Genomic DNA, 57,671 nt, shown 5'->3' with positions numbered 1-57,671 from the left:
ATTTACTAGGCATCTTCTCAAACTGAATCTCACCTATACCTCCCCTACCAAGGAAAATATTAAATATCGCATATTCCTTGCCATTTCTTTTAAGAGCAAATTTATATCCAGTTACAGGTTCGTCAGGGCATATTTTTATTTCTTTAAGCCATTTTTTTCTAACTGTATCCAGCCCATCAAATATCTGTAGCAACTTCCCACTCTTGGAACGCTCCATCATATCCAGACGTTTAAATTGCTGAATTAGTTTACCTTTATCCTCTTCCGTAATGTGTAGGTAGAAGGCAGTTAATGCCTCTACCTCATAACACCTCAACCACTCACAATCTGAGTAAACGGCTTTTTTTAACGACCTTATGACGTTTGATATTACTGACATCCACAACCTCTCCCTTATTGCCCACGCCACCAGCAGGCTTAACCCGCTGGCGGCGTGTTACAAGCATGAATGTTTGCTATGTGTCACCGTGAACACCGGGATGTCTAATGAATGCAATTAGCGACTGTACCGCTCCTACTGTCCCAGCAAACACCCCCATACCTAAAAATAACCAAAAAACCATCTCGTGCTGAATTTGTCTTTCAAATAAACCAAACCAATTTGTGATGTAATATCCTACTCCCCCAAATGCAGCACCAATAATGGCCCCACCAACTAAAAAGGGGAGAAATACTGTTATCATGAATGCACTAAATCCTTTCATCTTCATCTTCAATTCTCACTTATGGGATATTAGCAATGATGTTGCTTCCGATATTACCAGTGGTGACAAAAAATACCGTTAGCGTTGGAGGTGCATCTTAACGGTGAAACGCATTCGACGAACTCTTTAACCGTTTTTCTAATGACGCTTTATCCCACCATCGGTTAGCCTGCATCTTTGGAATTATTTTTCCTAGCCCAGCAAATGAGTTACCAACCCCTGCTCCTAATCCACCTAATATCATACTGCGCCCTGAGTTAAGCCAAATATCATCACAGCTGCCTGTAACTTTGTTCTTAGCAGCTGTCACACCACCTCCAATTACCCCACTACCCAATGAATTGGCAACGATATTTTTCCCCCAAGACAACCCCTTAGTTAAATTACCAAGACCACCTCCCGCAGCCCCTGTAACGACAGCAGCCCCAAAAGATGCAAAGTCAAACGTCTGTCCTGAATGGTATTGAGCAATCGCATTAAGCGAACCGCCAACGAAAGCCCCAAAAGCAACCCATCCAAACTCGCCTGTAGGATCAATAAACTTCAACGGATTTCCATGCACATACCCATAGGTATCCACTCCATCGAACAGGCCAAGGCGGTCTGATTGTAAGTAACGGCCAAGTGCTGGGTCATAGTAGCGATGCCAGTTGTAGTGAAGCCCAGTCTCTGCGTCAAAATACTGCCCAGGGAAACGTAAGTTGAACTTGATTTGTTCTGTCGTGACAGTCGCTTTGCCGAACGGAGAGTAACTGGCTTTCCATACCGTGGCTCCGGTCTCATCGGTCAATGCTTGCGGCGTACCTAAATGATCGTTATGGACGTGGTAAACGGTGCCATCCACCAGGTAACTATTTAACTTTGGAATTCGTGAAAGATTAGCTGAGACCATCACTTTTCTTGGCTATTTCCTTTCGTCTCTCTCATGTGTCGTTCAATTCCTTTTTTTTGCTTTAAGCAACGAATCGTGCTGCAAACTCCTAAAGCTAGGCATACCCCTCCCCAAACAGCAATCATCATAAAAAGAACAAATATTGATTCAGGATACCCGATCAATCTATACGCACCGTAGGATATGAGTCCCGTCATAACTCCCACTAAAGGGATCAGAATCAGATATATAGAAATCTCTGTTTTGTATGCCATATTTACTCTCCGTTACCTATTGGCATATTCACACCTCCAACCAAACCCCACGCAAACTCACCTGTAGGATCGATCCTTATTAGTGGATTTCCATGCACATACCCATAGGTATCCACTCCATCGAACAAGCCAAGGCGATCAGCCACAGCCAGCACCAGCGTAATCTGCCTTATGTTCCAGCGAAGAACCTCATCACTTCCGGAAGGTAATGTAAGAGGTGGCCACCTTTATCGAAGAACAGAAACCAAATAGAAGCTCCAATACAGAAAATACCTAAAAGAACTAGCTCTATAGATGTGTTTGCATACACTGACACATTGCTATCTTTTTTGAATTTCACAATCTTGTATTTAAATAGTGCAACAAGACCTACATAAAGGCATCTTATCCCTAATGGAATTGCTATAAGCAACCCACCTAAAGTCATGAATGTGTACAAAACAAAGTCAAGCCAATTATTGATTTCCAATTGTTGTTCCCCCAGCAGAACCTATAGCCGAACCATACGATTCGTAGTTAAAACTAACCCTTTTTTTCAAATCCACCCCGATTATGTCTCGTGGTCTCAAAATATTTTTGCCTAATATTCCCCCGCCAAAACCAACTGCTCCACCAAACGAGCCAAGAATTGCACTTCTTCCTACCTGATATAAATCAAGGCTCTTTTGATACCTTTGATCACAACCAGAAGACTTTTCAGTTAACTGAATATACATATTGCCAATAGCGCCTGATGATGCACCAAAAAATACAGCTCTCCTTAGAGTGCTTCCAAACCCTCCAAGTGCCCCCGTAGCACCAGCCACAAGAAGTCGCCCCGCATCAAACGAACCAGTTTGATATTGTCTGTATCCTTCAAAGCCTATGTTAACCATTGCCCCAATAATTTGCGGAACCCATAAACCAGTAGGATCGGTGTAAATAGCAGGATTATTCAATGCATAGGCATAGGTGTTAATCCCACCAGCCAGCCCTATTGGGTCACTGGTGATATATATCCCTGTATTCGGGTCATAGTTGCGATGCCAGTTATAGTGAAGCCCAGTCTCTGCATCAAAATACTGGCCGGGGAAACGCAAGTTGAACTTGATTTGTTCTGTCGTGACAGTCGCTTTGCCGAACGGAGAGTAACTGGCTTTCCATACCGTGGCCCCCGTTTCATCGGTCAATGCTTGCGGCGTACCCAAATGATCGTTATGGACGTGGTAAACGGTGCCATCAACCAGATAAGCCATCAGCTGGCCGTCAAGCCAGACATATTCTCGCTGGGTTTGCCCGGTTCCGGCATCCACCTCGGCCAGTAACTCGCCATCGAGGCCGTAAACATAAAGCACATCCACGCCACCAGCAGGCTTAACCCCGCTGGCGGAGTTGCTTAGACTAAGTAAATATCAGTTTTCAGGTCGAAAGATCCTGATTACTTCTTCAATGCCATTTGCAGCCGCAAGATCGTTCAACATTGCTTCACGCCCAACCCCTGATTCCCAACTTTCCTTTTGCTCATTGATCACTTTTGCTACTACGCTTTTAAACTCTTTCAGTTCCAACTGAGATACCAATGTTGTTTTCAGCTCAGCTTTCAATAGCCTAGAGTTAAACATTAACACCTCTAAAGGCCATCGCCATACAGCGTTTAAAGGCTTGACCCCAACTACCTCGTCTACTTTGTAATGCCTTCCGTTAGAGTCGTATATTTCCATTTGGTTAAAGTACCCACCTTTTAGAGCGGCATTAGTACATTTCCCCAAATGGCTTCCGGTTAGTTCTACGTGAACTGATTTTTTCTTTTTACTGACCAGTAGCACTGGATATGTAAGTTCCACAACCACCCCCTCTTACTGTCCACGCCACCAGCAGGCTTAACCCGCTGGCGGCTTTCTTTAGAAATTATCAAACTAACTTTTTAGAAAATTCATTATCATCCTCAAGCCTGAACACAGCGAATAAATCTTCCAGCGTCTTACATCCCATCACCGCTTTTTTCAACTCGGCTTTGCTGTCATAGAATTGACCCCACACAGAGTACGAACCGCTTTCAGTAGCCAGATTAGCGATCATCTCTACCCAGTCCACAAAATCATTTTCTACTAGGTGAAGAGAACATTTGATGTCTCTAGGCTTCCCCAATAACTGCAAACAAACTCGTTGTATAAAACGAGGGCTAACCTCTTGTACTGAGTCAATTCTCCAGACGCTACCATCTCCTTTGATAAGTAACGATCCAACATAGCGATTTCCTATCTTTTTAGCCGAGGCGGACGCCTTCTCTAGGGCTTCCTCATAGATAGGCAGCATAAAGTTTTCTTTTTTACTCAGTAATATACCTTTATTTTTCACTGCACCCACAACCATTCCCTCCTGCTGCTGTTAACCCTAAGCCTGCTACGGTTTCTCTTGCCCATATTGGAACACCATTAAACCAACCTTTAATTCCGTTATTGTGAATTTTTGTATTGTGATAGATGTTTGTGAATGGTTTTGGATTAAGGTTCCAAGGCTGATTAAATATACGCTCTAATTTTTGATTACCTTCAAAGTGTCTTCTTTCAACAAGCCAATGATGAATATGTTGTCGTGGCGGGATGTCCTTGTTTATGTTTTTCGCGTACCACCTTCTCGTTGCTCCCCATGAATGGGGGTTGCCTTTAGTAGTGACAGCACTTTTGAAGCGATGAACTTTTGCTACCTTCACGGCATTGAACATTCCACCCCCAAGAGCTGCCAATCCAACATCACCCCAGTTAACGCAATCAATTTTCCCACCGTTATCATAAAGCTGATATGCCAAATCTATCCCGGCGAACACCACTCCCCATGCGAACTCACCTGTAGGGTCTATGCTCGACAGCGGATTTCCACGCACATACCCATAGGTATCCATTCCATCGAACAAGCCAAGGCGGTCTGATTGCAGGTAACGCCCCAGAGACGGGTCATAGTACCGATGCCAGTTGTAGTGCAGCCCAGTCTCGGTATCAAAATACTGGCCGGGGAAGCGAAGATTAAAGGTGACTAGCTCTGTCGTGACACTGGCTCGGCCAAATGGCGTGTACTGCGCTTTCCATACTACTTCACCCAGTTCGTCTGTCAGGGCCTGCGGTGTGCCCAGGTGATCATTGTGAACGTGGTAAACGGTGCCATTCACCAGGTAAGCCATCAGCTGGCCGTCAAGCCAGACATATTCTCGCTGGGTTTGCCCGGTTCCGGCATCCACCTCGGCCAGTAACTCGCCATCGAGGCCGTAAACATAAAGCACATCTACGCCACCAGCTGACTTCCTCACTCGTTGATGAGCACTGTTATAGTGATAGATTGATGTTTCGCCATTGACCGTAGCCTCAGTCAATCTATTGAAAGCATCATAGACAAAGACATCCGTTCCTCGGCCAATCGTGTTTCCGTTTGCATCATAGCTGTAGGTGATCGAGCCAATACTTGTTTTGGTTAGACGATTGCTATTGAACACAATGCTGTACGAATCTTTCACGCCGTCGCGGTAGATAGCCGTCCGGTTGCCGTTGTAGTTGTAGGTGTACTCTCGGGTCCCGTAACCACCAGTAGCATCAATCAAGCGGCTCAGCTTGTCGTAATTGAAAGTTTGGCTATAGCCACTATCCATTAAGTCTGTAATTGAATCGACATTGCTATTGGCCGTATAGAGATAACTGCGGTGCATTGCACCAGCAACCTGTACAGACTCCAATTGATAGTTCATGTCGTACTGGCGCTCTTCCCAAAGCCCATTTCCATGAGTCAGATCAGTTACAGGCCCAAAAGGTTTCCGTACCAAGTCAGAGACTAATGTTCTGCTGTTAACACCATTATTCAATGTAATGCCAATGACCTCTCCAGCTACATTGCGCTGATAAACCGCTTTGCGGCCACTCGGGTACTCGATACTCGCCAACTGCCCTGCACCATCATAGGTGTAATTGGTTAACAAGGTGCGGCCATCCACAATTAGTTCTTGGCTGGCTATCTCACCACTGGCTGTGTAACTGTATTTTGATACGCCAGAAGCGTCTGTAATGGAAGTAAGCTGCCCTACCCCATACAGCGCTTCTGGCTCATCGTAGCGGAATGTCACACTAGCATTAGGTTGACCATCCACAGTGATTGAAGAAAGGCGATTAAGCGCGTCGTAGTGATAAGTGAAAACCTGACCGTTGGCATCTGTTTTACCGATCAGGTTTCCAGCCTTGTCATAAGTGTAATGAGCCGTGCCTGTGTCTGGGCTTTGTACTGAGAGAACATCGCCATATCCGTTGTATGAATAGTAAGTTCTCCGCCCTCTTGGATCAGTGACTCTCGTTACTAAGGCATTATCGTTATACTGCATTGCAGTGGCGCGGTTAACAGGGTCAATTGATTGGAGCAGGTTGCTAAAACCATCATAGCGGTAGGCATAAGCATTTCCAGAAGGGTCAACTTTGCCCGTTAGGTTGGCTGTCTTGTCATAGGAATAGGTATAAACATTTCCCGTTCCATTTGTTGTTGATGAAAGCCAACCATTCAAAGTGTAACTATGCAGTTGCTTCCAGTGAGCAATGCCACTGTTATCTTTCAGCTCAACTTGCTCAATATTTCCTAGTGAATCTCGATTGATACTTTGTCGATTTCCATTTGCATCAATCACGGCCATCAGCTGCTGAGCAGCATCGTACTCATAAGTGAAAGTGCTATTGGTTGGTAAGGTGATAGATACCAAGAGTCCTGATTCATCGTAAGAGTACAATGTAGTTCCATCTGGACCAGTAGAAGAAATCATTTGACCTAACGTGTTGTAGTTAAGCGAGTAGCTTACTCCATTGGCATCTGTGACGCTCTGAGCCCTTCCATGAGCATCGTAATTGTCAAATGACACTACGTGCCCAAGAGAGTTGATAACTCGGCTTAGGTTGGCTTGAGCGTCGTATTCAAAGCGCGTTACATCATCAACATCCACCCGTGGACCATCCACTGATTTCAGTTGTCCAGGAACACCAAGAGAGTCTGGATAATATTCAAATGCCCACTGCCTGACATCTGAGTTGGTTCGGTCAATCAATTTAAGCGTTAACAGCCGCTGGCGGTCGTCATAGGTAAATTCTTGGACCAAGTATGACGATGTAATTTTGGTTGGTTTTGGGAACTCTGAATGCCATTGTGTTGTGATCGTATCACCAGTCGAGCTTGTCCTCGAAATTTCAAGTCCTCTTTGGTCATATTGGTAAGAGAATGATTGGCCTTCTTCATTGATAATTGACTTCAACTCACCGTTGGTATCGTAGCCAAACGACTTCGTACCACCAGCAAAGCCAGTACATGCAGCACCCTGTATACTGTCAGGCTTTAGTTTTCCGTTATAACGACTAAACAGATAATGTTGTTCGTGACCTAGAGCATTCGTTACCGTAACTGAACCATCAGGGTTGTATGTAACACTTGTCCTATCAACACCACTGCTATGTTCGCTCAGAACAGCGCGACCCGAAGGATCATGAGACCACGTAGCAAATCTGCTTCCCTTTTCATCCGTAAGGCCAGTCAAAAGGCTTGGGTTTAAACTGTCTTCATAGTGGTAACGTCGCTGATTGGCATCCGGTTTATGCACTGCAACTAACAATTCATTCGAATAATCGTAAGAGAAGGTTTGTCCAGCAGGGTCGATCATCTTTATGATCTTCCCTTGATCGTAACTAAACCTTAAAGTCCGGCCAAAACTGTCAGAAACAGAGTCTAACTTACCGTTGGTATAATTCAGATCCAGCTCATTTCCCGATGGATGAACAATACGTATCAACTGACCATTACTATCATATAGTTCGACAACACCATCAGCCCTCTGATATCTCCAACCAGAATCTTTGTATAACCGATCATCACTTTTCCATGTTGGCATCCAAACCGCATTTGTCCGGTAGAATGCTAACTCTTTCCCATCTGGCCGATGCAAGACAACCATATTCTCTCCGTGACTTTCTTTGTCAAAAATCACTTTGTTTGAATAGTTGTGGCTCCATCCAATACCAACATCGCTTTGTTTACCACTCAAAGCTAACTGGCTGTTGTAATGTCGTGTGAATACAAGAGGCTCCATACCAGCGCTTACATAATCGGTTTCTTGCTGATATTTATTACCAGTAGCTAGGTTGATAGGGTTTCCAACGCACAGTTCTGTCTCTGGTTTACCAAGATCTCTATTGAGAAGTGGAGAATCAGTCATCTCCCCAGGAATTATGAATTTTGTCAGTGTAGTTCCAGAGAGAGCTCCAAAGTAACAAGTGTCAGGGTCATAACTACCTGGAGCATCACTACGATGCATACATAGCCATGAGATTAGTCTTCCATCACTATACGTTTCACTCGGGTATAGCTTTTCACTCACATAGCTGTGTGTGCTTGCGAGCTCGTTAATTCTATAGTCCCTTAAAAATTCATGCGCTTGCTCTGGGAGATCAAATCTCATTGCATCAATTTCTGAACTACCACTGGCATTGATACGCCACTGAGCAGAAACAGCACTAGGAACTATAAGTGCTAACAAACAAGCTCTTGCGATTAAGTTAGTATGAAAATGATCCACTGGTTTCTAAAGTCCATTAATTACTTTCTACACGGACTCTATTATCAACTTAATCAAAGAGATTAACTTCATGCTTAACTGCCCTATACGGGCGCATACAGACATGAAACAATGGCTAATATGGAAGCGGGTTTTAATTGAATCGCTCGACTTTGTTTTACTGCTCATAGCAGTGAAACGAAGTTGAGTGATCAGCGAAGCCGCATCAGCGGTGAACGCTACTGATCATATATAGATCCATAGGATCATAAGATCATGCAGCGTGTTAGGTAGCTTAATATCAGGAAATTTCCTAACTTTAAGCTTTGTTTCTGTAAGCTAAAGCTTAATATTAGGAAATTGAAGCTTAATATTAGGAAGTTCATCTCTATCACATAGCTTAATATTAGGAAACACACCTATATCTAAGCTTAAAATGAGGAAACGCCTTAATCCGTATATATAGCTTAATTTTAGGAAAAAGGCGTTAAGCAATAGCTTAATTTAAGGAATTGGATTACTTGGAGGACTTACCAGTACGAAGTTCGGAGAGCTCTGATGCCATGCCACCACCAAATGGGCCATGACTGGTTTGTTGGGCCAAGCGCTTCGATTCCTCAGATAGAAGGGAGTCATCTCTGTGTATCAATCCTGGCTCTTCTGAAAGACGCGATAACCGTCTTTTAACTGGTTTATCTGCTCCTGGCTTTTTCTCATTATCACTATCACCGTCTAATTGATCATTTCTAAGTTGGATAACGACTTCTTGATCAACGTGCAATAGTGAATTGTTACTCCAGTGCAGCCTTATCGGTTTTCTCCACTGCTGGTCAAAAGGCACATAGTTAGCTTTGATATGACGCAAACGAGTCTCTTGTACCGTTCCATCTTTCTTGTCTATCAACTGATCTAAATACAGATGAAGTTTTGACTTTGAGAGAGTGGAAGATAAACCAGAGCCAGAGACGCTGTTGATTATCTCCTTTCCTCTGCTCACATCTTTTGTCGGATGGTGAACAACAAGAACCGCGACATTCGCTTCATTGGCAAGCCTCTCCAAAGCAATTCTGATGTAATAGTCATCATCTACTACGTCAGCTGAGCCAATTGCATCACGCAATGTATCTATAACTACCAAGTCGTACCCTTTGGCCGTGGCAATAAGTTTTTCCAGTGCACTGGATGCTTCTTCCCACTCTTTAGTATGTTTAGATGAGCCTGAACTACAAATTGGATCAGAATGCTTGTATATCCCAATGCTCGATTTTAATCGGTCTTTGATGCTGGTGGAGAACTCAGTCAAATGTGCTTTGATACGCGGAAGTGTTCCGGGCAAGGAATCTTCGATCGGCCATATCAAAGTTCTAAGCACTTTGTTTTCCTCATCCCGTACACCAATTAATGGGTACTCTGGCAAAGCCATCTCATAAGCTATTGATAAAGACAAATAGCTCTTACCAGAATCAGGTGGAGCGATCAGAAATCCGACACTGCCTCGAAACAAACCTTTCAAAATCTGTTCTTTGTTGGAATTGGCTAAACTTTCATTAATGTCTTCTTCGCTTAGAGCGATAACATCCTCATTGTGGAGTGTTGTTGTCATGTCGTTACCTCTTCTTTCTCTTCATCGCCCAGGTACAACAGCATAATATCTTGCTTACCATCGTCACGTACTTTCTCTTGGAGTAGCAATCGGAAATCTCGCAATAACACATCCTTTTTCAAAATGACTTCGGCCATAGTGTTATTGATATGGCGACTCAGATGCTGTTTAGACACTCTAACCTTGTTGGCATAGTAATCTTTAATAAGGTGACTCAGATACTTACCATGTACATATTCACGCTTATGAGCATCAATATATTTACAGAAGTCAGTAACAGCATGTTTGCCCGTTAGCTGCGGGTAGACTTTTAAAAAACGTTTCCGGCTAATAGCTCCCTCTTGTCGCAAAGACGCAGTGAAAGTCTTATGCACTCCAACTATGAAGTGAGTGATCGTATCTGCCCTGATAGATCCTTTATTTTTAATCCCATCCAGAACCAGCAATGGAATGTAGTTGCTGTCCACCAGCTTCATTCGCGTGTGGTAGTGAGGTAGCGTTTCACCATCCTTCTCGTAATCCAAGACCAGTAACATTTGTGATAGCCTTTGAAGTCTTGTCATTACTGTGTTCTTGTTGGCCTTTTGATTTTTCAGGTTCAAGAACTCAAACAGTGTTGTGAAGTCACAAAGGAAGTAGTCGTATACCCCACTAAACATTTTTGTATCGAGAAGGTTGTGGTATTGGTGTGACAACTTATCCAGTTCGACATTAATCTGCGCGAGCTCAATAGCCTGGCGAAGCGTTAAGCCAGATAGGTCTACGTACATCCCCCCTACACTAACGATCCCTTCCAGTAGATGTCTGTCATCGGCCAAGCAGACAGCACTGTATACGTCGATTCTAACGGCATCGAATTCACGTTTATTAGTCCCCTTCTTCCAGTATGGCTTTGACAAGCTGGTGGATAGAAGAGGCTTTTGTGCCAGTAGCTGTTGCTCAAGTTCAGCCTTGTTACCACTGATCCTTGTAATTAAGTCTCGCGGAATTCTACCTGGCAAAAAGATGCAATCCATTAACGTAGTAGTCGATGGCCTGCTGCCAAATGCCTCGTTGACTATCTCAGCAGGGAAATACCCTTCTAAATTGTCTGTGTTACTACTCATTTTTTAATACCGTAATGTTTTTTTGAAGCATACCACATACCTTAAAAAGAGGAAAACAAGCCAAATAGATGTGATTTATACCTTAAAAAAGGACAATAGAACGCTTTACATTTCACGTTATAGCTTAATTTTAGGAAATGTTCGACCATACCTTAATTTTAGGAAAAGCCAGATCACGCTCTTAGGCATTGCTACATAAGACTTTCACATGTGAAAGTGGGCTAAGCGTGTTTCTGGGTCACGGTTGCATTTTTTAATTCCATGATATTATGGAAGTGTAAGTTGAATTGAATGAGGGCTTGACGGTGATGCCGAGATAGCTTTCCAGAGTCAATTAAGGAGACGAAAAATGAGACACATACTTAACCTAGTTGCTTTAGCAGTGATTCTTCTTGGCGTTGCTATGATTGAAACTAACGATAATCAATGGGGTTTGGCTGTAATCAGCGTAGCGGTTGTTTTCTGGTTGATGCCTCTGCTTAGGCTTGTTCATAAAAATGCAGTAGTAATGGTCGTCTTTTGGTCTGGCGTAGCTTACTTTTCATGGCAGGTTGCCGTAGTTGCTCTTTTGGCGTTTGTTGTTTTTTCGGCCACAGCTTCAATCAAGCGCGTTCCAAATACTCCTGCTATTAAAAAGCAACGGTTTATAGTTAATCCTTCTTCTGGTCTGGTGATGAAGAACAAACACTTTGATATCGCTGGCAATGGATTTGCCATTCTCTAGGAGCCATCCTTGCCTCCTAGAGCCCTTAGCAATCTACTTCCACTGAGCCGAGATTGGCAATCTCAATTCTCGTATGACTTTTCCCGTTTGCACTAACAGCTGATATGAGTATATGAGCTGACAATTCAGCTGACTCGTCCATAGTTAAGCCTTGCTCAATACAACTCTGAATGAACATTTCCGCAAGCTCTTTCTTTTTAGGGTCCATTCTATTTGTTCTCCGTGATAGTAATTGCCATAGTTAGATGCTGATTTTCGCTCTCTGGCGCACCTTTTTTAAAAGGAATGATATAGCCGGATTCTGGAAAACCTTCGGCTACCGTGTAAACAGTATCGCTCCCCTCTTCTGTTGGCTTTTGGGCAAATAAAGCTAAAGCTTGCCCTTGATGCTCTTCGTTTAGTAGCCAGAAGGATTGGTTTTCATGTGTGTGTAGCTCTCCATTTGGATGACGCACAAGATATTGTTCAGAGCCATATGCGTCACGCTTCTCTCGTACTTGAACGATATAACCAACAGCATGGTCGAAATCATACTCACTACACATATGTACGACAGGCCCTTTGCTGAACCTGTCGAACATCCTGGTTATTGCACCAACGGCTTAGTCCTGCTTTATCACATTGCTCTGGCATTCTTGCTATCCCAGATTTTTTTGATGTTGCAGAGTATTGAAACGCAACTTGCTTTTAACCAAGCAAAATGTGGCACCTAAGATGGTGCTTGCGGCTAAATAAGCAACGGAGATAAGCGTGATGCGATCCCAATCTAAAGGTGAAGTAGAACCAGTAAAATGGGTTACAGCAGCAAACTCCAGAGCCAGGACTAAAATACAAAGCATGGATACAACCAGTGTGCTTGGTGTGTTTGAAGGTTTGTTCATAATGTACTCTCCAGTAATCACGAGTTTATTTAACACTTCGACCGACACAGGCCAAAGCAGGATTCATCCAAAAGCCAGCAAACGAGCTAAACAACTCAGCTTGTGTTCGCACGTACTCTAAAATTAAGTCACATGCAACCCAACGTCGCCCCGCTCTCTCCGCTGCCAGTCCGGTTTTATTGCTACCAGAAAAGAGATCAACCACCAGCTCATCTTCATTGGTTAGGAACTCAATAGCGAATGATGGAATGTCTGTAGGAAACATTGCAGGGTGTGGTGGTAAACCCAATTCCTTGGCTATCTTCCTTACTGCTGATGTATCAGCACAACGATGACCTCGTTGGATTATGTTTTTAGGGATCTTGCCTTGCGTTTTATTGGAAAAGGCATTCCCTCTTAATCGGTAAGCACCATCACCGTAAGTAGCGATACGACTATCGCCCCCTTGTTCGAGTAATTTCTTATGTTGCTCAGTGTGCTCTACCAAAACTCTTCGGTTATCAGAGCGAACTCGGTCTGGATCGTTCGTAAACCAGTAAACAGGTTCCCACGCGGAACAAAGCTGCATACGGTTAACGCAAGCCCATTGGGTTGGAGCTGGTGGCTTGGATGTGTTTATCCAGGGCCAACGGTCCATTAATGAAAGCCCTAATCGATCATTTAGAGCTAAGACCATACGTTCAAGGTAAGTTGAACGCGAAGGGCGTTTACTTTCAAAAATGTCGTTACTCACGTTGAGTACCACAGAACCCCCTGGCACCAAGTTTTCTACAATTGGTTCCAAAGACTCGGTGATAAAGTCCACCCATGCCTGTTCACTAACATTCCCATACCCGCGCTCGATTTTTAAAGGATACGGAGGGGATGTCACACAAAGGTGGATCGGTTCTCCAAGCTCTGTGAATACCTTTTTGCTATTTCCCCAAATAGCGATGCCTAGATTTGTTGAATATGCGACAAGCTTTACTTCGCCCATTGCTTCATGAAGCCCTTTTTTATTTTTGTTTGCCAGCTTCTATACGCCACGCTCACCGTCCACTTTTTGGATGATATTCATGGACTTTAATGTTTGCTGAAACCAACGAATTTTTCTTTTGATAGGGCTGTGTTGTGCCTTGGCTTTGCCGATTTCGGCTTTAGTATTGATTTCAGCCTCTGATAGCCCGGCTATACTTGCTACCTTCGCATATAGCTCGGCATTGGTCATTGGACCATCAGCTTGTGCATAAGCTTCTTCCACATGGAAAAGCTCCAGCTGCCCCTGCATGTTTGGTTTCATTTATGCTCCAGACCAATATTAATAATTCATAGAATCATTTTATAGTTCTTTAAATGAAATGGCAATATCTAAATCCTGTAGAGATGTCGGTATATCTCTTCGATGGAATTGAACTAATTGGATAATGGGAGCTCTTTAAAGTGATTCATTGTTGAGTTTATGGCGACTTAGCTAGGGTAACGTTTTGTAAAATATGAGATTCCTGCCAACTTATGCCACAGACTTTCACATGTGAAAGTGCGAGTTGGATCTTCTTTATCTATAATGAGATCCTTGCGATGTTCTGACAGAACATTTTATGTTCATTGATAAGATCTACTATATTAACTATTACTTATCGTGAACCTTTGAAAGCAACTTATTTATTGGGTAAATATTAGTGTTTAAATTAAATACACTGCACGAAGCTGTGCCTGGCGTGGATCTAGATAGCCTGCCAGACATTAAAGCAGTAATAGGCCAAGCAGAACCGCTTGAAGCAAGTATGATGACGGTAATTGCATATCGTGAAATGCATAACGCCAACATTTTGAACCTTAGTGAGCGAGAGCGATTTTTTTTGAGTATGTCTTTGATGAAATGCTTTGTGGAGAAAGGGCTTCTATCGTCAGGTGATATGATGAAGTACCGACTTTCACATGTGAAAGTCGGCTGAGGATTTAGTGGATTTGTGTCGGTTGCTGGCACATTGGACAAACGTTACCGCGATAGTTAGGCAATACCAAAACTCTACTTGCCACGTTAACTAAGATTTTGTAGAGCAACATTCTCGCCGTTACCAAACCAACTGCAAAACACCCACCGTAACCAACAACTCTATTTTGAGCAGCTTTTAAGTACTCTTGCCCTATGAGTTCTTCTGCGTTCTCGTAGTTTGTAAGTTCGGTCATAGTTGTTAGATAGACACCTCTAATCTCTTGGGCAAGGAATGCCGCAACACAAAAGATAATGATGGTACACAGTATTCTTACATGGGTTAAGCGGGATATCCCCGCTTTAAACTCATAGTAGATATTGAATACAAGGGAGAACATAAGAGCAAAAAGTAGTGGCTCTGGAAGCGTCAGCTGGTGGAGGTATATCCGGATCAGGCTGATATAGACAAAAATACCAAATACATTCAAAGCCAATGTGCTTACATCCCTACCCAGTTGGTTGTTAATGGATAGTTTCACTTTTTACGTCTCCATTCCCAAGGTGGCATTCTTTCTGCCTCCGGCAATGCCCATAAGCCTACACCATTCTGTTTTGCCTCTTGCTCGTAAGAAAACAGTTCAGTGCTTTTTGCATACCGCCTGTATACCCATGCGTTACCCGTTTTTACCAGTTGTCCGTTTACCCACAAATCATCGACGTAGATATGACCAACAATGCGGCCATAACGATCAACGTCGGTTTGTTCTACACGAACGACTTTCCCACCCACTATAGAAAGAAGGGCTTGTTTTGCTTTCTTTCCCCAGGGTTGTTTCGACTCGGGTGTGTCGATTTCTGCAAGTCTAATACGGTGTTCTTTTTTACCATCGGTACACTGATAGGTGCCAGTGCATGAGGCATCTGTGAGGACTTTTATAGTGTCACCATCGCTGACTCGTACCACCTTCCCATAAAAGGTTTCAGCCATAATTGGTGCATTAAAAACGAAGTAGAGAAGGGTGGTAGTTAGAATTTTTTTAAGCATGATTAATTCCTTACTGTTGTCCTGATAGAGCATTCCACATTTGTTTGTGTAATGCCGAAATAGCGGTATAGGCCCCTTTCATTTCTGGTCGCTCCAGTTCCTTCAAGAACCAAAGAGACCCTAAGAGAATCGCTAAACATCCACCAGCCAGCATTAGATCATTGAACGTCATGAATAGGCTGTACCCAGACAAGCAGACATTGCACAGCATCCAAATTTTAGTGAAGAGCAATCCAGTTGAGTGATAGGTTACAAGCAAGTACGAAATGAAAGATGCGCATACTAGAACTAAAATTGGACCTCCCAACCACGTCGTCCATGTTTGAGTACCAAGAGGCGAGGGTAGTTCTAGTAACCATACTCCAGCACTCCAAATTACAGCTGATGCCATCATGTAGGCTGCTGCCATTTTTATCATCATTTGTGGTTTCATAACACTCCTTACCTATTCCACTTTCACATGTGAAAGTTGTTTTTAGGTTGTTTTTTCATTTAATTCCGATCCATAGCTGTGACGGATACTGTCATCGTTGAACCAGAAGCCCTTTTTGGATGGGGACTTAGTAGTCTCCAATCAAAAAGGCCCCAATTACTGGGGCCGCTTTCACATGTGAAAGTCAATTTGTGCTGATAGAGATAAATACTGACTTTGTGCCATTTACATCTTTCAGCCATGACATTGCACCATAATCTCCATCGACCATCGCGCTGTACCGTTCCCGCACACCTAGACCACACAAGAGGTCATCAATCGCTGTTGTTGGGTCACAGGATGGACGATATGTTTCTTGCCAATGGATATCTCCAGATTCGATGTATGCCTCTTTGATATGGAAGTACTCGCCATTCCAAGTTGTATATAACTTGTCGTCATTTCCAGAAAACAAACGTGGATATATAGCACCGTTTGAATTGAGCTCTGTGACGTTACTTGCTATGGATTGTTCTAATGTGGCAAACATTAGCTTCTCTGTTCTGATGGTATTGCCAACAACATTGTCGCGTTGACGCCACACAGCATGAACATCTCCATTGGTACTGGTTAAGCTAGCTTGCCCTGCATCGGCACTTATATTGGGAATGCCTGAGATAGGAGAGTAACCATTGTTGTCATTACGCCATGTTACGCCGATTAGGTCAGAAGAACCCGACCCTCGGCTTTCAGACCATAGCGCATAGCTAGTAAGGTTAGTGTTGATAGATGCTAAACCACTCTTGACTCCATCATCATCAATAACGCTGCGTTCCACTACAGGCGTATTGAATGGACCAAGTTTGACGGTATGTTTGGCTAGGACATCATTTTCATCATCAGCGCCCTTTTCGATACTTAGGATTTCAAGTACGCCAGGAGAAGTTTCTACTGAATGTATCGAGATAGCACTTTTAACTTCACCGTCACTGTTTGTTTTTATATTTCTCGAAAGTTCTGTCGTTGCAATGATATTGGCTTTTGTGCCGTCGTTGCTTAACCAGGCTATTGCCAATGCATTTGTATCGGAGCCAAAAATCGGAGTTTGCCAGATAACGATGCTTTGTCCTGACGGGTCAGTGAAGAGAGTGTTGTCGGTGATTTTTACTCGACTTTCCTCATTCGTAGCTGCCGCGTCAGTCATAAGTACATGATCAACTTCTAATGGTGGGGACCATTCTTGTGTTGTTGCGTCGTAATAGGAAACGTTCAGTTTCTGGTTGTTACTATTGTCTCTCTGTACCCATGTAATATAGGCATTACCATGATTTGAAAGGCTCATTTGAACAGAGCTCTTGTAGTGGTTTTCATCGACAATGAATGGTTGCCAGTCTGATCTTAGTATTTCACCAATATCGGCACTTATCTTGACTTTGTTAGGTACATTGCCATTCGCATAGTCTTCGATAGGGGCTACAGAAGCATATAGCTCATCCGGTTTGTCATTGTTGGCTTCTTCGACCCAGGCACTGTATAGAACAGCCGAACCATTTTCGTTTTGTAGCTGGATGACAGGAAGTGTTGCATCTCTTGTTGGAGAGCTCAGTAACACTTCTTTTTGCCATTCTCGCTTAGCGACCGTTGTTGTTTCTGTTGAGTTGTCTTGGTTATTGCTTTCACTACCATTGCCATTGGAAGTAGTTCCAGTGCCTCCACTGGAACCACCACATCCTGCCAACACTGATAGTAGAGCAGCTGCTAAAGCTGTTCTTCTTAACATCAATTACATCCTCTGTTGTTAGTTGTTTTCGGATTCAATCATCATTTTTCGAATGATGGCCGCGATAGCTTGTGATGGCTGTGCCCCACGAATAAGCTGAGTTTTCCCAGTTTGGTTATCTACGATGAAAGTCGCTGGTGTACCTGAAATGCCATTTTCAGTAGCTTGCTTCACATCTGCTGCTATTTTCAGGTCGTAACGGCCAGAAGCTAAACACTCTCGAACTAGGGAAGCATCGGCACCAACACTCTCAATAACTTCTGCCAAATTAGGCACTCCACCACCATTGCCTTGTGATTTGGCAAATACTTCGTCTAAGAACACCCAGAATCCACGGTTGCCTTTTTGTTCAGCAACACATTCCGCTGCTAACGCTTCTTTTTCTGCCGCTGGGTTATGAAAACTCAATGGCAGATGTTTCCATTGCCAGTTGATATTCCCGTTACTTGCATCCACCACTTCTTTTGGTGTGTCGTGGAATTTTTTGCAGAACGGACACTCCAGGTCAGAAAATTCCACCAGCGTGAATCGAGCGTTCAGGTTTCCATATATGCGTTTATCGTCAGGCACTTGTTCGGGAGCTGATTCGTATTTTGCGTATTTAGCCTGAATATCCTGTTCGCGTTTCTGTTGAACGAAATGTTCCAGTGCTTTTTGAACTGCATTGTTAAAGCGCTCTTCTGATTTAAAGCGATAGTCACTTTCTAGTTGAGTAATCTTCGACTGGAGAGAATCGCGCTCTTGAATGAGCAACTCTTTGGTCTGGTAAATTTGATATCCCACTGTAGCGACAGACGCTCCCAAAATTAGGGTCATAGCAGCACCAACGGCCAGTAGCTTTTTCTGCATTGGACTGAATGATTTTTGTTGTTGTGGTGTGGTTTGTTCTGACATTACATTTTGTCCTTAGTAAACTTTTACAGTTGCCAATTCATGAATCAGGGTTGAAGCTTCCATTTTTGCGCGTTGTGTTAAGCGCTTAACGATGTCTTCACTTGGTGAGTAATCAACGAGGTTTGTTTCTTCTATAACATTGCGAGAAATAGAGTGTAGGCTTCCTAAACCATCAATTAACCCAATCTCAAGTGCTTGCTCTCCATTCCAGATCAATCCAGAGAACACTTTTGGATCGGCTTTGAGTCGTTCACCACGGCTCTCTTTTACTCGCTCGATGAACTGCTGGTGGGTTTTCGATAGCACTTCCTTCCAGAAGCTAGTTATCTCTTCTGAAAGAGGGGAGAATGGGTCTAACAAAGCTTTGTTTTCACCAGATGTTATAGCTCGTCTTTCAATACCCAATTTTTCCATGAGCCCGGTAAATCCGAAGCCAGAACTGATGACACCAATAGAGCCAACCATACTTGCTTTGTCCGCATAAATTTTGTCTGCGGCCACGGCGATGTAATAGCCACCAGATGCACCGATATCATCAATTACAGCGATAACTTGTTTTTCTGGGTATTCTGCTTTTTGAGCTTGAATCTCTTCGTATATTCGACCTGCTTGCACAGGGCTTCCACCAGGACTGTTTATTCGTAGAACGACAGCTTTTGCATGGGGATTTTTGAAAGCAGCCTGAATGGAAGGTATTAGATGATCTTCATCTGCAAGTGAACCCGCAGCGATTTCTCCTTTGATATTAATGAATGCAACATGTGGAGTGTCAGCTTTGGATGTCTGCCAAGGTAGTCCTCCTGGATTTGAAGCTACGGTTAGAAATGCAACTATCATAAGGACAAAGCCAAGGGAGCGAATCAACTGAATCCCTCTTCGCCATCTTCTGTCTTTTACCTGTTCCTTATGGAGGGTAAAGACCAGATCTTTAATCATGTCTTTTTCCCATGCTTCTGGTTTATTGTTTTCACTCATGTTTATTCCTTAGTTGTGGTTTGTTTTCGACCTGGGTGAGGTGGAACCAGAAACAGCTCCCATTCTTCCTCGGTTAATTTGTTCTCTTTCGCTAATTCAAGTTTGTCGGCTTGTTTTAACCTCTCTGATAACGTGGATTCCGCTAACCCGAAATTAGTAGCGACTGCCGCAACGGAAGGGTATCCCTTGCCATTTATCACAATTTCAACATCGGCTTTTCGATTAGGGGGAATAGCGTTGAGTACCTTTTCCCAGTCCATATCTGAAAGCTCGTTACATCGTGCCTTTTCCAATAATTCTCGATGTCGAAGTCTCTGGTAGAGAGCCGAGTACGTTAAGTTAGCGGCTTCGGCTAGATGGTTTAACGTGGGGTAGGAATCACCTTTATAGGTGATAGGTTTGTTGGCCGCCTTTGGGCCCTTGTTTGGAGCTGGTGGTTCAGATAAGACTGAGTTCCAGTTCTCATCTGTCATAGTGTTGGTTTGGTAGGCTTTTAATAGCCCTTTATCCCTAATCCTTGAATAGAGAGTCCTTTCTGCTTTACCAGTTTGTTGGGCCAGTTCGGTTAAACTAGCGTAGGGTTTTCCTTTGACGTAAATAGGTGAACTCTTTCTTCGCCTTGCTTTACGTTTTTTAGTCTTTTTTTCTGGGCAAAATGTGCCAGCTTCTCTTTGTTCTATGAAGACAGAGCTAGTTTCTGCGTTGAAGAACTCATCCGCTATTCTATTTTTAAGCTCCGTTGCCCTGGCTATGACGACATCAAGCATTCGATCAACAGCCACAGCATTTGCTGCACTATACGGAACCAGCTTTCCTTCGCGGTTGCGTTTAAGGCTAAGTGCTTCTGCTTCTCGGCAAAGCTCTGTACATTGAATAGCGAAATGTCCGGTATCTTTCATTAGGTATGATGAAATGATGCCGCTCATTTTCCTCGTGAATCTTGAAGTCATATATTGAACATGCCCATCCATCAACTCCTGGCTTTCTATACCAAGCTTTCTGGACAGCTCTTCAATATCTTTTTGTTTATAACGGAAAGCCGAGTGTTTTAAGCTTTGTGCATTACGAATAAGCTCTTGACTCGCGCCATGTCTCTCCAAGTCGGATATTAGGAATGGGGCCAATAGATCCATGCGCACTACACTCCAACTCCAATGACCTTCAAGACAAATAGGCATAGCATTGAATAGAAGGGGGTTAGCAGTAGAGATGCCATGACCATACCGAATACTCGTGCTGGCATTTTTTTAGCGTACATAACCATCCAAGGCATCATTGCACATAAGGCAGCGATCATTGCTCCACCAGCGCCAAGCTCAGGGAAAAGCACTGATTGGATAAGGATAAACAGGCATTGAGCATAGCCAGCTTGATTCAATGGCTTGTTACTAAGGTTTTCTTCACTTTTTTCTGGTGTTTGAGTTCTTTCCACATTTCGCTCCTTACGCCAACTCTGGTTCACCGAAGTATTGACGGTATAAGTCGTGATCATTCGCTAACAGACGCTTGACTGTGCTTTCATCAATCTCATTAATTGCCATGATTAGGATTTGGTCTTTCCCAATCACACTCATATCTACAGTGAACCAAGTGCCTCTGACCGATTTAGCAAGAATTTGTAGGTTCCAAGGCACTTTTATCTCGTTGGCCGCAGTGATGTTTGAAACCTTAACAACCGTTGCATCCTTCCCGAGCCAGCGTTTGTTATCAATGACAAGATCCATATTGTCGAACGCTGATTTGGCTGCTTTTTTGCGGATTTCTATGATGGAGTTTGAGCCTCCATTCTTGGCCGCAAGCCAAAGAACTACCCCTAATGCTGTACAGGCGACGATAGGTTTACCTGCAAGACCAGCAATTACTCCGCCGATAGATATCAGCAACATCATTGCTTTATTGATTCTTGTTAATGGCATAAGCCCTCCTTTGCCATGAGAGTAACGGATAAACAGCAAAAGCTTCTCACGGCAACATGCCCAATAAGGGCAACTGAGAACTCAATGAAACAATCCCTCACACGAACAGGACGTCTTTATTAGTCCTTGCCTAATAGCCTGATATTTGTAGTAGAGAGAGACGACTTTTTTTTCATTCAGTAACTTTGTTCTGATGTAACGAACCTTGTTCTTTCCGTCGGGCTGTGGGACAACCGTTCTAACGTACCCGTAATCGGATACCTCTAAGTTGTATTGATTTTTAAGAATCACTCGGTATACAGATAGCTGGATTACATCCGATTCAAAGATCCTGTTATCTTTCCTTAACTTGGTATCCAGAGGGATAAGGACTTTCTTTTTTGATAAAAAAACCTGATCAACTCTTCCATGCAGAGGTACAGGTAGTGTTGTTGCCACATCTTCTTCACAAAGAAACAGAGTTGCGTTTCTCAACTCTTTTGGCATGTTTTCTTCACTCCACCAGCTGAGCACCTCATGCAAATGCTTTTTCCGCCATAGGTCTACTTTGGCAATTAGAAATGGAGCGACAATCAGTGAAACTAACAACAAGACTATATTCATAAGATACTCTCGATTACTTTATAGTATCATTATATAGCCCCTTAAATATTTGTCACGTAGCCACTTAGGAAGTACTAAGCATTTAGGTTCGGTATGAGGGAAGGGGTAGCGTGAAAGACTTTTAGGGCAGGGAAGAGCCCCGTGTAGAAGGGGCTATTGCAGCTGGTGGAGCACTAGTGAAGCAAAGAGGGGACTTTCACATGTGAAAGTCTACCGTCAGACATCATATCTAAGGTGTCTACATCTAAATTTGAGTCTCTTAGCCCTTTTCCTTCGTAGACGATATCTGGTGTGCAGCTTGATTTAAATACGCCGTGGGGAATATGATCGAAATCCCCAAGCCACATTCTAAGTCTGAGATCAACGATGTAGTCTCCTGGCAATGTAATCCAGCAATGAGGGGTTACTACGTCTCCTGACGACTTTTCTGTTACATAGCCGAACATGCAACAGTGTTCAACGTTGGCTTGTTTCAGAAGATGGCTTACTAGATAAGTCATTCCATCACAGTCAACCTGACAGTCCTCCAACACAAACAGAACTGTTTCTAATTCAGAAAACCATTCCTCATTGATCATTTGAAAGTTCCTTTTTATTTATCTCATTCTCAAAAGGGTACGGCTTTCTTCTTTCCGCCAATTCAATGTCTGCTCCGCACTGTTTACATAACCCCTGTTCCTTTGCACAGCTGTCGCAGACTGCATCAGTAGCAGTTGAGCCGAACTGCATTGTTTCTTCGCAAACACCACAAGGTTTTGATGTTATCGCAGCTCCTCCTATTCGTTGAGAACGAGCGTAATAGCAACATAAACACAAATGCATGGACTCTCGTTTTTCCTTTTCGACGTCAGAGGTAATCCTTTCGGCAAGTTGGAGTATGTGCTGGATTTGTTCTTTAGCTCTTTTGTTTCTATATGAAATTGTTGAGCGTGTAATTTGTTCTTTCTGCTGCTGCATGTCTACCTCCTGAAAAAGGCAATCTCCCTAAGCAAAATGCTTGGGGAGAGCTAATTAGTTCTCTGGGTGTATGAACAATAGAGGTTCGCCATTGTCGAGTAGATAAGGCGTTTTAAATTTAGATTCACCTACCTGTATGTTCCCAGATGCTACGTAAACATAAGCCCAAGAGGGAAGTTTTCCGCTTACAAGTGAATATATTTTGTCGCTTGGGACATGGCTACCTTTGCCGGGAGTAACTCGGAATCGGTTGTAGTAAACACTGTGGTTTGATTCAAAAGCATACGAATCAATTTCATCGACTCCGACAAAGCTAGGGGCCTTTGCTTCGCGGGGCTCAAAGACTTCGGTTGCTATGTAGCAGAGATCCACATTTGTCATGCCTGGTTTGTATATGGGGCAACCGTACTCTTCACTGTGAAAGTAGAACTCTACTTTGCGTTCGGAATTGCCATTTGTTGCTTCATACTCTAATCCCATTTCTTCTAGCGTTGATTCAATGGCCGTTTTCATTTCAGACAAAAGTTTTTCTTGAGCATTTTTGGTGGATGACGCTTCGGACTTTGGCATCCATGCAATTACGCTGTTTCTGGATGCTGTGTCGGGCTGCTCTAAAAGAGAGGTGACAAGCCCCAATCCTAACCCTGATGTTAAATCTAGGTTCGCACCGAAGGAGGAGGTAAACAAAAGAGAGTTTGTCGCAGCGCTGCCTGCAAATTGCAAAGACTCGTAATTCTCTCTTGGGACGTATTTGTCACTTACATCGTACAATCCACCAGCCTGCGCGATGTTATATGCACGACTGTGTGATTCATCGTATGACACTGGTTGGGAAGTTGACGCACAACCAGTCATTATTACCGACATTATTGACACGCCTAAACCTATTAGTTTTCCATTTATCATTACCTAACTCCTAAGTTGTTTTTAGGTTGCTTTTGTGTTCCTTTAGTGAACAATGCAACTTTACCTTATCTATCAAAACACTACCTTAAAGGCACTTTGCTTTTCTTGACGGCATTCAATCTATTTTTATGCATACCCAGCATTCAATCTAAATGTCGTCTTTGGGTTGCTTTTCGATATTTCACATTGAAAAGCCAAGTCCGTTTTCGGTTTGCCTTTTAAGCTCATTATATGACCTTATAAAGATGATGCAATACACTAATTCACGGCTGGTTAAAGTAAATGTCAGTACGGTCGATTAAAGAAAATCAGTGTCCTATGCTTTTTATTGGACGCTCAGAATTGGCTTGGAGAGCCTTGTATGGAATTTGTCGTTATTACTTTCTTTGGATTAGCTATATCCACGCTGGTGGTGCAATACACTTCTCGGCGTACTAACGGAACAACGCTAAGTTATTCCCAGTCTTTTAAGGTCGTCTTAATTCGCAGTGGAGTGGCTGTGGGGGCTGGGTTTTTGATTGGTAGATTGTTCTCAGTAGCGATTTCAAAAGGCTTTCTGAATAAGGATGTTTTGATAGAACAACCTCTGGTTGTTGCAGGTATAGTTGCGTTTTGCGGCCTAGCTTCGTTCCTGGCATTTCAGTGGGGTTACTCAAAGATTTCCGGCAAACAGGTCTCTCTGTTGTCAGCTCTCAAGTTCGCAGTCAAAGAGATAGGGTACTTTATGTTACTGCTTGCTGGAGTGTTTGTTCTTTCGTTAGCTCTGTTTGGTATTGTGGAGGTTATGGCGAGTAATGGTTCTGAGTTGTCTATCCGGTCTTGATTCGATGTGTGATGTTATTTCGGTGCTCGGAAACATCACCAAACCGGGTTCTAATTCATTGATTAGCCTCTAGTGCTATTTATCTTCTTTGCTTTCACCAAAGCAGTTCCTATGGACCGAAGGAAACACAACTAGGTAGTACCAAGCATTACATAAATCCTTCGGTATCTTCAAGACATTCATATCTGCATCATTTTTTATGACGTTCATCGTATGGCGATAGTGAGCTGGATACCGCGTTTGCAAAGGTAATAAAGCTCGCAATACTTGAGAATAGAACTTCTGAGCTGGCCGCAAGGCAAGTATACACATTGATTTTCTGGATTAACGTAAGACCAGCAAGTGGTTTCGTTAACTCTAGGACCTGCACTGTTGGAGTCTTTTAGGTTGCTAATTGGTAGAGCTCCCTAATTTGGTTTTGGGGTAGGTTTGATATTGATTCATAGACATAAGGCGCGATCGGTTAACTGATCGGGTCTGTATGTTAATTGGCTTGGTGTGTTCTGGTGCGTCATTTGTGTTTTGTCACGCTATGTTCTGCTGTGACATTGTTAGAGCTCTCGTCTCGTTCGAATTTTACCTGGCAATCATGTTTAGTATCCGATTGGTGATTTGTAGAGGGCAGCGTTGTGTTTGGGGGTAATCACCTAATGGAAGTAAGCCGAGAGGATGTAAGCCATTATTTCGACTCTGACATTAAAACCTTTGCTGTGTCTCAATGCTGCTCTTAACAACGTGCAAATTCTGTGTATCAGTAAGGTTTGTTGTGAGGTGACAAATGATGTTTTTATCCACAGAAAAAGTGGATAAGTTTTGTACTAACACCAATTCCTCTGTGTCTTGTGAGTGCAAATTACCCTTGCTTAACTTGCGTATAAAGCTACTAGTGATAGCAATCCCATAGCGAACGCACCGCTTAAACATAGTTGCAGCACACGACGGCATTTAACTTGTTTGTCTGTCATAAAGCGCTGTGTGGCACTCTCATAGGAGAAGTGAGCAAATTCACCTCGCAATGTATCACTGGTTCCGTTAAAAGCGTTAGAGAGCTTTCTAGGCGCTCTCTCGTTGATCCTTTTACTCACTCGTGATCGTTTGATCATTTTTTCACATTTGCCTAATTTTGCCATTTCAGTGGCTGATACAGAATTCATGTTGGTCTCCTTGGTTCATTGTTCTTATAGTTCAACCTTTCGCTTATCAATAAGTTTTTCGTAGTCATTCAGAAGCCTACGGATCTTCATTAGTACATTTGAGCGTTGTCTTAGCACTGCGTAGTATTCTTCGGTCATTTTTATGGACTTGAACTCATCGTCAGTGGCTTTTTTGAATGCTGACAAGTCGTATTGATTGCCTGTCCCTTTCTTGAGGTATGTTGAATACACTTGGGATTTACCCCCCTTTGGATCTGGCTTGAAACGGTTTAAAAACCATTCGGCAGATAGGCTTCTTCCATTCATTCTTGCCCTAGTTCCGAATCGCCATTGATTATTTTCGTCCTCTTCTTCTCTGGCTATTCTGTTTGATGCCCAATGTACGTCTGCTCTTTTCTTTGCTTCAACGATAAGAACTTTCATCTCTTGCTCTAGTGCGGTTTGTATCTCTAGAACAAAGTCTCTTGATATTGCTTCAATGTCATCAAGGTACAGTTCAGATCTTTCATCCTCATTTTTGGGATCTAACAAAAGATCCCAGTCTATATTTGCCTTCTTACTGGTTTTATCCGTACTCATTTCTTAGGCTCCTGAGCTGGCTTTAGCGTGGCTAATAGCAAAATTCCTAACCAATTCCTATCCAAATACCTATCTATCTGGAGGATTTAACTCTTTTATCCAGATAGATAGGTACTCTCTTACGATAGCTCGTGAATTATTTTTGTCAACGCTCTATCTATCTGGATAATTTGTTACCAATATCCTAGATATTGCAATCTTTATGATTATGTATCGGTTTTATCCAGATAGATATAGGATTTCTACTCATAAATATTTCACTATACACCAGCGAGGTTATTAAAGAGTCTTGAGCAAATGCTTCGATTGTTGCTTTTTTTTGGTTTTTTTAATCGAAAAGCAATCTAAACGCCCCTTTTGGGCAATTGTGGAGGCGGTCTTGGTAAATGTCGTGATGTAAATTGTCTCTCATCGGCTGAATTGCATCTAAAAGCCATCTTGTGATTACTTTTTGATTTAATAGGAGTGGGGCATGTTTGTTCTTGGTCTAGATATTGGATACTCAAACTTAAAACTTGCATACGGAGAGAAGGGGGAAGAGCCTAAGGTTGAAGTTCTGCCTGTAGGCGCTGGGCCAGCAGAGCTTATGCCTCAGCAGTTAATGGGAGGCGCGTCTAATTGTATCCTGGTGGACATAGACGGAGAAAAATGGGTCGCTGGGGTAGAGCCAGATCGATTGCAGGGTTGGGAAAGAGAGTTACATGGTGATTATCCCTCAACCAAATCGTATAAGGCTTTATTTTTAGCTGGCTTACTTTTGAGCGGACGTTCAGAGATTGATGTTCTTGTAACTGGTCTTCCTGTTGATCAGTTTATGGATAAGTCTAAGAGAGATGCACTTGTTGAACGTCTTACTGGTGAGCATCAAATTTCACCTAAAAGAAAGGTGCTGGTGAAATCAGTTGTAGTCGTGCCTCAGCCTGCCGGAGCGTATATGGATGTGGTTAGTTCTTGCGATGATGAGGAACTGTTAGAAATCATAAATGAAGGTCGAACAGTTGTTATTGACCCTGGGTTTTTTAGTGTTGATTGGGTCGCTCTCGAAGAGGGGGAGGTACGTTATCAATCTTCTGGTACGTCTCTGAAAGCAATGTCTATTCTTCTACAGGAACTAAATAGACTAATACAAGAGGACTATGGTACGGGACCTGGATTAGAAAAAATCGAAAAAGCTATCCGCTCGAATAAGAAAGAATTGCTTCTACACGGTTCGAAAGTTCCTCTTAGTGAGTACTTCGATAAGGCTGCGTCTAAGGTTGCTCCAAATGCATTAACGCCTATGAAGAAGTCTATGCGTGAAGAAGGTATGGCTGCTGATGCTGTGTTGCTTGCTGGTGGAGGAGCTTCGGCTTACAAAGAAGCTGCAAAAGAACTGTTCCCTCATTCAAAGGTTGTGGTTCCTTCCAACGCAGTGGCATCGAATGCTCGTGGTTTTTGGTTCTGCGGCTAGTTAAGGGGGACATATGGCTAGTAGTGATTGGGATGGGAAAATTAGTAATTTCAAAGTCTCAGAGCAGGCATTTCCCGAGCTTTATCAAGAGCTATCTCAAATGCATCATAAGGAACGTTGTGACCGTCTTAGATGTTTAGCTATGTTAGGTATGTATGCTCTTAGAGGTGGGGCAATGACTACAGTCCAACACTTTAGCCCTCCACTTGAAGAGCAGGTTGAAGAGAAAAATAATAAGTTAGACAAAGCTAGGAATGGGTTGAAAGGTAAATTGCTGCAAAGTGTATGACGCAGATTGTAAATAGAGCGTTGTTCCAATAGAAAAGGGGTGAGAAATCTCACCCCTTTTTTAATCAATGAGCAAATCAAGCATAAGAATAGTTGCTTTCATGGGTGAGCGATTCTTCTTCATTTTTTCCGCTACATGCTTGGTTTTTACAGAAAGGGCAATCCACACTTGTTCTTTGATTAACTGATGTGAAGTAGTTGCACTTGCAGCTATGACAAGTTTCTATCATAGCTTCACCAGAACGCAGCTCTTGGGCTAAACACCACGCATCGGTGATGTCGAGCATCTGCCAACGAGTTCCTTTCATTCCAGGCGTCTCATTTCTAATAGCGCAATACATTTGGTAAGCCACATGGAGTGCATCAATGTTTATTGAACGAAGGGCCGCTTCGCCAGCTATATTGTAATAAAGCTGCATCAATAGAGACGCTTCAATCTTTGATGTATGGCTATGAATCAAAGTTGCACCTCCACGCGCAGTTCTACTCTTCCTGCAAATTTCAAGACCTTCATCTTCTAGCTCTTTGTACATTCTACGTACTTGCTTGTAGGTAAGTCCTGTTTCTACCATGATGATCTTGGTAATGTATCCAGCCAAAGCCATGTTCCTAGCCGATATCCATCGGGCCAAAGAGTTTGAATTACAACTCATTGCCGCCTCCCGTTGTAGTTATAGATTGTTGATGCTTCTTTAAAATGAGGTGTGTAACCCTTTGTTCGTCACTGTCCAGAATTTCTCTCACCAGCTCAGGTGAAAACCTGATCGAAAATGGCATGTCCTGGCTACATGCTAAGTTTCTTAGTTGATTATCAGAGGCTTGAGATACGATTTTTGTAAGGTTGACTGAGACCCCGAAAGTTTGCGCTGCAATATTAATGTCTTGCTGTGACACTTTTCCCATAAGCAGCCAATATGCAGCCCCAAATCCAGAGTCAGAAGAAGGCGTCAAACAAATTTGATCGAAGGATTGCTCCAAGTGTGAGATATAGATTTTTTCTGGCGAGGAAAGCTTAAAAGAAAGGATTACACCTGATGATAAGAGCTCTAATTGATGCTTTGTAGCATCCGCAAGTGCTTCCACTGTTTCCAGTGGAAGAGAAAATTGCTCCGAGACTTCTCGTGGGTGGATTTCTGCTAGGTGCTTCAACAATGTCCATAAAGACAGATCAAATTCGTAAACATTTCTATCAGCCTGGGATTCACTAAGAGAGGCAATATTCATATTGTAAGAACATGAGTAGTCCATCCTAAATGCCCTCAGTATCCAAGTTTCTATAAATGGCAAGGATTCGACTGCCGTAATTTCTTGCTCTAGCTTCATCAGACCAGGTGTAATAACGACCGATGCCTAGCTCCAAATCTCCAGGAGCGGACGAAATGCACTGGGCTAAGTAACCAGCTCCGACGTCAACGTTTTTAGCAGGGTCCAAGAGCTCATCTGGAGAACTTACTTTATCTCCATGCCAACGCAGATTGATTTGCATCATACCTACGTCAACATTTCTTCCGTGCTGAGCGAGAAGTGCATCGAGTTTTAACTTGGCTGATTCGAGAGAGGTCTCGTAATGAGGACCACCTTTGAGTGTCCTTAATGCCCAAGGCCAAGGGCTAATGTTTCCATCACCTCGACCTGTAGCTGACTCAGCCAACGCAACAGAGTACAAAAGCTTCGCTTCTACACCGTGTTTTATTGCTGCCTTTTCGAATACTGTACCAGTTAAGTCAATCGCGTTTGCTACGCTAGACATCCCGAGCAACGTAATTGCTATAAACTTCTTGACCCTTGCCATATATGAAAACCCTTATTTTCCTAGCCAGTCCTTCGGGGTGATCCCTTAAACTTTCAATTTTTCTTTTGGTAATCCGTCTTCGTATCTTTCCGGCCATATCTCAGTAGGCTTTTTGTTTAACGCTTGTGCGATAACGTACTCCCAGCGCGGGGACGGTTCGTACAAAGTGTTAGAAAGTACTTGTCGAGATGTTTTGTGCTCCCTTGCCAGGGATGCCAGGGATTTCCCTTGTATCTTTAATTGATACTTTATCCAACTGCGTTTCTGTTCTTCGTTTTGGGGAATTTCGCTATTCAAATACATCCTTTGTCTCTCTATTACCAAACTCTTTTTAAAGTTGCTTTCTTGTCGTTTGTTGACATTTCTTGACGTATTATGACCTTATTTATAGGATCATAAAGTGAGCCTATCAACAGAAAAAAACTTTAAAAATAGTTTTATCTTGCGTGGTAACGTTTTTTGCAGTAAGCGAATTGAAATTTGAAGTTTAATTTTTATGCAGGTGCTTTTGACCTGCTAGAATTTTATGCCCAGTTGGGTTGGAGTCATGGGCTATAGGCGTACCATTCGGGGGAGTGGTACGAAGAGGCAGAGTACCAAAAAGGAATGTACTCTACGTGTGTGTAGTAAGCTAAATAAGGTTTAGGAACCGAGCGGGCGCTGGTTCCTAATAAATTCACAACTAACCCTAAGGGTGATTCTTATTAATACTCTGACTTGCAGATGGGATCAGATGCAATTGCAACCATTACATTTGACCGAATAGGGTGCATTTTAACCACTAATAAAATTATAATCAACTGATTTCACAAATGGTTCTTTATTATATTTAGCGTATTCATCACATTTTTGCTGAGTGAAAGTCACATTTTTCATATTTTTCTATATGAAGATGGCGTTATAGGCACTTTCACATGTGAAAGTGAGTAGTAGAAGACGGATTCATGGTTGCATTATTTGATTCTGTGTTATATTGGTATTATGAAATTCGTTGAGGGTAAGAGCATGAAGCATGTCATTAATATTATCGGTTTGTTTCTGTTGCTGCTGGGGTTTGTTATGGCAGCGGATACTGCTTGGGGATGGGCTTTGATGTCTGTTCCTGTAATGTACTGGACGTTGGGGTTTGTGTTATTGGTTCATAAAAGTCCATTTGCAGCGATTGTTTTCTGGTCTGCTGTCGCATACATACAGTGGCAAGTAGCATTGGTAGCAATGATGGCTTTTATTCTTTTCGTTGGGATGCGCGCTGTTTATTCTGGTGGTGTTAATAAAATAGGAACTGGGAGATGCGCAAAGAAAAAACGACACAATCCCGCTACAGGTTTGCCAATGATGGGCCACAAAGGTATGGATGTAGATTCAAATGGTAATCCTTTTAATACCTTCTAAATAAAAAGGAGCACTTGGTGCTCCTTTTGGATTCGGGTGAAAGGGAAGAATTAATCGAATTGCTGATTTGCAATGTTGTAGCCACGAACGGCAGTAAGATAACTTCCTGATCTATCTCCAGCGTCACCTGCATTTTGTAAAACATTCACAAGTTGGTCTGTAAACTCTTGGTTTTGTTGAGATAAAACAGGGCTGCCATCTTCATTCATCATTACTGAACCATTAGCATCAGTTTCAGCATACTGCATTTTTAAGTTGTTAACAGCTTGACTCATTCTATCTTGGTTAGTATCAAAAGATTCAGCATAAACAGCCGCTTGTTCGTTTGTTAAACCGTATCTCGATGTCCCGAGCTCAGCCATAGTTTGCTTGAATTCATCTCCATATTGTTCCATGAAATTAGCTGCTGCACTACCGCCAGCTTCCGCTGCCGACGCTGCCGCTGCTGCGTAGAATGCCCCTCGTTGTTCTAAGCTCATTCCTTTAGCTGCTTCTGAGAGATCCGACTCTCCCGTTAACCACTCTTTGGCTGCGTTGTAACCGCTAGCTGCTGCGCCAATAACATTACGACCTAATTTTGCCGCTGCAACTGCCATTTCTCCGCCAAAGCCGTACTCTTCGGATATATAGTCGTCACCACGTTGAGTCGCTTCGATAAACTGGTCCCTTTGTTCTGGTGTCATGGTTCGCAACTGATCCATTGCATTTGAAAAATCGCTCGCTGTCGCCTGTCCACCAGCTACTGCTGCACCACCAACTTGCTCAGCTCTTCGAGCCAACCAGTCTCCAGTATTGTCTACTGCCCCCCAAGTGGAAGCGCTCCATGACATATCCGGCAAAGCATTGAGCATATTATTTCTTGCTTTTTGCTCTTCTGGGCTAGAAACAGCTCGGTTAGTCTGATTTGCAAGATTGCCTAATTGTTGGAGGTTTGCATCATGTTCGCCAGTTACCGGAGTAACAGGAGGTGTTGGTGGCGTTTCTGTTACCGGAGCTGTGCCAGACGTACTGATTGTGTTCTCCCTAAAATTGGAAGGTAAAACAGGACCGCTTCCAACGTTGCTGCCAACTGTCTGCCCTAAATTCTCTGGCACAGTCGGAGGAGTGAGGCCGCTGTACTGTAGAGGGTCGCTTTCAAATCCGCTATTTCTCCCGGTAGCTAAGTTGATTGCACTAACAGCAGCTTGGAAGCCTCCAACTTGTTGCCCTGGCTGATAGTTGTTGGTATTTGTCATAGCTGTCAGTCTAGCTGCCGCTTTAGCTACACCTGGGTCCATGCCATAACCACGATATCTTTGTTCGAGATTTGCCGCTTCTTTTCGAACTGAGTCCGGTGCATTTTGATAATGTTGGTTGAGGTAATCCATTGCTTCTGGCGAGCGAGCGACTTCGCCACCCAATGTTTTAAAGTCGCTATTTGTCATCGAGCCCATAGAGTTTTGCAATTGATCCATTGTTGTATATGCATTAGTGGCAGAAACAAGCTCTTGTGCAGACTTAGATAGATTTTGAGATAAATTATCACCCCATGACTGTTTAAAGGATTCGCCACCTTGTCTATTAATGCCATGAGCTAATTGATTGGTAAGTGCCTGAGAATCAGTCTTCCCCCATGAAACATTTTTCATGAATTGCGATACATCACTGGCAGACCATGTTGACGTATCTGTTGCAGACGATTCCGTTTTTCCCTGGGCTTGAGCAGTTAGACCTACAATATCACCACCACCGCCTTTGGCTCCATCCTCTTGAGAAGGTATAGTTGCCAAACCAGTTCCTTTGGAGGGACCTTTAACTGCATTTTTTACTGCTGCACGAGCGGTGCCCATCAGTGGCATTACCATTGCCGCAGCTTCTTTTACATCTAAAGAGCCTGTAGCCTGCATTGCGAACGCGCCTTTTACAGCATCGGCATGTTGATCATCAACTTGAAACTTATCCATGAAGCTTTTAGCTTGTTGATTAACCAACTGGCTTTGTTGAGTGTTTTGTGAACCGATTGTTCGGCCAATGCTAGAAAGACGGGAGTATGCTTGGTCTTGTGATACGCCATGAGAAAAACCTCGGCCAAGGGTGTCTGAGAATGCTTCTGACTTCTGGCTTTGTACTGCCCTTGCTGAGCTAACCCCGCTTCCAATAGATGAGCCAAGAGAAAATGAACTGATCATGCTTTCCGCTCCTGTTGCCATCGTCCCACTAAATTGGTTGTGGTTATATGCAGGTTGACTGTTCATTACTGGGCCTTGATTCAAAGCGTCAGGCGACTGAATTTTCTCATTGACATGATCAGAACCGTTAACCCTGTTAGCTAGACTGGTAAATGCGTATGTTGATCCTGTCACTATGAATAGTGAAATAATAGGAGTGGCTGCTGCTAACATTCCCCCCGTAGCGATCCAGTTCTGTAGAATGTCTCCTGTTGAGGATAATGCATACATTGAGTTTAAGCCTGGTGTAGACAGGCTTGCCATTTCATTAGTCGCTGCTGTATGAATGAATAGGTTTGTTATAGATAGAACTGGCATCCATAGCTGTATCCAGAGAACCGTTTGGAAGTATTTTCCTGCCAACGTCATTCCCATTGAACCCATAACGATGATAAAGCCCATTATAGGAGTTATCGCGTAAACAAAACCTTCAAAGAACGTTAACATCGGTCTGACGACTGACATGAACATAGATTGCTCTGCTGCCCATTGAGTGTTTCGCTGTTGAATCGCTTGGTTAATCATCAATGCAGAACCATAGTCTTGAAGGTCCTGGTATCGTCCGGCAGCTGCTTCATAATACAAAGGCTCTAGTAGAGCGACTTTTGTATATTCTACTGCTGAGGTGGAAATTGCTCCTACTGCTTGTAATGAGTCAGCTATCTTTGTTAGAGCATTTACACCTGTATAGGTAGGATCTACACCAAGTAGATTGTTTAAAGCGTTATTTACATTGGACCCACTTAGGTTATTTAATGCCCCAACAATGCCAACCCCCTCAGCTGTAGACCATGCCTCACTACAAGTAAAATCACCACCATCGGGATTCGACGCGTTTAGATATACACGCGTTCCGTATAGTGAAGAATTGAATTGTAAGGCTTGATCTAAAGGGAGTGTTAGAAGCTCATCTAAGCTCATCAGGTTGAGATCTACTTTTGTTAGCGTACATTCTCTAATGTAATTAGAAACTGAGCGACGAACATCAACATAGCCACCACCTTGCTCTTGGTTTAGGGCTGTAAAAATAGCGCTATCGTACACACCGCGTCTTACATCATTCAGTAGCTTGAGTGTTTCAGAAAAGTGAGTTTCAGTAACATTGGGTACGATAATGCCGTAACCAGTCTCAAATAATTTTGTTAGGGTGTAGCCAACATTCGATATAACACCTCCGGCAAAGCCTATACCAATCGGCACGTTTGCCACAGGACGAACTTGCCCGGTGTAAGCATCTTCAATCTTGACTAATGAAGTCGGTACGAAGAAGCAGGCGTATAGTAGCCACCCCATAAAAATTTGCTGAATATTGATCTGTTTTGCCCCTTGGAAAACAGATTGAACGGTTATCATCACTACACCAATAAGCAACCCAACACTGACCATCTTGGTGAAGTCATTGGTCCCCGTGATCATGGCTACAGCAATTAATATCTGCTCAAGAAATGCTGAGTCGCCAATGGAGTAAATAGTAAATTCAGGCATGAAGTTTTACTCCTTTGTTCTTGGTGCTTTAGTTAGCGTCGATAACATATATTTTTGCTTTCGAACGTTATTTAGGAGGTTGTTGTACTTTTCGATTTGAGAAGAGAGATCTCCATATTGAGCTGTAAGAATTGAGTATTCGGCTCTCATGTTGGCTTGAGATTCACGTAATACTTCCAACGCTTGCTGTTTATAAGGACTATCACTGTTTGATATAGCAATAAATGCAGCTCTGAAAAGCTCATTAGTAAATGAATACATCATTGCTAGAGAAATCGCTCCAGACGACTCTGAGGCAAATAACATTGCAGAGTCTTTAGATAGAACAGAAAGATTTCGGATGATTGCACCTATACCAACAGGTAAGCTAGCTAAAAAGTTTTGCTCGCTAGTTGATAGTGTTCCAGCATTACTAGCAAACTTGAAAATAATACCTGTAGATGTACTTGAACCAATAAGCATATCTTCAATTTGGCTCTTTATGCCTGTGATGTTGACGGTTTTAACACCGCCACCAGTTGCCCCAGCGCTTAGGCAATTTTCAGTATCTGAACCACATGAGTATATTTCAACGTTACTACCAGTGATTAGATCTGAAATTTGGATTTTATTGCCAGGTAAAGTGGTGATTGGTGTCGTTTTTTCCGTAATACTTGCGTGTGAATCATTAACAATATCACCGATTATTACTGTTCCCGTCACAGACATTATGGCTTCTAGTAATGTGTTGTCTCCGTATGTGAACCATGCGTTTGCATTATTTTTCTTCAATTGCTTCCAGATGATATTACCAATCATTTTCTTGTACTCATCTGGGTTGTTTGATTTCAATTGTTCGAGTGGTGTAGAACCGCCTTGCTCTTGCTTAGATGAGAATACATCGTCAAACAGACCCGTTGTGGTAGCTGTAATGGAAGCGTCAGTTTTGTGTTTAACATCGAATGAAGAGGTAGCGTCATTTACGATACCTTGTGCAAGTTGACAAGAATTACCCAAATATTGGTTTAATTGTTGTATTTTCTTTTGGAAGTTTTCTATCCATTTTGCACCATCAGGAAAGACGTTATCCAATGCTAATTGGAATGCGTATCCCTTTGCATTTGCAGCTACCGAACGCAGCAAAGTGACGATTTGTTCTGCGTTAACAAAGCTCAATGAGCCCCCAAATAGGTCAACACCACCACAACCAGCTTTCCATGATGGAGGTGTGAATGACACTAGGTTTTCATTAAATATGCGTGTTTTCGTGGTGTATCGACCACCAGCCAGAACCCCTCGACGCTGTGTTTCAAATACACCTGGTTGAGTGACATTGCTCATTTCATTGAAAAGGGCGTCCATTTCAGACTTTAAGCCGTTAGCTGTAGATATACTCGGTACTGTCCACAGAACGGATGCTACGCAAATAGCGAGAGCTTTCTTCCGCAGCTTGTTCTTTCTGAACATCTTATTTCTCCTTAATTTTTTCGCGGATGAAGTCCATCAATTGTTCCGGCGGGATATAGTTCCCTTTATCATCCGTCATGATTTCTTCTAAGGAAGCCTCACCTGTTTTATCGGTAAGAATTTCCGCAATGTTGTTGTCGGTATTAACCAGTGCTCTTGTTTTGTTGAATTCGTCATCACTGATCCAACCTGCTCGGCGAGCAGTAACTAGAATTCGATTGGCTGTATCTGGAAGTGACATTACCCCTTGCCCAACAGGAGCAAAACTCCCATCTGGTGAAGCTAAGAATAAAGCTGGGTAGGTGACGACACCTAGCTGTTCGGCATGGCCGTTATCTACTTTGAACTCGGGGAAAATGTTTCCTGGGAAAGGGGTGCCGTCAGAAGATACTGCCACGACAGTAAATCCATATCCTTGCTCAAGCATTTTGACTATTGGAGCCTGTATTTCGCACATTTCGCAGTTTGGCTGGTAGAAGAAAAATAGACCCACACGACTTGCTACAGTCCCAAGTAATGTCTGCCTTTCCTTCCCAGCCTTACTATCTACTTGCTGAGATGCGAACGTGGCATAAGGTCTTCTGGACACTTCATCAAGATAAGGATCACCTAAAATAGCCAGTTCATATGCATCTTGCGCTTGTTCTGAACGATCCATTGCGAATCGCTGCATGTAAGCAAAAGCTTTAGCGTTCTCAATGGTTGGGTTATCCCACCAAGCATCTTTGTATTTAGGTAAGTTCTCTCTAAACCACGCAGCAGAAAAATATTCAGGTCCTTCACTCTGGGCCATCTGTTCTTGCTCAGGAGGTGGTGGGGGAGGTTGCACTGCTACTGGCTTAGGTTTAGGTACTTCTTTTTCTTCTGGCTCGACTTCATAGAAAAACCATCCTTCCGCCTTTCTATCGTAAAAGCCGGGCCTACTGTCTTCTGCTACGGAGATATTTGGCATTGAGGCTATCAATGCCAGCGCTAAAGTAGCTTTCTTTAAAGTCTTGTTGTTCATGTCACCACACATATTTTCCCATTCAGGCATATGGTAACGGGGGGGAGGATTAAGGAATGCATCTGAAACCTCCCATTTAGGGCAATTAGGGGAGGTTTTATTGTTGTATTTTTGGTCGATTAGGCTGTTTTTATGTGTTCTGACTGATTGTTAGTTGCTTCTTCCTGCTGAATCTTTTCAAGTTGACGCTTATGGGTGATGTACCTGATCACCATTTCCACTGAAGCGTTAAGCGCAAGTGCTCGCATGGCTCTCGTGCTTGCAACGTAAAGTAGATTGATCTCATCATCCCGTGCCTCAGGTTCTAGCTCGGGGTCCAAAACGTCAGGGAAGTCATCAAATAGTTGGACATAATCCCACTCCAGTCCCTTTGCTCTATGACTGGTAGACACAGTGACATTTGCAACCAATTCGTCTTTTACGGTGTTAAGGCGTAATATCGCAAGATGTTCAGGAAGATCTTCGTAGGCTTCGATAATTGCCATCGCTCTAAACATCTCGTTGTCTTGAGTCGCACGAGCTATCTCGGTGAACTCTTGATAGTCCTCATAATCATTAAGTATCTGCTTGTTTCTGACACGTTCTCTTTCTTCACGTGAGAACCAAAAGATATCTTCCAGATAGTCGATTTGGTAAGACTCTATACCACCAGCCCAGAAAACTTTATGTCCCGCACCTGTGTAGCCCAAAGCAGTTTGAATAACTCCCATTACCGTGCGGTGTAACACAGCATGATGCCCGATATTTTGAGGTAGCATCATAAGAACCTGATCTTTAGCTCCGCGCCCAATTACCGGCTTGGTCTCTCCTTTTAGTTCGAGAAGGGCATTAGCAACCATCGCTACATTAGGCCCAAATCGGAAACTATGTGTGAGGTAGAGTTGATCTGCGTTCGAGAAGCGGGGGTTATTCATCGCATCATTTGCACCTCTGAAACGATAGATTTGCTGGTGGACGTCTCCAACAAGAATAGTCCTTGAGCGCTGCCTAATTACAATGTCACTAGTTACTGGGTTAGCGTCCTGTGCTTCATCAAAGAGGATTACCTGGTATCTCAATGATAAATTGGGGTGAGATAATTGGTACAGCTTTAAGTATCCATCATGAACCATAGGGAAAGGATCTTGAGGTTCACACATCCTCTTCCAAATATCTTCTGCACTTTGAACGACTTCTATTACGTATCTCTCTTGCTTTGTTGTTAGTAGTAATCCAGTATCTGCTCTTTCGAAATGGTCATACAGAATTTGGTCATCTGCGCTGCACATAAATGCATTTAGCGTATCCAGGCAGTCTCTTGCAAGAGTCCAGTTTTTTGTGTTTAACGCTTGTGCTATATCGGTCAGGCGAATGTTTCCCACTAATTTGTGCGCAAACATACGTCCAACAGATGCGAATGCTAGTTGATGAGAGGTTTTGCACGTAACATTTCGGGGAAACTTTTCCGCAGCTTCATCTCTTATCGCTCGGTTGTACGCGATATACAGCATTCTTAGGCGAGGATTAGCAAGAGCATATTTGATGAGGGTTGTTGTCTTTCCCGTGCCAGCATAGGCCCTAACTATCAGTTGGTTTCCTTGATAGTTGGTGATTCGGGCTTGCTCTGGGGTATCAGGTGGTAATGTTTTGTTCATCGCGTGTACTTCACTATGGGAACGCCCCAGAATAAAATCCGGGGCTTACGATGGAATTAGTTGGACGTTTCTTTAAGGTCACGAACTAGCCGCAGATATATATTAGATTGTGCTAACGATGCGAACTCAGTTCCTTCATTGAAATCAATAACTCGCGCTTTCAACTGAGGGTTAACCTTGCTGTCAGGAGTGTTTGACCAATAAAGTACTTTTGGGGTGCTTTTGAATACCTCCAATCTGATCGCAGGAGCTGAGCATGACCTTTCGACAATGGAACCAAGCTCTTTAATGTTGGGTAGTCTCCAGTCAGAGTACCCTAGTAAATTGCTGCTGTTAGCGTCGTCCACAGCTAGTAACGCATCAGACCAAGTAGGAAATGATTTTAGAGTTCCAATGCAGTTATCGGCACTATATCTTTGTCCCATAGTGCAAGTGGTCCACATCAAGCCTGTTGCGGCGTCAGTAACTGTGCCGTCTTTATGTACTGTAAATTGCTCTATATTGGTGGTGGGAGCGATAATATCTGACTTACAAGTCTGTGCGTAAGTTTGAGTTGATATCCCTACAAGACAAAGAATGCTTGCCGCAACGGTTAGTTTGGACTTCATCACTGTTTCCCTCCTCTTGCTAAACGAATGCTCGCCGAGTTGCTTTGTTTATGACACAACTTAGCTTGTCCATTGCTTGAGTCCATGCACCATGCTGTACCTTCACCATTTGAACTCGGGGTTCCAGACCAAATCGGTGCGCCACCTTCGTAGTTATAGAAATAGTCGGTATCGAGCAGTGTTTGACTGTTTTCATAATTGGCAATAGAACGTAGCTCTTCAATGGAAGGTAATCGCCAATCTTTATAGCCACAAACGGCTAGCTCGTTGGCCGCACGAATGTAGTCATCGGTACTACATGATGTGACTTTTACATAGCCAGCGTTATCTGTCGTAGGGAACGCGCATTGTGCCTTATCGTGAACAGGAGCATTACGGTTTTGGAATTCTAGTGAAGCGCCACCAGCACTGCCACCGTCATTAGTTCTATCTTTGCTGTACCAGGTGTATAGGTAGTTTTTAGCTTGCCAGTTTTGATGCCAGTGATAATAAGGGTAAGGAACATAATCCTTTGAGCTTGGGTTTCTGCTGGCACGCCAAGCATCATTTACTAGGGCTTTGAATTCTGCTTCCGAAAGTGAAGATGGAATATCAGTAATTGCATCACCTTTGTTTTCCCAGACGATCCCTGTTCGGTTATCCAAGACACATGACCATGCCGTCGCTGTATGAGGAAGGTGGTTTCCGGAAACGTCTAATTTTGTAAAAGAGAAACCTGCATAACCATCTAAGTAGTTTGGTGAGTCAGTATCAGCGCCAAATTCAGCATCTTGCCCAGGAAGATCATTAGGTGCGCCTTGGGCATCGAAGTCATTCCCATTTACATATCTGGTGACGCCAGTATCGTTTAACACTAAGTCTCCAAGGATAATAACTGTCGGAGGACATTAAAGTTTGAAACTTTTCTATTTCCGAAGTGCGTTACTATCGTGGCTAAAAGAACCCAATACTGACAATAAAGATCGACACTTAGACTCAATCAATGTGGCTATCCAACGAAAGTGTGACAACAAAGTTTGAAACTCGCTTTTGGACAATTTCGTTTCAGTGACTTTACTAAATTAGTAGAGTATGGATAACTTCAAGTATAGAAAATTCGAAAAACTCAGCCGCTATAATTGGTGGTGCGGTTTAGCATGGCCCCTTTATGATGGACAGTGCTTTAAACGAGGATGGAGATTAAATCGTTATGTTGGTCACTAAAGTAATTAGGCTGTTTGATCGAGTTCAATTCCCACTTCACCATGCTTGGTTGAAGCTTTTATCTGAAGCTATAGATGGCAGCGTGCTCGATAAACCATTACTCGATGAAGCCAACTGTATAACAAGTGCAATGGGTTTAGAGTATGTAGCGATCTTGAATTCATTGCTTGAAGATCACCCTGATGTGTTTAGTGAGTTCTTGAGCCTGAAGGTTTGTGTGAAAAAACGTAAGTCAGTTGAAGGTGCTGAGTTTTCAACGAATATAGAGTTTATCGAGTCAAAACTCGCTAAATATAACACGACAAAAACTCCTCAAGAGCAAAGAATCGAGCAACAAAAAGCACAGGAACAAAAGCTAAAACAGCGGCAAATAGCGTCTGACAAGATGTTTGCAGATCTTAGAGCTAAGTATGATAAGCAATTCATCGACTTCCCCTCACTCAATATTAGTTCGATTCGTAGGCACTCTAAAGCAGCTTATATTCTCACGACTCTCAACAAAGGTATGATCACTGATGCCGACTACTTGTGGCTTAAGCAGAAGGGCTTTGAGAATGATCAGGTGAATAGCATGTATTACCTTCGTCGCGCAGAGAACTCCAAGCGAATATGGAATACGACCAATAAGCCGTGGAACTTGGTTAATGCTCTTGCTGATTATCGTAAAGCAGATAAGGCAAAAACAGCCCTAACCTTGGTGAATAAGCACTTTCCATTCAAATTTGCGAATGGAAATAAGAAGTTAAAATCTGCTTTGCTTACTACGGCTGGCGGTGTTAAACGTGATTTAAATATGCTAGAACAAGCTATCGAATTTGGCATACAGGCTCATGAATTGACTCTACAGGACTACCGCCCATGCACTTTGATTGGTGCGTGCAAAATGTTGAGTGGAGATATCTCCCAAGGTCATGAGTGGTATCAAAAAGCGATTAACCGTGGTTTTGAATCTGATTCTTATGAGCAAGAAATACGCTCTATATATATGCGAGCTAAAGCTAATGACAGAGCAAAAATCAGGAAATTGCTCATGAGTGATGGATGGTGCTACAAGTGGCTCAAATAGTAATTATGACATTTCAAGTTAGATATACTAATAAGACATGCAATAGCATCTAGCTAGCTTTGGGGCAAAATCGTCTCAGAGAAGAAGGCAAACTACGACAAATGGCACCGAAAAGTTTCGTACTTTATTGTCATAGTTCTAATCTTTATTGTTCGAGTTTCAAACTTTGTTGTCCACCGACAGTCACACGACGATTCGGAAAATATTGTACGCTAAGAACGTAACTTTATATTTATAAAGGAATAATCGCTGTAAGAGGGTTAATACTAAAAGGCAGCAAGGTATTCCTCGCTACCTTTGTTATTTAATTCTAGGAGAAGAACGTTAGCTAATCTCAGGTTTGTTATTGTGTGGCCCAAGAAATCGGTCACCATTGAAGTGAATCATATGATCTGGATTATCAGCAATCCAAACCTCCGTCTCCCAAGCAATGTCTGCTGCATTTTTTCTAAACTCAACCCTATGGGGAAATGCGGTGACATAAACACGCCCCACAGAACAACCGTTCAAAGCTTTTTCAAGCTCTAGCCATCGTTTAGGGCTGACTGGTCCATGGCTCGTTACAGCTTCAATTAAAAACAACCATTGGCGTTTTTCATCATATACAACAACGTCAGGCAACTTGTCGTGAGACATAGGAGGGACGTTCAATGATTCAAGATATTCAGTTTCAAGAACCATATGTTTACCACCTTCATCACGGCTACTCGCTGTATCGCCGATATAGAGGACTTTACCACCTTCCCCCACAAATCTAGGACAAAATTCGTGAACAATATCAGCATGAAGTTGGTTATGAGCACCTGGGGACAGCTTGATTTCATTACCGTCAGGTAAGAGCACAGGAATCTTCTCTTTATTAAGAGTGCGTTCATACATCTCTTGCAGCGTTGGAACATCAGAAAGGAACTTCTTCACAAGCTCTTTCCAATTACCGTTAGGATAAGTATGTAGAATCTCGATGACAGGTTGATTCAATGAGTAGTTATTGTCTTTGCTATTTGTAGCTCTAGCAGGATTATCACGGTTTCTATCAACGATTTGAGCTTGGTCGAACTGGTGGAGTGTTTGTCTTCTAATCGTTTCACGAGAGTTCGGTTGGTAATCTTTTCCATACTCTGAGCGTATAAAACTCATAATATCAACAGTCGGTAAAAGTGGCGCTGTCGCTACACTCCAATCGTCAGTTGGTTTTACATTAGCAAGAGCAAGAAAGACCCAAGCGGATCTGTCGTTGTATTGCTGTTTTGGCAAGCCTAAAGCTTTGAGAATTTCTTTAGCTTGTTCTAGTTTTTTGTCTCTCATTTTCTTTATTTATCAGCCAGTAAACTAACAGATCCCACAATGTAACCTATGTGCAGGTTTTTTTCTTCCTTTTGTGCAGGTTTTTTGCGATACTGCCCGTCCAACACACAACTGTATAAAAAAACATATATGACTGAATTGGCTCAAAATTTACCCCTTAACTTAAATGATATTGCGGATGTTAACCGAGTTGCGGCAAATGGAAAACTCGATGAAAAGCTTAGAGGGAAATTAGGTCAGTTTATGTCATCTTCTGCTGTATCTAAGCTTCTTGCTGATATGTTTGAAAATGTAGATGGTGAACACCGTCTACTTGATGCAGGAGCAGGAGTAGGATCGTTAACGGCTGCGTTTGTTGAGCGAGTTAAGAACGATGCAACAAGCATTGATTCAACTTGCTTCGAACTATCAAGCGTAATGAATCATTACCTGTCTGATACATTAAAGCATTGTTCAAATACGTGTGAATCATATGGTGTCCAGTGGGATCAAACCGTAGTTGAAGATGATTTTATTCAACACTCAGTTGAACAGCTCTTAAACGACAATTTCAAACCTAAATATAACAAAGTCATTCTTAACCCACCTTACTTAAAAATTTCTTCAAAAGGCACTGAGCGAGCAGCACTAAGAAAGGTTAGTTTTGAAACTGGAAATCTATACTCAGCGTTTGTAGGGTTAGCGATAAAATTATTAGAAGAAGGCGGTGAACTTGTCGCAATCACTCCCCGTTCATTCTGTAACGGTCCATACTTCAACGATTTCCGTAGATTGTTATTAGACTCTTGCTCAATCAACAAAATTCATGTTTTTAATAGCCGTAAATCAGCATTCAAGGCTGATAAAGTGCTGCAGGAAAACGTTATTTATCACTTAACAAAAGGTGAACCACAAAGAGACACGGTTATTGTCACTTCTAGCTCTTGTGCAGAAGATCCAAGCCCGTATGTTTATGAAGTGCCTTTTGACAGAGTAGTAAGTGAAAACAATCCAGAGCGTTTTATTCATATCATCACTGATGAAGAAGAACAGAGCGTAGCAACTAGAGCAGGTGGTTTACCGTGTTCACTTGAAGATCTTGGTATTCAGGCAAGCACAGGTAAAGTTGTAGATTTTCGCACTAGAGAAAATTTAAGCACCGACTTTGTTGATGGTTCAGTGCCTTTAATCTTTCCACAACATTTACAAAAATGTGCGATTGAATGGCCAGTAGAAAATGCCAAAAAGCCGAACGCACTTTTAAACAACGAAAGCACAGCTAACCTGATGGTTAAAAACGGAACTTATGTTCTAACTCGCAGACTGACCGCTAAAGAAGAGAAACGTAGAATCGTTGCGTCAATCTACACAGCTGATATTGCTGATGTTGAAGTAGTGGGTTTTGAAAATAAAACAAATTACTTTCATGCATTGGGTGAGCCGTTAGATGATGGTCTTGCAAAAGGTCTATGGGTATTCCTTAACAGCACGTTAGTAGATAAGTATTTCCGTCAGATGAACGGTCATACTCAAGTAAATGCTACAGACCTAAGAACATTACGTTACCCAACCAGAGAACAGCTTATTTCTATGGGTGAAGCAATTGATTTTGCAGAGTTTAATCAAGCATGTGTAGACCGGATTATTGAGAGTTTCATTTGATCTGTGTTAGCAGCTATAGGAAAGTATGATGATTTTATATGGGTAAGAAGCTTAGCGTACGTTTTCGTTCCATTGGGCTTCAGACTTAAAAAAGAGCCGATTTTTGTCGGCTCTTTTCATTTCAGCTTACTCTTGTGAGTAGTTTTTGGGTTTACCCATCGAAAACTGGTTATCTTGGCTAAGATAATCATTGCGTTAGGCTCTTAACGTACAATGTTTTCCGAATCGTCGTGTGACCCCTATACTCGATGAAAATTACGCCAGGAAGGAAATCCAATAGCTTTATTCCTTTTAGCTGCTAGAAAACAGCCTAACCTAGCCAATTTGGGTTGGTTAAATTGGGCTGGTCAAATAGCCTTGCTGTTCACTTATATTGTCCTATCAACATTCACTAGGTAAATAGAGCATACCTAAAATGAACACCTCTTAAAAAGACACATGATTGTTTTTACGCCAAGAGTAAATGCTATCAATTTTTGAGTGGAGCGTTAGCCCTAAAGTCTTATTGCACATTGGAAATAATGAAGAAATAAATTAAAAAAAGTAGACACCGCCACAGCGGGGCGGTATAATTGTTTACGAAAGGTCGGGAATGTTCCATGACCTATAAATGGAGAAACGCAATGTTTACACCAGAAGAACAAAGCATCATTGACCAAGCAGCCGCTATTTTTGCAAAAAAAATCAAAACTTGTGATGCCTTTACCAGTCCTGATCTAGTTAAAGGCTTTTGCCAGGCTCGACTTGCTACATCTGAGCGTGAAATTTTCATGCTGCTAATACTCGATAATCAGCACCGACTAATTGAAGCCGTAGAGCTTTTTCAGGGAACGATTGATAGTGCCTCTGTATATCCGCGTGAGGTTGTAAAATCCGTTCTCAAACACAATGGCGCAGCTGTGATCCTGGCTCACAATCATCCGTCAGGTGTTGCAACCCCATCTAGTTCTGATCGTCGTATTACACGAAGAATAAAAGACGCTTTGGAGTTGGTTGATGTTCGTACTTTGGATCACATCGTGGTCAGTGTTGAAGAAACTTATGCGTTCTCTGAGCATGGGATAATTTAGTTATGACTGCGCGGCACACTGTGTCGCGCTCTAAGGGTTTGTTAATATGAGTGAAGATAAAACACTATACAGCGGCTTTGAACCGCAAATGACGCTAGATGATCTAATGAACTCTCAATGCACTTTGCCTTTGAGTGATCCTGATTATCTTTCACCGACACCAGAGCAAATAAAATGGCTGCGAGTTTATCTTGGTTTGTCTCAAGCAAAACTTGGCTATTTTCTTGGTAAGACGGTAAGTCCCAAAGGTTGTTCTATTGTTCGTAAATGGGAAACTGCAAGCGATAAAAAAGAACACCGAGAAATTGATGCGAACGCATGGCGCAGAATGCTATATGCTGCGAATTTAGCAAGTCCCGAAGATGATATTAAGCAAGTTCGATAGTGGACAGTACAAGTAGGTATAATCACAGTTTTTGAGACTTTCAATAAGAATAAATCAGAGAGGAAAAGTAATGTCTGATATGGAATTTACTAAATACTGGACTTCTGAGCGTGCTCGAAAAAAGCAAACGGCACTGACAAAACTTTCTAACGGCTTGCTTAAAGAAGTTATCGAGAACCCATTAGCAACAGAACTGTTTGAGCCAGAAGAAATCGAAGCTATGAAAGTTGCGGCACAAGCTTTGAGTCAAGCCAAGCATAAATTTGCACATATCAAAGAGAAGAAAGCTCGCATTGAAAAGCGCAAGGCTCAAGAACTGGCGCACATGAAATCCCAATGCAGTAAATACGCTACTCAGGTCTTGGAATCTCTGAACTCAGACAGTGATATTTTCACCAAAGAGCAGTTTTGTCTATGGGTGACTGCGGCGCACTTTACACGTATGCGTAACATTCCCGAATCTTGGGAGTTAAACATTAACGATAATATCGAGAATCACTACCTGGACAGTGATCATACGCTTAGGCAGCGTCATATTTGGACTATGCGCGAAAAGGCTCAAAGGTCTTTTGAGGAATACCTCAATCAAGCGTGGGAGTTTTCGTTTGAGAAAGATTCTTGGGTAGCCAAAGTGCCAATTAAAGACGCAGTAGCAAACCTTCTCGAACTAACTAAAAGTAGTGAGTATTCAAATGTAGAAACACGATACGCGCACCTAATAGAAACATTGGAAACCTTTAATAGAGAGGTTGAAGCGCGTAAACGTCGAAAAAACATTAAATCGGTATTTTGAATATATGATGACAATTAACAAAGTAGCCAGGGTCTATTTGCGAGTTAGTACCGAATCACAAGATTTAGAACGCCAAGAACAAATCATCGAGGGCGCTAAATCGGCTGGTTACTATGTCGCTGGGGTTTATCGAGAAAAAGCGTCAGGAGCGCGTTCAGACCGCCCTGAATTACTTCGTATGATTGACGACTTGCAACCTGGTGAAGTGGTCATAGCTGAAAAAATAGATCGCATTAGTCGCCTGCCTTTACCGGAAGCTGAAAAGCTGATTGATTCAATTCGTGTCAAAGGCGCAATGCTTTCTGTCCCTGGCGTTGTAGACCTCACAGAATTAGTTTCTGGCGCCAGTGGTGTTACCAAAGTTGTATTGGAGTCAGTCCAGGAACTATTACTAAAATTGGCTTTGCAAATGGCTAGGGATGATTACGAGGACCGACGAGAGAAGCAAAAGCAAGGTATTGAGCTTGCAAAGAAAAAAGGTAAGTACCAGGGAAGAAAGGCTAATCACAAACAACATGAACTTATCCTTTCTTTACGTCCAAATCACACTATTGAGGAAACTGCTCGGCTTGCTGGGTGTAGTACAAGCCAGGTTAAGCGTATATGGGCTGAGTACAAAAAAAAACTTGAAAAAAGGGCCACTATCTAGCGGCCTTTTTCTTTTGCTGCAACCAACTCTTTAATGTCGGAGGACATTAAAGTTTGAAACTTTTCTATTTCCGAAGTGCGTTACTATCGTGGCTAAAAGAACCCAATACTGACAATAAAGATCGACACTTAGATTCAATCAATGTGGCTATCCAACGAAAGTGTGACAACAAAGTTTGAAACTCGCTTTTGGACAGAAATGAGTTAGAGCCGACCAACGGCTCTGTGCCATTTGCGGACGTTGTTAACGCCTAGGTCACATGCTGCGCAAACTAAGGCACGAAGAGTTTGCTAAACTGCCGAAGGCAGAGCAAACCGAGTGACGTGTTAGCAGTCATGTGCACCGACTTGTTAGATTTCATTTAAAGAGTTAATGCCCTGTTCATGTAGTTTATTTAAACCATCTTTCATTGCTTTAACTTGCTCTATTGAATGACCCTGCCAGCTTGATACTTCACCTACAACTTTAAATGAATGGATTGAACGATATGACATAGTTGGATTCCCTGGGAACTTTCTATCCGTTAGGTCAGGATCATTTTCAATTGGACCTGTTGGCTCAACCAAATAAATTCTTTCGCGACCATTACCTAGGGCAAGCTCTGCTCCCCAAATGGCAGCATCTAGTGTAGCTGTCAAAAATATATACTTAGCCTTATTATTTTGTCCAAAATTTGAATTAAACCCTGTTTCTATAAGATCTCCCAATTTAAGATCTGCTTTGGTTCCATGAAAAAACGTTTGAGAAAAAGGTTTTGCATTTTTTTGGGCATTCTCAGTCATATCTTTTTTCCTAGTTATGGTTTTTATACTAAATATTGCGAAATTATAGCTAACATGAAATCTAACGTTTTAGTATTTATTTACACATGAGTGTAAATAAATCATTTGTTGAACGGACGGCGACTTGTGAATCACTGTATTGGAATCATTTATGCTAATGGAATTTGCTTTTTTAAGCCTGAGGATGATTGATGACGTTATCCGATTTATCTTCATCATTGCATTCCATTGTCACTGTCGTTCAGTCGATTAATGGTCTTAATTTACGTTACTTTTCTGGTTAATTGCAAGTGTATTTTTTACACACGCAAGCGCCAGTCTATCAGGCGGCATTCAGTCTAATATTTGCGTAAATGGTTTGACGTCATCATTGTTTAACTTGAATCCAATCCTCTTATCTGTTGCGTTAAGGGGAGCACGATAGCGACGAATATCAATTGCCCTTGATGGCAGTGCGAGCAAACCCAATGCAGTTTGGTTTCCACGTTATCCATGGCGATTTTATCGGTTAAATCACGGCACTGTGCTCGAATGAGGGGGATGCGCTTGTTACGACAAGCATTGGCTAAAAAGCCATAATGGCGAATACGCATAAAGCCTTTAGGCAGGACATGTTGTAAATAGCGCCGAATGAACTCATCCATACTTAAGGTCATGAATTTGGTTTTATTGTTGTCACGATAATCCTTGTAACGAAAGCGCACACGACTGGCGTTATAGTTCACTAATCGTGATTCAGATAAGGCACCTTTGCGGGTATAACGTGCAAGATAGTGCAAGAGTTGATGTGGGTAGACACAGGCTTTGCTGTACACGCACCAAGTGGCGGGTAATGACGGTAGCGCTATGGATTGTGCCTTGAGTGCCGCTATCATTTTACCTCGAAACACAGTGGATAAAGCCTTAACAGGATAGAGATAACCTTTAGTGATAGGTTGCCACTGCGATTGTCGATTGAGGCTACCTGCGGGGATTAAACAATGCACATGAATATGTTGGCTGAGGTTTTGCCCCCAAGTATGCAACACACAAGTCATGCCGAGTTGACCCTGATGACGATGGGCAGCGAATGTCATGAGTGTTTGCCAAAGGCTCTTAAATAAACAGTGATAAAGCACGTTAGGTGCATAGTGTGCGATTAGGTTAAGTTCATGCGGTAAGGTAAACACTAAGTGAAAGTAAGGGCAAGGTAGCAGTGACATCGCTTGTTTGGCAATCCAAGCTTGCGTGGCTTGTCCTTGGCAGCGAGGACAATGCCGGTCTCTGCAACTACAACTAAATTGCTCCTCATGACCACACTGGTCACAACGCCACTGTTGATAACCGAGTTGTCCTGTTCTACACGCCAAGATATGTGCACACACTTGATATTGTTGACGGGTTAATCGGTGCTGTTGTTGGTAATGCGGTAATCCTTGGCTGAGAATATCCGCCAGATGAAGCGGTGGCATGCGTTACTGCAAGTTGGCTAGTAAATCAACGCCCCCATGCCCAAGCTCTGGCAACCAATGCAGATAGCACTCGGTCGTTTTAATGCTGCGATGCCCAAGCTGGTGCTGTAATTGATGCAACGGCATCCCTGCCTCTAATTGATGCGTGGCATAGGCATGGCGTAACTGATGCGCGTTCACTTTATCCTTAAGCCCAAGCTGTGCGGCGATTTTTTTCAGTGCCTTCGTATAGGTGGAGCTACTGAGAGGTTGGGAGGCTAACCAGCGAGAATAGAACAGCCACTCTTTGGGGTGATAGGCTTGCCAGTACACGTGGAGTTGATGCAATACCGTCTCAGGAATCACCACATAACGAGACTGGTTGCCCTTGCCGTGTTCAATAAAGGCCGTTTTACGTTGCCCATCAATCTGTGCCACTTTGAGGTGGGTTAATTCATTTAAGCGTAATCCACAGCCATAACTGAGCATTATCATGGTTTTTAAACGTAAATCTTGGCAATGGTGAATCAGTAAGTGGATATCTTGTCGGCTTAAATATTGGGGTGGCTTATGCCGTTGCTTGGGTAAAGTGATGGCTAATTGCAACGGCCGGTGGAGTATGTGTTTGAATAAGAAGAGGACACTATTAATTTGCACCAATTGGCTCGCTCGGGTTAATCGGCGCACCTCAGGCTCATTAAAATAGTGATTCAATTCCGCATCCGTGACTTGCGCTAAGGATTTACTGAAATAGTTCTCAATGCGCTGTAAGCAACCACAGTAGGTCTCGCGAGTTCGTTGTGAATAGCCCATGAGTTCAATTTCAGTGGCGACTTGTTCAATGAGAGAGTTCATTGTTACCTCCAGATTAATGGGTTAAATCTCAAGGTAAGTGTGGTCGTTGATTGGGATGTTTGCGACTCCGCGCAGCGGCTTAGTTCAACAATTTAATAGTGTGCAAATCGCGCATATTTCTACCACGTAATAGCTCACTTTTCTGGTTCATACGTTTTTATCAAATTAGCTAACCTTTTGCTAGCTATGAAAATATTTGAAAGTTAATGACGTGGTCTAAGGACAAAAATGCGCAAATTGCTCATTTACCTGAATATGGGGGAAGTTTGTTGATTTTGGATATAAAAACGGTATCAGCTGAACATTTTTCACCGTCCGCTGATCGCTCATTTGCGACGCTCGACTAGACTTGTTTTGGGGCATAAATGTGTTGACTCGTTTTTTTGTAAGAGCCTCTTGCAAAATTGGGCAGTGGGATTTGTCCAGCAGCCTGTTGGTCAATTGCGAAACAATTTGCTTCACAAATGAGCTGTCCTGAATTTAGTCAACAGCCTGTTGACCAAATTATTCTTATGAAGGTTTACTGCGTTCTAAACACGTTTAGGAGCAGAAATGAGCCGTTTAAGTAACCTCAAGCCAAAGCTTAATGTAATGAGAATAAGGAAAACGACTATGAACATAAATATTGGCTTGTAGAAATTAAACGGTTCTTCAGTACGGAAAAAGTACTGATAGATACTATCTCCAGCAGCAATGCCTAATGCGATATAGCACTTATCGGCAACTTCCTTTGTCATATATCCTCCTTCGCATATAACGCATTTTATACGGCTTTTCATAGTCCTATCATGCAGCCTTTTCAATCACAGTTCAATTAATAATCAATAGTTTAATGAGATGTTATCGGTATTAGATTGCAAAATGACGTATGATTTTTAAAAAGCTTACTTCGACACTTCCTCGAATAACTACAAGTAAGGCAAACGTACAATCACAAATTGTGAGTAGACTTTCGCGCAGAGAAGGAATGGGGCAAAATCGTCTCAGAGAAGAAGGCAAACTACGACAAATGGCACCGAAAAGTTTCGTACTTTATTGTCATAGTTCTAATCTTTATTGTTCGAGTTTCAAACTTTGTTGTCCACCGACAATAACACTGGTCTCAAACTGTTTGCTGAGTGTGGCATTGTTAGCCTCGGTAAGTTTAATTTTTATTGTTTCACCGCCTTCGGGAACGTCATCTTGAACAATATTTAACTCAAGAAACTGCTCAGTAGTTCCAGCCGGGAAAACAATAGTGCTGTCACTGATGACACTATAATCTTGGCCGTTAATAGCTAATCCACTGAGTTCGTAACTGACGCTTACATCTTTTCCTGATGAAGTGTTTAGTTGTAGCGGAATTTTAACGCGACCACTTCCTTCTGATGTGGTTCTGATTTCTGAGGTAAATGATATTTCTGGAGAGGAGTCATCATTGGTGATTGTTACGGTAGCAGTATCTCTCTCTATGCTGGAGGCACCAGAAACATCGAAAATTTGAACGGAGAATGTTTCATCATATTCATCCTTTACATCACCAATGATAGGGATGATCAAATCAACCCGAGTAACGCCATCTTGAAGCTCAAATTCTCCAACAGTTTCCAGGTAATCTTGATCTGATAATGCAGTTCCAGGGGTAGTTCGGTATTTACCTTTAATTACACCATCTTTACCACCGCTACGAGTAACACGCACTTTGGCATCACTGTTACCTGAATTTCCTTCTTTTATCGAGATGTTATCAATTTTAATAGAGCCAGATTTTGTTCCTGGGTTGGTGTTTGTATTGGAACTACTTCCTCCATCTTCTCCACCGGAACCACATCCGCTTAATGCTGCAATCAAAGCAATTGCCAATGCTGAACGTTTCATTAATGTATTGCCCTCTTTAATTAGACCTGTTTGAGGTTTCCAGTCTAATAGGGTAGGTGCATAGATTATGACTCTGTATCAGCCCATTTTGGGCAAATACGTCGCAAAGGTTAGAGACTTCGTGTAATGGTCCATTTTGGGCAGTTTGGGAGTGGAAAAATGGAGTAACGAAAAGGAAAATCTAATCGTCAATTTGGTTTCGCGCTGAAAGATGCTCAAATCTCTGACCAGTCCTTCGACTAGACCGCCCTGTGAAAAAGGTGTTTTTATCTAAACCAATATGTTTCGTGTAAACCGGAGCGATGTTAGGTAATCAGGGCATCCTATAAACTCGCTCTATTGGAGTTGACATGAAAAACCTATCTAATGACGTAACTTTTGCCTCTAAAGAGGCTGCAAATTCATTTGCTGATAACCTTTCCTCAGTTTTGAAACAAGACCATAGCATCTCGCTCAAACCAATAAAACTGCTTCACGCCACGGCTAAATGTCTCGGGTATAAAAACTGGAATCACTGGTGTGGCTCTGCATTTAGCTCCAAATCTGATCTCATGTATTTATCAGGTGATAATGGGGATGATGAATTCTTTGTTTCTCATGAGGAGCGCACTCCAATTCAGTTCTTAGATGCGTCTTGTATTGATGAAGTTAGAGCTAACGATAGCGAAATAGCTTATTTATGTGGTAGTAAGGTGCTGTCTACACTAGAAAAAGCTATCGAGCATATGAGGCCGGATGACGAGTACGACTTCCATATCGAAAACTATGGAGGTGTGATCCATTCATTTGTTGTTGCCAAGCGTTTTATGATGACTCACGAAGAGATCGCGGAGCGAGCAAAGTTATCCATTTTATCGCAATTAAAGCGTGAACCTGATTCTTATGAACTGAAAAAACAATCTCAGCTTGATTATTTTGGGGTCTATGATAACCCTCGTCTTAATACACTTTACTACCGTCTCGATAATGCCATTGGTGCTTTTTTTAATGAGGAACTGGAGCACAGCATTGGCTTTCACTATTTTTCTCCCGTGGAGCAATTCGCTTACTTTGATAGTGAAGGCAATCATAAGGTAATGGATCGAGATGAGCTTATGGAATTTTTAAGTTCTATTGAAGGAAACATCCCTGTATTGGCTGGTGTTTACAGACCTCTCTTTGGATAGGCTCCACTATCAAATTGCGTAATTACCAACCATCCGGAAATTCCGGATGGTTGGATTTTGAACAGATGGATTTTGGTTCCCTCATCTATGAGGGAACCAAATTTATGTGTGTGAATGTATCAGTTCTCTGCCTGATTGCCCTCAACGGGCAGTTCTACAGTGTGTCATTTGATATGTACTTGCTATCATTCTGGGGTCATTACGATTTCGCGCTGAAATATGCTCAAGTCCTTGACCAGTCTTTTGACTAGACCGCCCTGTGAAACAGGTGATTTTATCTTTGCAAATGTCTAACCGTGTTAATGCAGATTCATTTAACTGGGGGCTTGGCAGGTAATCAGGGCAACCTTTCATAGATACCCCGTTAATTTGGAGTTGCTTTAATATGAAAACTACCACGATATCGTTTGGCTCGAAATCAAACGCTGAATATCTCGCAAGAAAACTGTCATCAACATTGAAAGATGATTTTAATGTTTCGCTGAAACCAATCAAACTCCTTCATGCACTAGCTAAGGCTCAGGGTTATAAAAATTGGAACCACTGGGCTGGGGCTGGGCTTTCTGAAAATACAGATCAAGCTTTAACTGAGCGACCACCTATCGCTTATGACTTAGATCTTCCTGTGCCTTTTTTAAAACGAGCTCCGGTTGATGCGAATCCTGACGCGGCAACATCCTATATAGTTGAAATATTGGATATTAATCTTTTTGACTCAGTACGAGTTATGTCAAACGAATTATCCGCCGAGCTTTGTGAGAGGAGAAGAAAAGCATACTCGGAAAACCCCAGCATCACAGCAGGTTCAATGACTGTGTACACAGTGGTTATAACAGGCAAACGCTACACTAATGGACGCGGAGGTTATTGGTACTATGACCCTGAGGTTAAGTATTTTCACCTTCCAAAGGATTCTGATTCAGGTACTTTTGTCACTGAAAAATATTTGAATGAATTGAGGAGCGTTCAGTCCAATACAGTTGTCGAAATGATGCCGCCTGAATACGATGGTTTAGGTCATGCTGTTATTTGCGACAAGTGTGGTTTGAATTACGTGCCAAACTTGGCTGAGGATAGAGTTCTACATCATCAGTTCTGTACTCTATTGTCTTCTGCTAGTGAGTATTTCGGGAGACCTTTGTTTACTTATGAAATGTTTGAAAAGGCCAAATCCGTTCAATTGAACGATCCTAATCCAACTATCGCTGACCAAGCTGCTTTATATAAAAACAAATTGTGGGGATATTTTTCTCGCTCAGTGCAAGCCTGGATGAGGCAACGTGATTTTAAGGAACATCCTCCCTTTTTTGTTTACTCACAAGCAATGATAGCTTCGGACTTGGATGATGGTCACGTGTCTCATGATGTAGCTCAGTATGTTGCTAAAGATATGGGAATTGAGCATCTTGAACAATCTCCAGCAATGCCAAGCGGCTCATCGTATTGGGCTATTGACGACAACATCTAACAATCCTTAAAAGCATCAGTTGTTCGGTTTAACCGAACAACTGATATCAATTTCTTCTGTCTTCGTTTTACGTTGAATCTTCTTTATTTAACTTTTTGGGAGCTATCTGCTCTATTTGTCGGCCAGCGAACGTGCCAAGGATAGTTGAGCTTTGTTTGTCCGAGCGTTGCTTTCTCTCCACTGCGGCCACAAACGAAGCGATCTGTCCAGCCTTGAAGGGTTCATCTTGTACCACGATGATCGGCAACGGAGCAGTCATGGTTTTCTGCCCAGAGAGTTTTACCACATTGGCCGCTGGCTGTACTTTAACATCCCGACGAATTCTCAGTGTCATATCAGGGGCGCTGGCGACTTTCTTGATGAGCTGGGTCAGGGGCAACTCGTTCTCAGGGTTGGCTCGCTCCAGTTCTTTGATCATTTGGCTTATTAGTACTGCTTTGTCCGGTTGGTGCAAAGCATCTTTTCTCTGCCAACTGAACTTCACTGATTTGACGTCCGCATCGACTAGGCAGTGGATTTGTCTGTAGAGATGTTTTGTCATGACGCCGGGGCAGTTGTCATGGATTGCCTTGAACCGTGCTTGCCGGGTTTCGTTTTCAGTGATCACCAACTCCTCGATGTCGGCCTTGCTTTGGTTGATGCTATGTACCAACTGAACAATCTCAGCGCTGTTGGGATTAGAGGGCAGCAGGTGGATCACGCCAACATAACGTCTGGCAGATTTCTGTGAGTAGGGGTGTTTGATGTGCAGATCCACGTAGCCTTCACCCGCCAGCTTCATAGCGGCCATGCCGGAATGGTGCTCGGGCATGATGAGTTTTATTACCTCATGCTCATTGCCTTTATGTACTGGAGGTATCCGGCTCACTATCGCCATGCTTGGCATAGTGCTCGTTAGTAGTTTGTTCAGACGAGACAGATTAAATGTCACGTCGTCAAAGAGCGTTTTTATCTGGCTCATCATTTATTCCTTGCGTTGTTCTGACGGATCATTGATTACATTTTAGCCGTTTTTAGACCATCATGCAAAGTGGGGTATAAGCCTCGGTCGTCGCTAACGCTCCTCCTTCGGCTTTGTTGAGCCGGGGCTCGCCCCCGAATTTAGAAAGAGAGAGATAAATAGAGAAAAAGAGAGAAAAAAAGAGAGGTCTAGCAAGGTGGTTAGGGGGGGGGTGTACTTTCAGTTTTCTCGGTGGTGGAGGGGATTGGAGCTGTATCCGGTATTGCATGATGGTCTAAATTGCTATGTTTATGGGATTATATTATGATACTGTGAGTTGAGTTAAACAGAGGGGAGAATGAATGTCGCAAGTGCATAGCGAAATCCGCAAGGCAGTTCAGGTAATAGAGGCGGCTAGATATCGTATGGGTGTTGCCGAGTTTGTTTATACATTTATCGACCACTGGGCATATCAGCAGACCGGGCTGTACCCTCCATCATCAAAAATGCCAAAAGAACTGGAACCTACGGCTATCGAATTATCGCATATCTTGAGTGCGGCCATGAGAAACTATCCTGGTATTGACGTTCTCGGCATGTTTTTCTCCGAGTGTGGTTACTACAAACAAGGACAAAACTTCTTTCCTACTCCACCAGAGCTGGGGCGTTTACTCGCAGCACTCGTAGGATCGCCTAGTGACCATCACAATCAAGAACTTTCTTTCTATGAGCCATGCTCCGGCACTGGAGCGATTGCGATGAAGTGGATAATGGAGAAGATTCATAACAACGGTAAAGAAACGTTGGAGCAAAGCGTTTTAGTGCTTGAAGATGTTGATCGTACTATGTGTAAGGCAGCGTTGATTCAGATTATTAATCTTCTAAGTAACCTTGAGGTGAAGGTTAAAAGGTTGAGTATTAATGCTGTTGATGTACTCAGCCGTGCGCCCAAAGGCTTAGTGTATATCCTTGAGCCTCAACCTTTAACCTATCTAGATAAAGCAGGTTAAGCACTGATGAATCCCCTAATGATTTTTATCAAAATCATTAAGTTAAGGTAGATACACATCTTGTCATATGATCAAA

61 protein-coding genes (1 of these 61 running past the window's edge) are annotated in these 57,671 nt (G+C 42.6%); 15 read left to right on the top strand and 46 right to left on the bottom strand.

Annotated features, from left to right (window positions below; translation table 11 throughout):
- From R7R24_RS20130 to R7R24_RS20080, 11 genes are all read right to left on the bottom strand, one after another.
- Positions 1–379: the 5' portion of a hypothetical protein gene (locus R7R24_RS20130; RefSeq protein WP_101905910.1), read on the bottom strand. It extends 146 nt beyond the left edge of the window; only the first 379 of its 525 coding nucleotides appear in the window; it begins with the start codon at positions 377–379; the stop codon falls past the left edge of the window.
- Between the two features lie 76 nt (positions 380–455).
- Complete coding sequence (locus R7R24_RS20125) at positions 456–710, bottom strand: hypothetical protein (protein WP_041154783.1); 255 nt, start codon at positions 708–710, stop codon at positions 456–458.
- A gap of 91 nt (positions 711–801) precedes the next feature.
- Positions 802–1,596 carry an RHS repeat-associated core domain-containing protein gene (locus R7R24_RS20120; protein WP_032073003.1) on the bottom strand — a complete coding sequence of 265 codons (795 nt, stop codon included), beginning with the start codon at positions 1,594–1,596 and terminating at the stop codon, positions 802–804.
- On the bottom strand, positions 1,596–1,850 hold the full coding sequence (locus tag R7R24_RS20115) for a hypothetical protein (RefSeq protein WP_101905909.1): 255 nt from the start codon (positions 1,848–1,850) through the stop codon (positions 1,596–1,598). The genes R7R24_RS20120 and R7R24_RS20115 overlap by 1 nt, the downstream gene beginning before the upstream one ends.
- 2 nt (positions 1,851–1,852) lie before the next feature.
- Positions 1,853–1,996 carry a hypothetical protein gene (locus R7R24_RS20110; protein WP_206949614.1) on the bottom strand — a complete coding sequence of 48 codons (144 nt, stop codon included), beginning with the start codon at positions 1,994–1,996 and terminating at the stop codon, positions 1,853–1,855.
- A gap of 309 nt (positions 1,997–2,305) precedes the next feature.
- Positions 2,306–3,190, bottom strand: coding sequence for an RHS repeat-associated core domain-containing protein (locus R7R24_RS20105; RefSeq protein WP_014386647.1), 885 nt, complete (start codon positions 3,188–3,190; stop codon positions 2,306–2,308).
- Between the two features lie 51 nt (positions 3,191–3,241).
- On the bottom strand, positions 3,242–3,673 hold the full coding sequence (locus tag R7R24_RS20100; RefSeq protein ID WP_101905908.1) for a hypothetical protein: 432 nt from the start codon (positions 3,671–3,673) through the stop codon (positions 3,242–3,244).
- Between the two features lie 67 nt (positions 3,674–3,740).
- Positions 3,741–4,196 carry a hypothetical protein gene (locus R7R24_RS20095; RefSeq protein WP_133305458.1) on the bottom strand — a complete coding sequence of 152 codons (456 nt, stop codon included), beginning with the start codon at positions 4,194–4,196 and terminating at the stop codon, positions 3,741–3,743.
- Positions 4,177–8,376 carry an RHS repeat-associated core domain-containing protein gene (locus tag R7R24_RS20090; protein ID WP_014386644.1) on the bottom strand — a complete coding sequence of 1,400 codons (4,200 nt, stop codon included), beginning with the start codon at positions 8,374–8,376 and terminating at the stop codon, positions 4,177–4,179. Before R7R24_RS20090 ends, R7R24_RS20095 begins: the two co-directional genes overlap by 20 nt.
- A gap of 535 nt (positions 8,377–8,911) precedes the next feature.
- Positions 8,912–9,997 carry an AAA family ATPase gene (locus R7R24_RS20085; RefSeq protein WP_046224244.1) on the bottom strand — a complete coding sequence of 362 codons (1,086 nt, stop codon included), beginning with the start codon at positions 9,995–9,997 and terminating at the stop codon, positions 8,912–8,914.
- Positions 9,994–11,103 carry a hypothetical protein gene (locus tag R7R24_RS20080; RefSeq protein WP_046224245.1) on the bottom strand — a complete coding sequence of 370 codons (1,110 nt, stop codon included), beginning with the start codon at positions 11,101–11,103 and terminating at the stop codon, positions 9,994–9,996. Before R7R24_RS20080 ends, R7R24_RS20085 begins: the two co-directional genes overlap by 4 nt.
- A gap of 349 nt (positions 11,104–11,452) precedes the next feature.
- On the opposite strand from R7R24_RS20080, the gene R7R24_RS20075 reads away from it, so the two are divergent.
- Entirely contained in the window at positions 11,453–11,827 is a 375-nt protein-coding gene (locus tag R7R24_RS20075) for a hypothetical protein (protein ID WP_052715035.1), read from the top strand.
- A 209-nt stretch (positions 11,828–12,036) separates the two neighbouring features.
- Here R7R24_RS20075 and R7R24_RS20070 read toward each other — a convergent pair whose 3' ends face one another.
- From R7R24_RS20070 to R7R24_RS20055, 4 genes are read right to left on the bottom strand one after another with little or no spacing between them, the layout of a single operon-like run.
- Positions 12,037–12,408 (bottom strand): hypothetical protein, encoded by a 372-nt coding sequence (locus tag R7R24_RS20070; protein ID WP_180827199.1) that lies wholly within the window; start codon positions 12,406–12,408, stop codon positions 12,037–12,039.
- A gap of 57 nt (positions 12,409–12,465) precedes the next feature.
- Positions 12,466–12,708, bottom strand: coding sequence for a hypothetical protein (locus tag R7R24_RS20065; RefSeq protein ID WP_014386860.1), 243 nt, complete (start codon positions 12,706–12,708; stop codon positions 12,466–12,468).
- Between the two features lie 25 nt (positions 12,709–12,733).
- Entirely contained in the window at positions 12,734–13,684 is a 951-nt protein-coding gene (locus R7R24_RS20060) for a DNA-methyltransferase (protein WP_046224247.1), read from the bottom strand.
- Positions 13,685–13,723: 39 nt separating this feature from the next.
- A complete protein-coding gene (locus R7R24_RS20055) occupies positions 13,724–13,987 on the bottom strand; it encodes a hypothetical protein (RefSeq protein ID WP_226977602.1) in 264 nt (87 codons plus the stop codon).
- 379 nt (positions 13,988–14,366) lie between these two features.
- Here R7R24_RS20055 and R7R24_RS20050 point away from each other — a divergent pair, with 379 nt between their 5' ends.
- Positions 14,367–14,642, top strand: a complete 276-nt coding sequence (locus R7R24_RS20050) for a hypothetical protein (protein WP_032073047.1) — start codon at positions 14,367–14,369, stop codon at positions 14,640–14,642.
- A gap of 4 nt (positions 14,643–14,646) precedes the next feature.
- Here R7R24_RS20050 and R7R24_RS20045 read toward each other — a convergent pair whose 3' ends face one another.
- The 12 genes from R7R24_RS20045 to R7R24_RS19990 all read right to left on the bottom strand — a co-directional run bounded on the left by R7R24_RS20045 (position 14,647) and on the right by R7R24_RS19990 (position 24,072).
- Positions 14,647–15,162: a hypothetical protein gene (locus R7R24_RS20045; protein WP_032073046.1), complete on the bottom strand. Its 516-nt coding sequence runs from the start codon at positions 15,160–15,162 to the stop codon at positions 14,647–14,649.
- Complete coding sequence (locus R7R24_RS20040) at positions 15,159–15,611, bottom strand: thermonuclease family protein (protein WP_228209261.1); 453 nt, start codon at positions 15,609–15,611, stop codon at positions 15,159–15,161. The genes R7R24_RS20045 and R7R24_RS20040 overlap by 4 nt, the downstream gene beginning before the upstream one ends.
- Positions 15,612–15,678: 67 nt before the next feature.
- Positions 15,679–16,089 (bottom strand): hypothetical protein, encoded by a 411-nt coding sequence (locus R7R24_RS20035; protein ID WP_131815226.1) that lies wholly within the window; start codon positions 16,087–16,089, stop codon positions 15,679–15,681.
- 196 nt (positions 16,090–16,285) lie between these two features.
- On the bottom strand, positions 16,286–17,860 hold the full coding sequence (locus tag R7R24_RS20030; RefSeq protein ID WP_032073045.1) for a hypothetical protein: 1,575 nt from the start codon (positions 17,858–17,860) through the stop codon (positions 16,286–16,288).
- Positions 17,861–17,878: 18 nt separating this feature from the next.
- Positions 17,879–18,754: a DsbA family protein gene (locus R7R24_RS20025; RefSeq protein ID WP_032073044.1), complete on the bottom strand. Its 876-nt coding sequence runs from the start codon at positions 18,752–18,754 to the stop codon at positions 17,879–17,881.
- Between the two features lie 12 nt (positions 18,755–18,766).
- Complete coding sequence (sppA, locus tag R7R24_RS20020; RefSeq protein ID WP_014386852.1) at positions 18,767–19,729, bottom strand: signal peptide peptidase SppA; 963 nt, start codon at positions 19,727–19,729, stop codon at positions 18,767–18,769.
- Between the two features lie 2 nt (positions 19,730–19,731).
- Positions 19,732–20,862: a hypothetical protein gene (locus R7R24_RS20015; protein WP_014386851.1), complete on the bottom strand. Its 1,131-nt coding sequence runs from the start codon at positions 20,860–20,862 to the stop codon at positions 19,732–19,734.
- Between the two features lie 5 nt (positions 20,863–20,867).
- On the bottom strand, positions 20,868–21,161 hold the full coding sequence (locus R7R24_RS20010; protein WP_014386850.1) for a hypothetical protein: 294 nt from the start codon (positions 21,159–21,161) through the stop codon (positions 20,868–20,870).
- Positions 21,162–21,171: 10 nt separating this feature from the next.
- Entirely contained in the window at positions 21,172–21,645 is a 474-nt protein-coding gene (locus R7R24_RS20005) for a hypothetical protein (RefSeq protein ID WP_014386849.1), read from the bottom strand.
- Between the two features lie 776 nt (positions 21,646–22,421).
- Positions 22,422–22,826: a hypothetical protein gene (locus R7R24_RS20000; RefSeq protein ID WP_014386847.1), complete on the bottom strand. Its 405-nt coding sequence runs from the start codon at positions 22,824–22,826 to the stop codon at positions 22,422–22,424.
- Positions 22,816–23,205 carry a hypothetical protein gene (locus R7R24_RS19995; protein ID WP_014386846.1) on the bottom strand — a complete coding sequence of 130 codons (390 nt, stop codon included), beginning with the start codon at positions 23,203–23,205 and terminating at the stop codon, positions 22,816–22,818. Before R7R24_RS19995 ends, R7R24_RS20000 begins: the two co-directional genes overlap by 11 nt.
- 54 nt (positions 23,206–23,259) lie before the next feature.
- Complete coding sequence (locus R7R24_RS19990) at positions 23,260–24,072, bottom strand: hypothetical protein (RefSeq protein WP_181726419.1); 813 nt, start codon at positions 24,070–24,072, stop codon at positions 23,260–23,262.
- A gap of 400 nt (positions 24,073–24,472) precedes the next feature.
- Between R7R24_RS19990 and R7R24_RS19985 the strand changes: the two genes are divergently transcribed.
- A complete protein-coding gene (locus tag R7R24_RS19985; RefSeq protein ID WP_014386844.1) occupies positions 24,473–24,934 on the top strand; it encodes a hypothetical protein in 462 nt (153 codons plus the stop codon).
- Between the two features lie 863 nt (positions 24,935–25,797).
- Here R7R24_RS19985 and R7R24_RS19980 read toward each other — a convergent pair.
- The gene (locus R7R24_RS19980; protein WP_014386843.1) at positions 25,798–26,088 is read right to left on the bottom strand and encodes a hypothetical protein; all 291 of its coding nucleotides are present in this window, start codon (positions 26,086–26,088) and stop codon (positions 25,798–25,800) included.
- Between the two features lie 24 nt (positions 26,089–26,112).
- On the bottom strand, positions 26,113–26,667 hold the full coding sequence (gene mobI, locus R7R24_RS19975; protein WP_014386842.1) for a conjugative transfer protein MobI(A/C): 555 nt from the start codon (positions 26,665–26,667) through the stop codon (positions 26,113–26,115).
- A gap of 472 nt (positions 26,668–27,139) precedes the next feature.
- On the opposite strand from mobI, the gene R7R24_RS19970 reads away from it, so the two are divergent.
- Positions 27,140–28,117, top strand: coding sequence for a ParM/StbA family protein (locus R7R24_RS19970; protein WP_014386841.1), 978 nt, complete (start codon positions 27,140–27,142; stop codon positions 28,115–28,117).
- A 13-nt stretch (positions 28,118–28,130) separates the two neighbouring features.
- Positions 28,131–28,406: a hypothetical protein gene (locus tag R7R24_RS19965; RefSeq protein ID WP_014386840.1), complete on the top strand. Its 276-nt coding sequence runs from the start codon at positions 28,131–28,133 to the stop codon at positions 28,404–28,406.
- A 76-nt stretch (positions 28,407–28,482) separates the two neighbouring features.
- Here the strand turns inward: R7R24_RS19965 and R7R24_RS19960 are convergent, their stop codons facing one another.
- The 4 genes from R7R24_RS19960 to R7R24_RS19945 are packed head-to-tail and all read right to left on the bottom strand — an operon-like array spanning position 28,483 to position 30,500.
- Positions 28,483–29,010 (bottom strand): FlhC family transcriptional regulator, encoded by a 528-nt coding sequence (locus R7R24_RS19960; protein ID WP_342749706.1) that lies wholly within the window; start codon positions 29,008–29,010, stop codon positions 28,483–28,485.
- 37 nt (positions 29,011–29,047) lie between these two features.
- On the bottom strand, positions 29,048–29,653 hold the full coding sequence (locus tag R7R24_RS19955) for a hypothetical protein (protein ID WP_014386838.1): 606 nt from the start codon (positions 29,651–29,653) through the stop codon (positions 29,048–29,050).
- A gap of 1 nt (position 29,654) precedes the next feature.
- Positions 29,655–30,197 (bottom strand): transglycosylase SLT domain-containing protein, encoded by a 543-nt coding sequence (locus R7R24_RS19950; protein WP_014386837.1) that lies wholly within the window; start codon positions 30,195–30,197, stop codon positions 29,655–29,657.
- 45 nt (positions 30,198–30,242) lie between these two features.
- Positions 30,243–30,500, bottom strand: a complete 258-nt coding sequence (locus R7R24_RS19945; protein WP_032073043.1) for a helix-turn-helix domain-containing protein — start codon at positions 30,498–30,500, stop codon at positions 30,243–30,245.
- 702 nt (positions 30,501–31,202) lie between these two features.
- Here R7R24_RS19945 and R7R24_RS19940 point away from each other — a divergent pair.
- Positions 31,203–31,589, top strand: a complete 387-nt coding sequence (locus tag R7R24_RS19940; protein ID WP_109320325.1) for a hypothetical protein — start codon at positions 31,203–31,205, stop codon at positions 31,587–31,589.
- Positions 31,590–31,639: 50 nt separating this feature from the next.
- Here the strand turns inward: R7R24_RS19940 and R7R24_RS19935 are convergent, their stop codons facing one another.
- The 6 genes from R7R24_RS19935 to R7R24_RS19910 all read right to left on the bottom strand — a co-directional run bounded on the left by R7R24_RS19935 (position 31,640) and on the right by R7R24_RS19910 (position 40,829).
- On the bottom strand, positions 31,640–35,281 hold the full coding sequence (locus tag R7R24_RS19935) for a conjugal transfer protein TraG N-terminal domain-containing protein (RefSeq protein WP_014386834.1): 3,642 nt from the start codon (positions 35,279–35,281) through the stop codon (positions 31,640–31,642).
- 6 nt (positions 35,282–35,287) lie between these two features.
- Positions 35,288–36,727, bottom strand: a complete 1,440-nt coding sequence (locus R7R24_RS19930) for a conjugal transfer protein TraH (RefSeq protein ID WP_014386833.1) — start codon at positions 36,725–36,727, stop codon at positions 35,288–35,290.
- 1 nt (position 36,728) lies between these two features.
- Complete coding sequence (gene traF / locus R7R24_RS19925) at positions 36,729–37,679, bottom strand: conjugal transfer protein TraF (RefSeq protein ID WP_046224271.1); 951 nt, start codon at positions 37,677–37,679, stop codon at positions 36,729–36,731.
- A 173-nt stretch (positions 37,680–37,852) separates the two neighbouring features.
- Complete coding sequence (locus tag R7R24_RS19920; RefSeq protein WP_014386831.1) at positions 37,853–39,367, bottom strand: UvrD-helicase domain-containing protein; 1,515 nt, start codon at positions 39,365–39,367, stop codon at positions 37,853–37,855.
- A gap of 56 nt (positions 39,368–39,423) precedes the next feature.
- On the bottom strand, positions 39,424–39,975 hold the full coding sequence (locus R7R24_RS19915; protein ID WP_014386830.1) for a DUF1566 domain-containing protein: 552 nt from the start codon (positions 39,973–39,975) through the stop codon (positions 39,424–39,426).
- Positions 39,975–40,829: a DUF1566 domain-containing protein gene (locus tag R7R24_RS19910; RefSeq protein ID WP_180827200.1), complete on the bottom strand. Its 855-nt coding sequence runs from the start codon at positions 40,827–40,829 to the stop codon at positions 39,975–39,977. The genes R7R24_RS19915 and R7R24_RS19910 overlap by 1 nt, the downstream gene beginning before the upstream one ends.
- Positions 40,830–41,164: 335 nt before the next feature.
- Here R7R24_RS19910 and R7R24_RS19905 point away from each other — a divergent pair, with 335 nt between their 5' ends.
- Positions 41,165–42,244: a hypothetical protein gene (locus R7R24_RS19905; protein ID WP_101905904.1), complete on the top strand. Its 1,080-nt coding sequence runs from the start codon at positions 41,165–41,167 to the stop codon at positions 42,242–42,244.
- Positions 42,245–42,568: 324 nt separating this feature from the next.
- Here R7R24_RS19905 and R7R24_RS19900 read toward each other — a convergent pair whose 3' ends face one another.
- The gene (locus R7R24_RS19900; protein ID WP_101905903.1) at positions 42,569–43,549 is read right to left on the bottom strand and encodes a BsuBI/PstI family type II restriction endonuclease; all 981 of its coding nucleotides are present in this window, start codon (positions 43,547–43,549) and stop codon (positions 42,569–42,571) included.
- 129 nt (positions 43,550–43,678) lie between these two features.
- On the opposite strand from R7R24_RS19900, the gene R7R24_RS19895 reads away from it, so the two are divergent.
- From R7R24_RS19895 to R7R24_RS19875, 5 genes are all read left to right on the top strand, one after another.
- Positions 43,679–45,190 carry an Eco57I restriction-modification methylase domain-containing protein gene (locus R7R24_RS19895; protein WP_101905902.1) on the top strand — a complete coding sequence of 504 codons (1,512 nt, stop codon included), beginning with the start codon at positions 43,679–43,681 and terminating at the stop codon, positions 45,188–45,190.
- Positions 45,191–45,813: 623 nt separating this feature from the next.
- On the top strand, positions 45,814–46,260 hold the full coding sequence (gene radC, locus R7R24_RS19890; RefSeq protein ID WP_086959602.1) for a RadC family protein: 447 nt from the start codon (positions 45,814–45,816) through the stop codon (positions 46,258–46,260).
- Between the two features lie 46 nt (positions 46,261–46,306).
- The gene (locus R7R24_RS19885; protein ID WP_012774864.1) at positions 46,307–46,645 is read left to right on the top strand and encodes a helix-turn-helix domain-containing protein; all 339 of its coding nucleotides are present in this window, start codon (positions 46,307–46,309) and stop codon (positions 46,643–46,645) included.
- A gap of 70 nt (positions 46,646–46,715) precedes the next feature.
- Positions 46,716–47,438, top strand: coding sequence for a hypothetical protein (locus R7R24_RS19880; RefSeq protein WP_101905901.1), 723 nt, complete (start codon positions 46,716–46,718; stop codon positions 47,436–47,438).
- 7 nt (positions 47,439–47,445) lie between these two features.
- Positions 47,446–48,087 carry a recombinase family protein gene (locus R7R24_RS19875; RefSeq protein WP_012774862.1) on the top strand — a complete coding sequence of 214 codons (642 nt, stop codon included), beginning with the start codon at positions 47,446–47,448 and terminating at the stop codon, positions 48,085–48,087.
- 350 nt (positions 48,088–48,437) lie between these two features.
- On the opposite strand, the gene arr is transcribed toward R7R24_RS19875, so the two are convergent.
- The 5 genes from arr to R7R24_RS19850 all read right to left on the bottom strand — a co-directional run bounded on the left by arr (position 48,438) and on the right by R7R24_RS19850 (position 53,011).
- Positions 48,438–48,869 carry an NAD(+)--rifampin ADP-ribosyltransferase gene (arr, locus tag R7R24_RS19870; RefSeq protein WP_077202317.1) on the bottom strand — a complete coding sequence of 144 codons (432 nt, stop codon included), beginning with the start codon at positions 48,867–48,869 and terminating at the stop codon, positions 48,438–48,440.
- A 374-nt stretch (positions 48,870–49,243) separates the two neighbouring features.
- Positions 49,244–50,320 carry an IS91 family transposase gene (locus R7R24_RS19865; RefSeq protein WP_077202318.1) on the bottom strand — a complete coding sequence of 359 codons (1,077 nt, stop codon included), beginning with the start codon at positions 50,318–50,320 and terminating at the stop codon, positions 49,244–49,246.
- 3 nt (positions 50,321–50,323) lie between these two features.
- Positions 50,324–51,154: a tyrosine-type recombinase/integrase gene (locus R7R24_RS19860; RefSeq protein ID WP_077202319.1), complete on the bottom strand. Its 831-nt coding sequence runs from the start codon at positions 51,152–51,154 to the stop codon at positions 50,324–50,326.
- A gap of 530 nt (positions 51,155–51,684) precedes the next feature.
- Positions 51,685–51,891 carry a hypothetical protein gene (locus tag R7R24_RS19855; protein WP_077202320.1) on the bottom strand — a complete coding sequence of 69 codons (207 nt, stop codon included), beginning with the start codon at positions 51,889–51,891 and terminating at the stop codon, positions 51,685–51,687.
- Between the two features lie 316 nt (positions 51,892–52,207).
- A complete protein-coding gene (locus R7R24_RS19850; RefSeq protein ID WP_101905900.1) occupies positions 52,208–53,011 on the bottom strand; it encodes a Calx-beta domain-containing protein in 804 nt (267 codons plus the stop codon).
- A 350-nt stretch (positions 53,012–53,361) separates the two neighbouring features.
- Here R7R24_RS19850 and R7R24_RS19845 point away from each other — a divergent pair, with 350 nt between their 5' ends.
- Entirely contained in the window at positions 53,362–54,177 is an 816-nt protein-coding gene (locus tag R7R24_RS19845) for a hypothetical protein (RefSeq protein ID WP_032073040.1), read from the top strand.
- 385 nt (positions 54,178–54,562) lie between these two features.
- A complete protein-coding gene (locus R7R24_RS19840) occupies positions 54,563–55,645 on the top strand; it encodes a hypothetical protein (protein WP_032073039.1) in 1,083 nt (360 codons plus the stop codon).
- A 67-nt stretch (positions 55,646–55,712) separates the two neighbouring features.
- Here the strand turns inward: R7R24_RS19840 and R7R24_RS19835 are convergent, their stop codons facing one another.
- Positions 55,713–56,606, bottom strand: coding sequence for a DNA replication terminus site-binding protein (locus R7R24_RS19835; protein WP_046225205.1), 894 nt, complete (start codon positions 56,604–56,606; stop codon positions 55,713–55,715).
- Between the two features lie 341 nt (positions 56,607–56,947).
- Here R7R24_RS19835 and R7R24_RS19830 point away from each other — a divergent pair, with 341 nt between their 5' ends.
- Positions 56,948–57,595 carry a hypothetical protein gene (locus R7R24_RS19830; protein WP_014386820.1) on the top strand — a complete coding sequence of 216 codons (648 nt, stop codon included), beginning with the start codon at positions 56,948–56,950 and terminating at the stop codon, positions 57,593–57,595.
- Positions 57,596–57,671 lie beyond the last annotated feature (76 nt).

The sequence above is a fragment of the Vibrio sp. 704 genome (assembly GCF_033339295.1).
The sequence above is the reverse complement of the archived record's forward strand: the minus strand, read 5'-3'. Positions and strand labels throughout refer to the sequence as shown.

Coding starts and splice junctions, on each gene's coding strand:
- R7R24_RS20125 (WP_041154783.1), bottom strand. CDS start 710: ATGAAGATGAAAGGATTTAGTGCATTCATGATAACAGTATTTCTCCCC.
- R7R24_RS20120 (WP_032073003.1), bottom strand. CDS start 1,596: ATGGTCTCAGCTAATCTTTCACGAATTCCAAAGTTAAATAGTTACCTG.
- R7R24_RS20115 (WP_101905909.1), bottom strand. CDS start 1,850: ATGGCATACAAAACAGAGATTTCTATATATCTGATTCTGATCCCTTTA.
- R7R24_RS20085 (WP_046224244.1), bottom strand. CDS start 9,997: ATGACAACAACACTCCACAATGAGGATGTTATCGCTCTAAGCGAAGAA.
- R7R24_RS20080 (WP_046224245.1), bottom strand. CDS start 11,103: ATGAGTAGTAACACAGACAATTTAGAAGGGTATTTCCCTGCTGAGATA.
- R7R24_RS20075 (WP_052715035.1), top strand. CDS start 11,453: ATGAGACACATACTTAACCTAGTTGCTTTAGCAGTGATTCTTCTTGGC.
- R7R24_RS20070 (WP_180827199.1), bottom strand. CDS start 12,408: ATGTTCGACAGGTTCAGCAAAGGGCCTGTCGTACATATGTGTAGTGAG.
- R7R24_RS20065 (WP_014386860.1), bottom strand. CDS start 12,708: ATGAACAAACCTTCAAACACACCAAGCACACTGGTTGTATCCATGCTT.
- R7R24_RS20060 (WP_046224247.1), bottom strand. CDS start 13,684: ATGGGCGAAGTAAAGCTTGTCGCATATTCAACAAATCTAGGCATCGCT.
- R7R24_RS20055 (WP_226977602.1), bottom strand. CDS start 13,987: ATGAAACCAAACATGCAGGGGCAGCTGGAGCTTTTCCATGTGGAAGAA.
- R7R24_RS20040 (WP_228209261.1), bottom strand. CDS start 15,611: ATGGCTGAAACCTTTTATGGGAAGGTGGTACGAGTCAGCGATGGTGAC.
- R7R24_RS20035 (WP_131815226.1), bottom strand. CDS start 16,089: ATGATGATAAAAATGGCAGCAGCCTACATGATGGCATCAGCTGTAATT.
- R7R24_RS20030 (WP_032073045.1), bottom strand. CDS start 17,860: ATGTTAAGAAGAACAGCTTTAGCAGCTGCTCTACTATCAGTGTTGGCA.
- R7R24_RS20025 (WP_032073044.1), bottom strand. CDS start 18,754: ATGTCAGAACAAACCACACCACAACAACAAAAATCATTCAGTCCAATG.
- sppA (WP_014386852.1), bottom strand. CDS start 19,729: ATGAGTGAAAACAATAAACCAGAAGCATGGGAAAAAGACATGATTAAA.
- R7R24_RS20015 (WP_014386851.1), bottom strand. CDS start 20,862: ATGGATCTATTGGCCCCATTCCTAATATCCGACTTGGAGAGACATGGC.
- R7R24_RS20005 (WP_014386849.1), bottom strand. CDS start 21,645: ATGCCATTAACAAGAATCAATAAAGCAATGATGTTGCTGATATCTATC.
- R7R24_RS20000 (WP_014386847.1), bottom strand. CDS start 22,826: ATGATCAATGAGGAATGGTTTTCTGAATTAGAAACAGTTCTGTTTGTG.
- R7R24_RS19995 (WP_014386846.1), bottom strand. CDS start 23,205: ATGCAGCAGCAGAAAGAACAAATTACACGCTCAACAATTTCATATAGA.
- R7R24_RS19990 (WP_181726419.1), bottom strand. CDS start 24,072: ATGTCGGTAATAATGACTGGTTGTGCGTCAACTTCCCAACCAGTGTCA.
- R7R24_RS19985 (WP_014386844.1), top strand. CDS start 24,473: ATGGAATTTGTCGTTATTACTTTCTTTGGATTAGCTATATCCACGCTG.
- R7R24_RS19980 (WP_014386843.1), bottom strand. CDS start 26,088: ATGAATTCTGTATCAGCCACTGAAATGGCAAAATTAGGCAAATGTGAA.
- mobI (WP_014386842.1), bottom strand. CDS start 26,667: ATGAGTACGGATAAAACCAGTAAGAAGGCAAATATAGACTGGGATCTT.
- R7R24_RS19970 (WP_014386841.1), top strand. CDS start 27,140: ATGTTTGTTCTTGGTCTAGATATTGGATACTCAAACTTAAAACTTGCA.
- R7R24_RS19965 (WP_014386840.1), top strand. CDS start 28,131: ATGGCTAGTAGTGATTGGGATGGGAAAATTAGTAATTTCAAAGTCTCA.
- R7R24_RS19960 (WP_342749706.1), bottom strand. CDS start 29,010: ATGGCTTTGGCTGGATACATTACCAAGATCATCATGGTAGAAACAGGA.
- R7R24_RS19955 (WP_014386838.1), bottom strand. CDS start 29,653: ATGGACTACTCATGTTCTTACAATATGAATATTGCCTCTCTTAGTGAA.
- R7R24_RS19950 (WP_014386837.1), bottom strand. CDS start 30,197: ATGGCAAGGGTCAAGAAGTTTATAGCAATTACGTTGCTCGGGATGTCT.
- R7R24_RS19945 (WP_032073043.1), bottom strand. CDS start 30,500: ATGTATTTGAATAGCGAAATTCCCCAAAACGAAGAACAGAAACGCAGT.
- R7R24_RS19940 (WP_109320325.1), top strand. CDS start 31,203: ATGAAGCATGTCATTAATATTATCGGTTTGTTTCTGTTGCTGCTGGGG.
- R7R24_RS19935 (WP_014386834.1), bottom strand. CDS start 35,281: ATGCCTGAATTTACTATTTACTCCATTGGCGACTCAGCATTTCTTGAG.
- R7R24_RS19930 (WP_014386833.1), bottom strand. CDS start 36,727: ATGTTCAGAAAGAACAAGCTGCGGAAGAAAGCTCTCGCTATTTGCGTA.
- traF (WP_046224271.1), bottom strand. CDS start 37,679: ATGCCAAATATCTCCGTAGCAGAAGACAGTAGGCCCGGCTTTTACGAT.
- R7R24_RS19920 (WP_014386831.1), bottom strand. CDS start 39,367: ATGAACAAAACATTACCACCTGATACCCCAGAGCAAGCCCGAATCACC.
- R7R24_RS19915 (WP_014386830.1), bottom strand. CDS start 39,975: ATGAAGTCCAAACTAACCGTTGCGGCAAGCATTCTTTGTCTTGTAGGG.
- R7R24_RS19905 (WP_101905904.1), top strand. CDS start 41,165: ATGTTGGTCACTAAAGTAATTAGGCTGTTTGATCGAGTTCAATTCCCA.
- R7R24_RS19900 (WP_101905903.1), bottom strand. CDS start 43,549: ATGAGAGACAAAAAACTAGAACAAGCTAAAGAAATTCTCAAAGCTTTA.
- R7R24_RS19895 (WP_101905902.1), top strand. CDS start 43,679: ATGACTGAATTGGCTCAAAATTTACCCCTTAACTTAAATGATATTGCG.
- radC (WP_086959602.1), top strand. CDS start 45,814: ATGTTTACACCAGAAGAACAAAGCATCATTGACCAAGCAGCCGCTATT.
- R7R24_RS19885 (WP_012774864.1), top strand. CDS start 46,307: ATGAGTGAAGATAAAACACTATACAGCGGCTTTGAACCGCAAATGACG.
- R7R24_RS19880 (WP_101905901.1), top strand. CDS start 46,716: ATGTCTGATATGGAATTTACTAAATACTGGACTTCTGAGCGTGCTCGA.
- R7R24_RS19875 (WP_012774862.1), top strand. CDS start 47,446: ATGACAATTAACAAAGTAGCCAGGGTCTATTTGCGAGTTAGTACCGAA.
- arr (WP_077202317.1), bottom strand. CDS start 48,869: ATGACTGAGAATGCCCAAAAAAATGCAAAACCTTTTTCTCAAACGTTT.
- R7R24_RS19865 (WP_077202318.1), bottom strand. CDS start 50,320: ATGCCACCGCTTCATCTGGCGGATATTCTCAGCCAAGGATTACCGCAT.
- R7R24_RS19860 (WP_077202319.1), bottom strand. CDS start 51,154: ATGAACTCTCTCATTGAACAAGTCGCCACTGAAATTGAACTCATGGGC.
- R7R24_RS19855 (WP_077202320.1), bottom strand. CDS start 51,891: ATGACAAAGGAAGTTGCCGATAAGTGCTATATCGCATTAGGCATTGCT.
- R7R24_RS19850 (WP_101905900.1), bottom strand. CDS start 53,011: ATGAAACGTTCAGCATTGGCAATTGCTTTGATTGCAGCATTAAGCGGA.
- R7R24_RS19845 (WP_032073040.1), top strand. CDS start 53,362: ATGAAAAACCTATCTAATGACGTAACTTTTGCCTCTAAAGAGGCTGCA.
- R7R24_RS19840 (WP_032073039.1), top strand. CDS start 54,563: ATGAAAACTACCACGATATCGTTTGGCTCGAAATCAAACGCTGAATAT.
- R7R24_RS19835 (WP_046225205.1), bottom strand. CDS start 56,606: ATGAGCCAGATAAAAACGCTCTTTGACGACGTGACATTTAATCTGTCT.
- R7R24_RS19830 (WP_014386820.1), top strand. CDS start 56,948: ATGTCGCAAGTGCATAGCGAAATCCGCAAGGCAGTTCAGGTAATAGAG.